General features: G+C 67.7%; 52 protein-coding genes, 1 tRNA gene and 2 pseudogenes (1 of these 55 only partly in view). 19 read left to right on the top strand and 36 right to left on the bottom strand.

The genetic code is table 11. From position 1 onward, the window contains the following. The 4 genes in view from zwf to AC1Q7H_RS03900 are tightly spaced (at most 57 nt apart) and all read right to left on the bottom strand, a layout consistent with a single transcriptional unit that may run on beyond the window. Positions 1–310: the 5' portion of a glucose-6-phosphate dehydrogenase gene (zwf, locus tag AC1Q7H_RS03915; protein WP_492380980.1), read on the bottom strand. It extends 1,178 nt beyond the left edge of the window; only the first 310 of its 1,488 coding nucleotides appear in the window; its start codon is at positions 308–310; the stop codon falls past the left edge of the window. 57 nt (positions 311–367) lie between these two features. Continuing rightward, positions 368–1,399 (bottom strand): SIS domain-containing protein, encoded by a 1,032-nt coding sequence (locus AC1Q7H_RS03910; RefSeq protein WP_492378425.1) that lies wholly within the window; start codon positions 1,397–1,399, stop codon positions 368–370. Next, on the bottom strand, positions 1,392–2,495 hold the full coding sequence (gene nagA, locus AC1Q7H_RS03905) for an N-acetylglucosamine-6-phosphate deacetylase (RefSeq protein ID WP_211980652.1): 1,104 nt from the start codon (positions 2,493–2,495) through the stop codon (positions 1,392–1,394). Before nagA ends, AC1Q7H_RS03910 begins: the two co-directional genes overlap by 8 nt. Next, positions 2,492–3,448, bottom strand: coding sequence for a porin (locus AC1Q7H_RS03900; RefSeq protein ID WP_492380979.1), 957 nt, complete (start codon positions 3,446–3,448; stop codon positions 2,492–2,494). The genes nagA and AC1Q7H_RS03900 overlap by 4 nt, the downstream gene beginning before the upstream one ends. Before the next feature lie 304 nt (positions 3,449–3,752). Here AC1Q7H_RS03900 and AC1Q7H_RS03895 point away from each other — a divergent pair, with 304 nt between their 5' ends. Further along, the gene (locus AC1Q7H_RS03895) at positions 3,753–4,379 is read left to right on the top strand and encodes a GntR family transcriptional regulator (RefSeq protein ID WP_492380978.1); all 627 of its coding nucleotides are present in this window, start codon (positions 3,753–3,755) and stop codon (positions 4,377–4,379) included. Here AC1Q7H_RS03895 and AC1Q7H_RS03890 read toward each other — a convergent pair. From AC1Q7H_RS03890 to AC1Q7H_RS03880, 3 genes are all read right to left on the bottom strand, one after another. After that, positions 4,361–4,549: a hypothetical protein gene (locus AC1Q7H_RS03890; protein WP_492380977.1), complete on the bottom strand. Its 189-nt coding sequence runs from the start codon at positions 4,547–4,549 to the stop codon at positions 4,361–4,363. The two genes, AC1Q7H_RS03895 and AC1Q7H_RS03890, sit on opposite strands and share 19 nt — an antisense overlap. Before the next feature lie 78 nt (positions 4,550–4,627). Next, complete coding sequence (locus AC1Q7H_RS03885; RefSeq protein ID WP_211980651.1) at positions 4,628–5,275, bottom strand: LysE family transporter; 648 nt, start codon at positions 5,273–5,275, stop codon at positions 4,628–4,630. A gap of 83 nt (positions 5,276–5,358) precedes the next feature. After that, entirely contained in the window at positions 5,359–5,961 is a 603-nt protein-coding gene (locus tag AC1Q7H_RS03880; protein ID WP_211982099.1) for a hypothetical protein, read from the bottom strand. 148 nt (positions 5,962–6,109) lie between these two features. Between AC1Q7H_RS03880 and AC1Q7H_RS03875 the strand changes: the two genes are divergently transcribed. The 3 genes from AC1Q7H_RS03875 to AC1Q7H_RS03865 all read left to right on the top strand — a co-directional run bounded on the left by AC1Q7H_RS03875 (position 6,110) and on the right by AC1Q7H_RS03865 (position 9,515). Continuing rightward, entirely contained in the window at positions 6,110–6,616 is a 507-nt protein-coding gene (locus AC1Q7H_RS03875) for a SoxW family protein (RefSeq protein ID WP_211980650.1), read from the top strand. 112 nt (positions 6,617–6,728) lie between these two features. After that, on the top strand, positions 6,729–7,265 hold the full coding sequence (locus AC1Q7H_RS03870; RefSeq protein WP_013955403.1) for a TlpA disulfide reductase family protein: 537 nt from the start codon (positions 6,729–6,731) through the stop codon (positions 7,263–7,265). 150 nt (positions 7,266–7,415) lie between these two features. After that, the gene (locus AC1Q7H_RS03865) at positions 7,416–9,515 is read left to right on the top strand and encodes an ATP-dependent helicase (protein WP_492380976.1); all 2,100 of its coding nucleotides are present in this window, start codon (positions 7,416–7,418) and stop codon (positions 9,513–9,515) included. Positions 9,516–9,524: 9 nt separating this feature from the next. Here AC1Q7H_RS03865 and AC1Q7H_RS03860 read toward each other — a convergent pair whose 3' ends face one another. From AC1Q7H_RS03860 to AC1Q7H_RS03830, 7 genes and pseudogenes are all read right to left on the bottom strand, one after another. Further along, positions 9,525–9,944: an aldehyde dehydrogenase family protein gene (locus tag AC1Q7H_RS03860; protein WP_492380975.1), complete on the bottom strand. Its 420-nt coding sequence runs from the start codon at positions 9,942–9,944 to the stop codon at positions 9,525–9,527. 160 nt (positions 9,945–10,104) lie between these two features. Then, positions 10,105–10,212 (bottom strand): annotated as a pseudogene (locus tag AC1Q7H_RS03855) (helix-turn-helix domain-containing protein); the annotation flags it as partial. A gap of 59 nt (positions 10,213–10,271) precedes the next feature. Continuing rightward, positions 10,272–11,468: a class I SAM-dependent rRNA methyltransferase gene (locus AC1Q7H_RS03850; RefSeq protein ID WP_013955400.1), complete on the bottom strand. Its 1,197-nt coding sequence runs from the start codon at positions 11,466–11,468 to the stop codon at positions 10,272–10,274. A gap of 210 nt (positions 11,469–11,678) precedes the next feature. Next, positions 11,679–11,987 (bottom strand): YbeD family protein, encoded by a 309-nt coding sequence (locus AC1Q7H_RS03845; RefSeq protein ID WP_211980647.1) that lies wholly within the window; start codon positions 11,985–11,987, stop codon positions 11,679–11,681. Between the two features lie 61 nt (positions 11,988–12,048). Beyond that, complete coding sequence (locus tag AC1Q7H_RS03840; RefSeq protein ID WP_013955398.1) at positions 12,049–13,248, bottom strand: D-alanyl-D-alanine carboxypeptidase family protein; 1,200 nt, start codon at positions 13,246–13,248, stop codon at positions 12,049–12,051. A gap of 62 nt (positions 13,249–13,310) precedes the next feature. Continuing rightward, entirely contained in the window at positions 13,311–13,952 is a 642-nt protein-coding gene (locus tag AC1Q7H_RS03835) for an alpha/beta hydrolase (protein WP_010814862.1), read from the bottom strand. A 147-nt stretch (positions 13,953–14,099) separates the two neighbouring features. Further along, positions 14,100–14,420, bottom strand: coding sequence for a (2Fe-2S) ferredoxin domain-containing protein (locus tag AC1Q7H_RS03830; RefSeq protein ID WP_010814863.1), 321 nt, complete (start codon positions 14,418–14,420; stop codon positions 14,100–14,102). 391 nt (positions 14,421–14,811) lie between these two features. Here AC1Q7H_RS03830 and AC1Q7H_RS03825 point away from each other — a divergent pair, with 391 nt between their 5' ends. The 8 genes from AC1Q7H_RS03825 to AC1Q7H_RS03790 all read left to right on the top strand — a co-directional run bounded on the left by AC1Q7H_RS03825 (position 14,812) and on the right by AC1Q7H_RS03790 (position 24,636). Further along, positions 14,812–16,107: a dicarboxylate/amino acid:cation symporter gene (locus tag AC1Q7H_RS03825; protein WP_114133821.1), complete on the top strand. Its 1,296-nt coding sequence runs from the start codon at positions 14,812–14,814 to the stop codon at positions 16,105–16,107. A gap of 70 nt (positions 16,108–16,177) precedes the next feature. Beyond that, positions 16,178–18,184 carry a sensor histidine kinase gene (locus tag AC1Q7H_RS03820; protein WP_211980646.1) on the top strand — a complete coding sequence of 669 codons (2,007 nt, stop codon included), beginning with the start codon at positions 16,178–16,180 and terminating at the stop codon, positions 18,182–18,184. 8 nt (positions 18,185–18,192) lie between these two features. Continuing rightward, a complete protein-coding gene (locus AC1Q7H_RS03815; RefSeq protein ID WP_041227706.1) occupies positions 18,193–19,518 on the top strand; it encodes a sigma-54-dependent transcriptional regulator in 1,326 nt (441 codons plus the stop codon). Between the two features lie 238 nt (positions 19,519–19,756). After that, complete coding sequence (locus AC1Q7H_RS03810) at positions 19,757–20,884, top strand: NAD(P)/FAD-dependent oxidoreductase (protein ID WP_211980595.1); 1,128 nt, start codon at positions 19,757–19,759, stop codon at positions 20,882–20,884. Positions 20,885–20,893: 9 nt separating this feature from the next. After that, positions 20,894–21,586 carry a two-component system response regulator CreB gene (gene creB, locus AC1Q7H_RS03805; protein ID WP_305852186.1) on the top strand — a complete coding sequence of 231 codons (693 nt, stop codon included), beginning with the start codon at positions 20,894–20,896 and terminating at the stop codon, positions 21,584–21,586. A 9-nt stretch (positions 21,587–21,595) separates the two neighbouring features. Beyond that, positions 21,596–23,032: a two-component system sensor histidine kinase CreC gene (creC, locus tag AC1Q7H_RS03800; protein ID WP_013955392.1), complete on the top strand. Its 1,437-nt coding sequence runs from the start codon at positions 21,596–21,598 to the stop codon at positions 23,030–23,032. A gap of 125 nt (positions 23,033–23,157) precedes the next feature. Continuing rightward, entirely contained in the window at positions 23,158–24,135 is a 978-nt protein-coding gene (locus AC1Q7H_RS03795; RefSeq protein WP_114133818.1) for an NAD(P)H-dependent flavin oxidoreductase, read from the top strand. Between the two features lie 132 nt (positions 24,136–24,267). After that, positions 24,268–24,636, top strand: a complete 369-nt coding sequence (locus AC1Q7H_RS03790; RefSeq protein WP_013955390.1) for a YbaN family protein — start codon at positions 24,268–24,270, stop codon at positions 24,634–24,636. Between the two features lie 131 nt (positions 24,637–24,767). Here the strand turns inward: AC1Q7H_RS03790 and AC1Q7H_RS03785 are convergent, their stop codons facing one another. The 7 genes from AC1Q7H_RS03785 to AC1Q7H_RS03755 all read right to left on the bottom strand — a co-directional run bounded on the left by AC1Q7H_RS03785 (position 24,768) and on the right by AC1Q7H_RS03755 (position 33,514). Further along, positions 24,768–26,018, bottom strand: a complete 1,251-nt coding sequence (locus AC1Q7H_RS03785; RefSeq protein ID WP_013955389.1) for a phenylacetate--CoA ligase family protein — start codon at positions 26,016–26,018, stop codon at positions 24,768–24,770. Between the two features lie 92 nt (positions 26,019–26,110). Further along, positions 26,111–26,929 carry an ABC transporter ATP-binding protein gene (locus AC1Q7H_RS03780; RefSeq protein ID WP_010814873.1) on the bottom strand — a complete coding sequence of 273 codons (819 nt, stop codon included), beginning with the start codon at positions 26,927–26,929 and terminating at the stop codon, positions 26,111–26,113. Between the two features lie 193 nt (positions 26,930–27,122). Then, the gene (locus tag AC1Q7H_RS03775; RefSeq protein WP_013955388.1) at positions 27,123–28,460 is read right to left on the bottom strand and encodes an ABC transporter substrate-binding protein; all 1,338 of its coding nucleotides are present in this window, start codon (positions 28,458–28,460) and stop codon (positions 27,123–27,125) included. 91 nt (positions 28,461–28,551) lie between these two features. Then, on the bottom strand, positions 28,552–29,628 hold the full coding sequence (locus tag AC1Q7H_RS03770; protein WP_013955387.1) for a branched-chain amino acid ABC transporter permease: 1,077 nt from the start codon (positions 29,626–29,628) through the stop codon (positions 28,552–28,554). A 24-nt stretch (positions 29,629–29,652) separates the two neighbouring features. Then, positions 29,653–30,567, bottom strand: a complete 915-nt coding sequence (locus AC1Q7H_RS03765) for a branched-chain amino acid ABC transporter permease (protein ID WP_013955386.1) — start codon at positions 30,565–30,567, stop codon at positions 29,653–29,655. 11 nt (positions 30,568–30,578) lie between these two features. After that, a complete protein-coding gene (locus AC1Q7H_RS03760) occupies positions 30,579–31,541 on the bottom strand; it encodes an ABC transporter ATP-binding protein (protein ID WP_013955385.1) in 963 nt (320 codons plus the stop codon). Between the two features lie 14 nt (positions 31,542–31,555). Continuing rightward, the gene (locus AC1Q7H_RS03755) at positions 31,556–33,514 is read right to left on the bottom strand and encodes an AMP-dependent synthetase/ligase (RefSeq protein WP_492378414.1); all 1,959 of its coding nucleotides are present in this window, start codon (positions 33,512–33,514) and stop codon (positions 31,556–31,558) included. 276 nt (positions 33,515–33,790) lie between these two features. On the opposite strand from AC1Q7H_RS03755, the gene AC1Q7H_RS03750 reads away from it, so the two are divergent. Next, complete coding sequence (locus AC1Q7H_RS03750) at positions 33,791–34,459, top strand: Crp/Fnr family transcriptional regulator (RefSeq protein WP_013955382.1); 669 nt, start codon at positions 33,791–33,793, stop codon at positions 34,457–34,459. Between the two features lies 1 nt (position 34,460). Continuing rightward, positions 34,461–34,883 (top strand): DUF3293 domain-containing protein, encoded by a 423-nt coding sequence (locus tag AC1Q7H_RS03745; protein WP_211980591.1) that lies wholly within the window; start codon positions 34,461–34,463, stop codon positions 34,881–34,883. Between the two features lie 47 nt (positions 34,884–34,930). Here AC1Q7H_RS03745 and AC1Q7H_RS03740 read toward each other — a convergent pair whose 3' ends face one another. From AC1Q7H_RS03740 to AC1Q7H_RS03720, 5 genes are all read right to left on the bottom strand, one after another. Next, positions 34,931–35,263 carry a hypothetical protein gene (locus AC1Q7H_RS03740; protein ID WP_013955380.1) on the bottom strand — a complete coding sequence of 111 codons (333 nt, stop codon included), beginning with the start codon at positions 35,261–35,263 and terminating at the stop codon, positions 34,931–34,933. A 183-nt stretch (positions 35,264–35,446) separates the two neighbouring features. Further along, positions 35,447–36,301, bottom strand: a complete 855-nt coding sequence (locus AC1Q7H_RS03735) for a 3-hydroxybutyryl-CoA dehydrogenase (RefSeq protein ID WP_153953181.1) — start codon at positions 36,299–36,301, stop codon at positions 35,447–35,449. 52 nt (positions 36,302–36,353) lie between these two features. Next, a complete protein-coding gene (locus AC1Q7H_RS03730) occupies positions 36,354–36,791 on the bottom strand; it encodes an HIT family protein (RefSeq protein WP_013955378.1) in 438 nt (145 codons plus the stop codon). A 141-nt stretch (positions 36,792–36,932) separates the two neighbouring features. Next, positions 36,933–40,223: a fused isobutyryl-CoA mutase/GTPase IcmF gene (gene icmF / locus AC1Q7H_RS03725; protein WP_211980590.1), complete on the bottom strand. Its 3,291-nt coding sequence runs from the start codon at positions 40,221–40,223 to the stop codon at positions 36,933–36,935. 281 nt (positions 40,224–40,504) lie between these two features. Beyond that, the gene (locus AC1Q7H_RS03720; RefSeq protein WP_211980589.1) at positions 40,505–40,843 is read right to left on the bottom strand and encodes a DUF2917 domain-containing protein; all 339 of its coding nucleotides are present in this window, start codon (positions 40,841–40,843) and stop codon (positions 40,505–40,507) included. Positions 40,844–41,052: 209 nt separating this feature from the next. Between AC1Q7H_RS03720 and AC1Q7H_RS03715 the strand changes: the two genes are divergently transcribed. Beyond that, the gene (locus tag AC1Q7H_RS03715) at positions 41,053–42,459 is read left to right on the top strand and encodes an aminotransferase-like domain-containing protein (protein WP_013955375.1); all 1,407 of its coding nucleotides are present in this window, start codon (positions 41,053–41,055) and stop codon (positions 42,457–42,459) included. Between the two features lie 6 nt (positions 42,460–42,465). Here the strand turns inward: AC1Q7H_RS03715 and AC1Q7H_RS03710 are convergent. The 3 genes and pseudogenes from AC1Q7H_RS03710 to AC1Q7H_RS03700 all read right to left on the bottom strand — a co-directional run. Beyond that, positions 42,466–42,576: pseudogene (locus AC1Q7H_RS03710) on the bottom strand (amino acid permease C-terminal domain-containing protein); the annotation flags it as partial. Continuing rightward, positions 42,558–42,761 carry a hypothetical protein gene (locus AC1Q7H_RS03705; RefSeq protein ID WP_492381048.1) on the bottom strand — a complete coding sequence of 68 codons (204 nt, stop codon included), beginning with the start codon at positions 42,759–42,761 and terminating at the stop codon, positions 42,558–42,560. The gene AC1Q7H_RS03705 and the pseudogene AC1Q7H_RS03710, both read right to left, overlap by 19 nt. Positions 42,762–42,768: 7 nt before the next feature. Further along, a complete protein-coding gene (locus tag AC1Q7H_RS03700) occupies positions 42,769–44,019 on the bottom strand; it encodes an MFS transporter (RefSeq protein WP_492380974.1) in 1,251 nt (416 codons plus the stop codon). 164 nt (positions 44,020–44,183) lie between these two features. Between AC1Q7H_RS03700 and AC1Q7H_RS03695 the strand changes: the two genes are divergently transcribed. Continuing rightward, positions 44,184–45,161 (top strand): GlxA family transcriptional regulator, encoded by a 978-nt coding sequence (locus AC1Q7H_RS03695; RefSeq protein ID WP_492380973.1) that lies wholly within the window; start codon positions 44,184–44,186, stop codon positions 45,159–45,161. A 6-nt stretch (positions 45,162–45,167) separates the two neighbouring features. Here AC1Q7H_RS03695 and AC1Q7H_RS03690 read toward each other — a convergent pair whose 3' ends face one another. From AC1Q7H_RS03690 to aptA, 3 genes are all read right to left on the bottom strand, one after another. Then, entirely contained in the window at positions 45,168–45,518 is a 351-nt protein-coding gene (locus tag AC1Q7H_RS03690; RefSeq protein WP_492380972.1) for a VOC family protein, read from the bottom strand. Positions 45,519–45,597: 79 nt separating this feature from the next. After that, positions 45,598–47,115, bottom strand: a complete 1,518-nt coding sequence (locus AC1Q7H_RS03685) for a CoA-acylating methylmalonate-semialdehyde dehydrogenase (protein WP_492380971.1) — start codon at positions 47,113–47,115, stop codon at positions 45,598–45,600. A gap of 109 nt (positions 47,116–47,224) precedes the next feature. Then, positions 47,225–48,556: an omega-aminotransferase AptA gene (aptA, locus tag AC1Q7H_RS03680; protein ID WP_492380970.1), complete on the bottom strand. Its 1,332-nt coding sequence runs from the start codon at positions 48,554–48,556 to the stop codon at positions 47,225–47,227. Between the two features lie 329 nt (positions 48,557–48,885). Between aptA and AC1Q7H_RS03675 the strand changes: the two genes are divergently transcribed. Then, the gene (locus AC1Q7H_RS03675; protein ID WP_492380969.1) at positions 48,886–50,346 is read left to right on the top strand and encodes an aminotransferase-like domain-containing protein; all 1,461 of its coding nucleotides are present in this window, start codon (positions 48,886–48,888) and stop codon (positions 50,344–50,346) included. Positions 50,347–50,725: 379 nt separating this feature from the next. Next, positions 50,726–51,715, top strand: coding sequence for a CDF family Co(II)/Ni(II) efflux transporter DmeF (dmeF, locus tag AC1Q7H_RS03670; RefSeq protein ID WP_492378406.1), 990 nt, complete (start codon positions 50,726–50,728; stop codon positions 51,713–51,715). A gap of 24 nt (positions 51,716–51,739) precedes the next feature. On the opposite strand, the gene AC1Q7H_RS03665 is transcribed toward dmeF, so the two are convergent. From AC1Q7H_RS03665 to AC1Q7H_RS03650, 4 genes are all read right to left on the bottom strand, one after another. Continuing rightward, positions 51,740–52,183 (bottom strand): GNAT family N-acetyltransferase, encoded by a 444-nt coding sequence (locus tag AC1Q7H_RS03665; protein ID WP_013955363.1) that lies wholly within the window; start codon positions 52,181–52,183, stop codon positions 51,740–51,742. Positions 52,184–52,502: 319 nt separating this feature from the next. Beyond that, positions 52,503–52,577: transfer RNA gene (locus tag AC1Q7H_RS03660), tRNA-Cys, on the bottom strand. A gap of 86 nt (positions 52,578–52,663) precedes the next feature. Beyond that, positions 52,664–53,131, bottom strand: a complete 468-nt coding sequence (gene bfr, locus AC1Q7H_RS03655) for a bacterioferritin (protein WP_013955362.1) — start codon at positions 53,129–53,131, stop codon at positions 52,664–52,666. A 294-nt stretch (positions 53,132–53,425) separates the two neighbouring features. After that, positions 53,426–54,418: a Bug family tripartite tricarboxylate transporter substrate binding protein gene (locus AC1Q7H_RS03650; protein WP_492380968.1), complete on the bottom strand. Its 993-nt coding sequence runs from the start codon at positions 54,416–54,418 to the stop codon at positions 53,426–53,428. Between the two features lie 118 nt (positions 54,419–54,536). Between AC1Q7H_RS03650 and AC1Q7H_RS03645 the strand changes: the two genes are divergently transcribed. Then, positions 54,537–55,478 (top strand): LysR family transcriptional regulator, encoded by a 942-nt coding sequence (locus AC1Q7H_RS03645; RefSeq protein ID WP_013955360.1) that lies wholly within the window; start codon positions 54,537–54,539, stop codon positions 55,476–55,478. The last annotated feature ends 238 nt before the right edge of the window (positions 55,479–55,716 follow it).

Here is a 55,716-nt window from a genome sequence, read left to right as displayed (position 1 = left end):
GCGAGGCGTCAACGTGCACGAAATCCAGCCGCTGCAGGAAGGTCTGCCATTTGGCCGGCTCGAGATAGCGCGCTTCGACAAAGGGTTGCGCGCTTTCATCGGCAAAATTGACAAAGGCCTCGCGGTCCCAGCGGTGCCGGCCCACGCCGATGATGCGGGTGCCGTCGGGCAGGTTGCCGTCACGGTGACACATGTAGAGCGATGGCAGCAGCTTGCGCGCCGACAGGTCGCCGGCGCCGCCGAAGATGACGAGGTCCAGCGGCCGCGCGTCGGCTGTACCGGAGGAAGAGGCGGTTCGGGTGGTTTGCATGACGGACTCCTTACTTGCCGGGGCGGCGTGGGGCGGTATTGGGCAGTATGGGCCGGCTCAGCGCGTCTCGGTCACCTTGCGCAGGTACTGCGGCTGGTCGGGATTGCGGCCGCGTGCCAGCGCCAGCGCCTGCGCGGCGACATAGAAGCTCTGGATGGCGCAGATCGGATCGAGCAGCGGATGGCCGGCCGGCACCAGTGGCAACTCCGGGGGCGGCTCCGCATCAACCGTGCCAGGAGGCGCCGCCAGCAGCACGCGCGCACCACGCTTGCGCATCTCGGCGGCCAGCGCCAGCAGCCCGGCCTGTTCCGGTCCGCGCGGCGCGAACACCAGCAGCGGGTAGCCGTCGCCGATGATTTCCATCGGGCCGTGCCGCACTTCGGCGCCGGAGAAGGCCTCGGCTTGAATGCCGGAGGTCTCCTTGAGCTTGAGCGCCGCTTCCTGCGCGATCGCCAGGCCCGCGCCGCGGCCCAGCACGATCATGCGCTCCACATCGCGCAGCGCGGGCACCAGCGCCGACCAGTCCTGCGCTGCCGCTTGCTCCAGCGCGGCCGGCAAGCCTGCGCAGGCATCGACCAGCTCGCGCTCGCCGCTGCGCGCGGCCTCGAGATGCCCCACCAGCAGCGCCGACATCGACAGCATGGCGATATAGCTCTTGGTCGCGGCCACGCTCTGCTCAGGCCCGGCAAGCAAGGGCAATTCATACGCGCACGCCTGCGCCAGCGGCGAATCCGGGGCGTTGACCAGCGCCACGGTGGCGGCGCCGCCGTCGCGCAGCGCCTGCATGGTCTCGACCAGGTCCGGGCTGCGGCCCGACTGCGAGAACGCCACCGCCAGCTGCCCAGCCACGCGCAGCGCGCTGTCGTGCAGCGTCACCGTCGACATCGGCAGCGAGGCCACCGGCACGCCCAGCCGGCGCGTGACCAGCGTGGCGAAGTAGCTGGCGGCATGGTCCGAACTGCCGCGCGCCACGGTCAGCGCCGCGGGCCAGGCCTGCGCGGCGAGTTGCGCAGCCAGCGCGGCCACGCGCGGCGCCTGCGCCAACTGCGCGGCCACCACGGCCGGCGCGCTCAGCGCCTCTTCAAGCATTCTCGACACAGCATTCTCCTTCGACATAAACGGTGCGCACTGAGAGCGCGCGGTCCAGCACGACCACGTCGGCCCAGCAGCCCTGTGCCAGCATGCCGCGGTCGGACATGCCCAGGTACTGGGCCGGATAGAGCGACACGCGCCGCGACGCATCGGCCAGGTCCAGCCCGATCGACACAAAGTTGCGCAGCGCCTGGTCCATGGTCAGCACGCTGCCAGCCAGCGTGCCGTCAGCCAGGCGCACGCTGCCGTGGGCCTTGTAGACGGTCTGGCTGCCCAGGTGGTACACGCCGTCCGGCATGCCCGCGGCGGCGGTGGCGTCAGTCACCGCATACAGCCGCGGAATCGCGCGCAGCGCGGCGCGGATGGCGCCGGGGTGGACGTGCAGCAGGTCGGGGATCAACTCGGCAAACTCGGCATGCGCCAGCGCTGCCGCGACCACGCCGGGCGCGCGGTGCTGCAGTGGGGTCATTGCGTTGAACAGGTGGGTGAAGCCGCTGGCGCCGGCGTCCAGCGCGGCCACGGCGTCCTCATAGGTGCCCAGCGTGTGGCCCAGCTGCACGCGCACGCCGCGTGCGGCCAGCAGGCGGATGATGTCCAGATGCCCCGGCAGCTCGGGCGCCAGCGTCACCACCTTCAGCGGCGCGGCGCCCAGGTACTGCTCCAGTTCTTCGGGCGTGGCAGTGGCCGAGGTATCCGGCTGCGCGCCCAGCTTGCCGGGGTTGATATATGGCCCTTCCAGGTGCACGCCCAGCATGCGCGCCGCGCCGGGCGGGCGCTGCGCGCAGGCCCGGCCCAGCGCCTGCAGTGCGGGCAGCAGCACGTCGTGCGGCGAGGTCATGGTGCTGCCCAGCAGGCTGGAGGTGCCAAAGCGCACATGCGCGCGCAGGATCACTGGCACCGCGGCCTCGCCATCCATGAAGTCCTTGCCGCCGCCGCCGTGGTTGAGCAGGTCGACAAACCCCGGCAGCACGTACGGGGCATCGTTGTGCTCAGGCGAGGCGGGCACGCCCTCAATGCGCGCGATGCGTCCGTCCGGGCCGGCATGGATCTCTCCGAAGATCCAGCCGGCCGGTGTCAGGATGTTTCCTTTCATGGCAATGCTCTCCAATACATTTCAATCACCGGCCAGCCACCGTCAGAACCGGTGGATGATGCCGGCATTGCCCTGCTGGTTCGCCCCGGCGCGCGGCATGGTGTCCGGCGACGCCTCCACCGAGACGGTGGCATGCGCGAGTTGAACACCGACGCCACCGTGCCATACGGCGAGGTGCGCAAGTCATACTTTGCGCCCAGTGTGACAAGCGTGCCATGCCCGCCGCTTTTGTTCAGGGTGGCGTAGTAGACGCCGGACAGCCGCGTCAGCGCCGGCAGCAAGCGGTAGTTGGCGCCGACCCATGCCATCTGGCTGCGCGTGGCGGCGTAGGAGTTCTCTGGCGTGGCCACGGTATCGCCCGAGGACACGGTCAGGTTGTAGCCGGCAAACAGGCGCAGGTTGTTCAGCGCATAGCTGCCGCCTAGCGTGTACTGGCGCGAACTGGCGTACAGGTTGTCCATGCGGCCCTGCGCGTCGCGCAGTTCCTCGTAGATGCCGGTCAGGTTCAGGTTGCCCTGCGCGTACTTGATGGCCGCGCTCAGCTGCTTGCCGCTGTTGAAGCTGCCCGCCATGCCGTCGCTGCCGGCCTGCGCGCGCGCACTCAGCCCGCCCCACACCGGCGAGTTGTAGGTCGCGGCATTGAGGCGCGAGCCCCAGTTGCGGCCATAGACCAGGGTGGCGACCGAACTGGCCTGCAGGCCCATCGGGTCGATCGCGCCGCTCTCGTCATCGGTCAGGCTCATGGCCCGGCCCAGCAGCAGCGTGCCCCAGTCGTTGCTGGCCAGGCCCACTTGCGCGCGCCGGTTGAATAGCGGATCGTAGCGCCCGGTGCCGGAGGTGATCATGCCCTCCAAGTTGAAGACCCCGCGCAGTCCGCCGCCAAGGTCCTCGGCACCGCGCATGCCCCAGAAGCTGACGCCGTACTGGTTGCTGCCGAAGCGGAAGGTGTCCACGTCGCCGCCCGGGCGGGCGATGCCGTTGACCTAGTCGAGGCCGGCCACGGCGCGGCCGTACAAGGTGATGCCGGTGCCGGCGGACTGGGCGCAGGCGCCCCCGGCCGACGCTGCGAGCAGCGCCGTCAGGGCAATGCGTTTCACGATCAATGACTCCTGGATAGGCAGGCGGTATCCACCGGCGCGGCTGTCGTCGCGGCCGTCGTTGTTGTGGCCGATGGGGAAGGTCGACCGCAGCCGCGCACGGCTGCGGCGGCGGGGGGCAGGTGGGCGTGGCTTGCAGGGCGCGCTCGAAGGCGGCCGCGTGTCCGTCAGCCGCATGGCCGAAGGCGATGTGGGCGGTGTCATCGCCGATCCCCTGGGGATTTCACGCGTCACGGCCCGCCGCGCCCTGCAGGTGCTGGCGGAGGAAGGCGCGATCACGCGCAGCTGCGGCGCGGGCACCTTTATCGCGCCGCGCCCTGAGCCGAAGGCGGCGCGGCTGGACAACTTCAGCGAGCTGGCGCGCCGGCGCGGCATGACGCCGGCCAGCAAGCTGGTGGCGTTCGAACGCCGCCGCGCCACGACGCAGGAGGCCGCGGCGCTGGCACTGCCGGACGCCGATGAGATCGTCAGGCTGACCCGCCTGCGCAAGGCCGACGGGCAGATTTTCTGGATGGATGTGACCACGCTGGCGCTGGCCGTGCTGCCCGACGCCAGCGCCATCGGCGAATCGCTGTACGCCTACCTGGAGCGGATCGGCAAGCCGGTGCTGCGCGTCACCGAGAAGCTGCGCGCGATCGTGGCAACCGAGGAGCTGGCCGCACGACTGGGCATCGAGCCGGGCGAGCCGCTGCTGCACATCCGGCGCACCGGCTACACCCATGACGACCAGCCGGTCGAACTGACCGACGCGTACTACCTGAACGACTTCTACGAACTGACGCCGTAGCACCCCGCATGCCCGGCCACCGGCGGCTCGACCGGGGGCGGGGTCGGGTCTTCCTCTGGCGGCAACGGCAAGTCCGGGGGGATGCCCGGCGGCCCGGGCTCTTCGACCGGGGGCACGGTATGGCGCGGCTGCAGGCGCGCAACGGCGCGGGGGTTCGGCAAGGCGGGCATGCGGGGTCTCCGTGGCCGGGTTTCCTCCTCATTGAAGCAAACCCGGCCGGTGCGCGCCAGTAATGATGCAAGTCCTGCTCAGGCGTGTTGCCGGCGCACGAAGAACAGCGCCGCGCCCACCGCCATCAGCACGCTGCCAAAGAAGCGGTTCTGCCAGCGCACCGCGCGCGCATTGCGGAACAGCCCCTGCATGCGCGAAGCCAGCAGCGCATAGCCATGCATCACCACCAGGTCCACGCAGCACATGGTGGCGGCCAGGATCGCCAGCTGCAGCGCCAGCGGCCGGTTCGGATCGATGAACTGCGGCAGCACCGCGACCATGAAGATGATGCCCTTGGGGTTGGTCACATTGGTCAGCAGGCCGGTGGCAAAGCGCCGGCGCCGGCTCATCACCGCCACGCGCACGGGGGCGGCGCTGCCACCCTGGTCCGCCCCGCTCTCCATCTTCGCGCGCCATTGCTGCACGCCGAGGTAGATCAGGTACAGCGCGCCAATCGTCTTGACCACCATGAAAGCCTGCTCCGAGGCCAGCAGCAGCGCGCCCAGCCCGCCGCCCGCCACCAGCAGCACGATCACCAGCCCGGCCTGCAGACCGAAGATGGTGGTGGTGGTCCTGCGCAGCCCATATGAGAGCCCATGGCTCATCGACAGCACCGCGCCCGACCCCGGCGACACGGCGATCACCCAGCACGCAGCGAAATAAGCCAACCACACTTCCCAACGCATCCCTACTCTCCTTTGACGACAACGATGCCGGGGCCACGATCCCGCAGCCACGGCACAAACAATTTTTCCTGCGGCGCGGCGCGTCAGAACGGGTGGAAGCCGCCCAGGAACTGCTCCACCTGCTCGGCCTGGCGCGCGTCGCGCGCGGCATCGCCCGATTCCAGCACCACCGCCTGGTACGCGCGCGTACCCACGGCCACCAGGCGCGCCGTCAGCCGGCGCGGCGACTGGTCCTGCGGCGACACCCCGCTGGCCTGCACTTCCACGCCGGCAAGCGGGCGGCCCGGACGGTCGGCACTCATCATGGTGACCGGCCGCGCGCGCGGCTCGCCCGACGGCGTGCCAAGGTTGGCCAGCAGGCCGGCCTGCATCGCCGCCAGCGCCTCGCGCCGCAGGGCTTCGTCATCGGCGGGCAGCGTCACCACGCCCACGGCGAAGAGCGTGTCGTCGACGCGCGCGGCTTCCATCGTCATCGGCAGCTTGCGCCCGGCAATGGTCACGTCGCGCGCGGCGCTGGTGGGCTTGCCCGGATAGAGCGCGGCATAGGCGCCCTCGCCAGACTGGATGGTGCGCCAGTCATAGCGCGGCGAACAGGCGCACAGGGCGAATGCCAGCACGGCGGCACAGCACAGCAGCGGCCGGCGGACAGCGGCAGGAAAGCTCGGCGGAGGCGGCACAAGACGCATCGGGAATCCATGGGGGGACGGCGCGCACAGGCTGCGGGCGGCGCTGGCGGGCGCCATCGCCTGCGGGCGGAAACCGGTATTATCCCGAAAGCGGCGCGCCAGTGCTTGCCGCGCCGCTCCCACTACCCCCTGCCCCCACGTTCCTGCCATGCCTGCCGCCCGCATCGCCCGCCACGTCTTTGCCACCACCAGCCTGCGCTGGGTGGCCGCGAGCGCGTTGCTGGCAGCCGCAACCAGCATGCCCGCCGCCGCCAGCCCCGCTCATCTGCCGCCGGCCACCGACCTGGCCGCCCACGGCACCGAGGCCGCGCGCCGCGGCGAGCCGCTGGTGGTGCTGGTGTCGATGCCGGGCTGCAGCTATTGCGATGCCGTGCGCCGCAACTACCTCGGCCCGCAGGCCGCCGCCGGCGAGATTGCCGTGCGCGAACTCGACATGACCTCCGACACCCCGCTGCGCGATGCCGACGGCAGCCTGACTACCGCGCGCGCGTGGGCGCGGGCGCACCAGGTGCGGGTGGCGCCCACGGTGCTGTTCCTGGACCGCCAGGGCCGCGCCGCCGCCGGCCCGCTGCGCGGCATGCAGCCGGATTTCTACGGCGCCTACCTGGAACAGGCGCTGGACCAGGCACGCGCCGCCATCGCCACCCGGCGCTGAACGGATTGGCGCGCTTGCGGCAGATTGCCGCAGCCCGGCCCCGCGCAGCGCGCGAACGCCCGCGGCATTAGAATGTCCCAATGCTGACCCGAACCTGCCTGACCCGGATTCCATGACCACTGCTGCCCCTGCCATCAAAACCTCCCGCAAGCCCTGGCCCATCGTCGTGGCCGTGGTCGTGCTCGCGCTGCTGGGCTGGTTCGGCTACCGCGCGCTGTCGCCGGCCAATACGGCCCCGGCGGCCACCTTCACGCTGCTGTCGGGCGAGAAGGTCAGCACCGCCGACCTCAAGGGCAAGGTCTACATGATCAACTTCTGGGCCACCAGCTGCGCCACCTGCGTCAAGGAAATGCCGGACATGGTCCGCACCTATGAGCAGTTCAAGGGCAAGGGGCTGGAATTCGTCGCCGTGGCGATGAACTACGACCCGCCCATGTATGTGATGAACTACGCCAAGACGCGCGGCCTGCCGTTCAAGGTGGCCATGGATTCCGACGGCGCCGCGGCCAAGGCCTTCGGCAATGTGCAGCTGACGCCGACCACCTTCGTGGTAGACAAGGACGGTCGCATCCTGAAGCGCTATGTGGGCGAGCCCGAGTGGGATGCACTGCACAAGCTGCTGGATGGCGCGCTGGCAAAGTCCGCGTAACGCTCCCGGCGGCAACCGCAGCGAAAAGGTGCTCATTGAGCACCTTTTTTTGTTTTTAGGCACGATCGCCAGGGCAGCAGGTTGCGCGACATCCCTGTATGGATATACAGTTGGCGCCAGCCTTTTCTGAGCCTTCCCCGAGCCCCGCCTGTGACTTTGGACCTAGCCCCCGCCGCCGACCTCGCGGCCCCTGACGCCGATGACGTCCCCGCCTACCTGTCCCGGCTCAACCCGGAGCAGCGCGCCGCGGTGGAACACGGCAGCGACGCGCCGCTGCTGATCATCGCCGGCGCCGGCTCGGGCAAGACCAATACGCTGGCGCACCGGGTCGCGCACCTGGTGCTGGCCGGTGCCGATCCGCGCCGCATCCTGCTGCTGACGTTCTCGCGCCGCGCCGCGGCCGAGATGGGACGGCGCGTCGAGCGCATCGTCGACCAGGCACTCGGCACCCAGACCGGCGCGGGGCGCGCGGCGCTGCAATGGTCCGGCACCTTCCACGCCATCGGCGCGCGCCTGCTGCGCGAATACGCCGAGACCCTGGGCCTGTCGCCCGCCTTCACCATCAGCGACCGCGGCGATGCCGCCGACCTGATGCACGTGGTGCGCCACGACCTGGGGCTGTCAGAGACCGCCAGCCGCTTCCCGAAGAAGGAAACCTGCCTGTCGATCTACTCGCGCGTGGTCAACACCCAGGCGCTGCTGGAAGACGTGCTCAGGCAGCAGTTCCCGCGCTACGCGATGTGGGCCGATGCGCTGCGCACCCTGTTCGCCGGCTATGTCGAGGCCAAGCAGAAGCAGCATGTGCTGGACTATGACGACCTGCTGCTGTACTGGGCGCAGGCCATGGCCGAGCCCACCATCGCGCAGGACATGGGCACGCGCTTCGACCATGTGCTGGTCGACGAATACCAGGACACCAATGCGCTGCAGGCGTCGATCCTGCTGGCCATGCGACCGGACGGCCGCGGCCTGACCGTGGTGGGCGACGACGCGCAGTCGATCTACGCCTTCCGCGGCGCTACCGTGCGCAATATCCTGGACTTCCCGGCGCAGTTCACGCCGGCCGCGCAGCAGGTCACGCTGTCGCAGAACTACCGCTCGACGCAGCCGATCCTGCAGGCCGCCAACGCCGTGATCGGGCTGGCGGCCGAGCGCTATACCAAGGACCTGTGGTCCGAGCGCGCCTCGGCCGAAAAGCCCGGCGTGATCGTGGTCAACGATGAGGCCGACCAGGCCCGCTACGTGGTCGAGCAGGTGCTGGCGCGGCGCGAGGCCGGCCTGACGCTGATGGCGCAGGCGGTGCTGTTCCGCGCCGCCGACCACAGTGCGCAGGTGGAGATCGAGCTGGCCCGGCGCAATATCCCGTTCGTGAAGTTCGGCGGACTGAAATTCCTGGAGTCGACCCACGTCAAGGACGTGCTGGCGGTGGTGCGCTGGCTGGAAAACCCGCGCGACCGCATGGCGGGCTTCCGCACGCTGCAGCTGCTGCCCGGCATCGGCCCCAAAACCGCGGCGCGCGTGCTGGATGCGATGGCGCTGGCCACCGAGCCCTTGTTCTCGCTGGAGGAATTCGAGCCGCCGCCGGCCGCCGCGCCCGCCTGGGCCGACCTGCTGGCGCTGGCGCGCGCGCTGATGGCGCCCACCTCGCCGTGGCCGTCGGAGTTCGAGCAAGTGCTGGCTTGGTACGCGCCGCACCTGGAGCGCCTGCACGACGATGCCGCCGCGCGCCAGGCCGACCTGCAGCAGCTGGAGCGCATCGCCGCCACCTACGGCGCGCGCGAGCGCTTCCTGACCGAGCTGACGCTGGACCCGCCCAGCGCCTCCAGCGACGAATCCGGCGTGCCCTCGCGCGACGAGGACTACCTGATCCTGTCGACCATCCACTCGGCCAAGGGCCAGGAGTGGAAGGCGGTATACGTGCTCAATGCGGTCGACGGCTGCATGCCGAGCGACCTGGCGACCGGCACCACCGAAGAGATCGAGGAAGAACGGCGGCTGCTCTATGTGGCGATGACGCGGGCCAAGGACCACCTGGACATCGTGGTGCCGCAGCGCTTCTATGTGCATCAGCAGGTAGGCTTCGGCGACCGGCATGTGTATGCGTCGCGCACGCGCTTCCTGCCGAATCGCGTGATGCCCAACTTCCACAGCCGTGCCTGGCCGCCGCCGCCGATGCCGGGCGCGGCGCCGACAAGGCCGGCGCTGGCACCGGTGGACCTGGCCAGCCGGATGCGGAATATGTGGCGCTGAGCCTGTGCGCTACCCCGGCGCCAGCGCGATGTGCTTGTATACGACGAAGTCATCGATCGCGGCCACGCCGTTGAGCCCGCCCTGCCCCGACTGCTTGTAGCCGCCCTCCTCGAATTCGTCGTAGACCGACGCCCAGTTGTTGATCCACACGGTGCCCGCCTCGAGCGCGCGCGCCATGATGCGCGCCACCAGCGCATTTGTCAGCGCCGTCTGCCCCGGCATCTTGATCACCGCCGTGCAGCCCGCCGCCAGTGCCGGCGCCAGCGAGCGCACCATCAGCACCACCGGCGAATTCCACGGCGCGATGATGCCGGCCACGCCCATCGACTCGCGCAGCACCAGCGACAGCCGCCCCGGCCGCGGCTCGGCGGCGCGGCCGTATTCGGTGAGCGCGAGCCCGGCGTAGTAGCGCAGCTTGGCCGGCACCATGCCGACCTCGAAGGCCGCGCAGGCTCGTATTGGCGGCCAGTACGGCGTCCTCGGCCTCGCCCACCTCGGCCAGGATGCGCACGCAGTATTCGTGGAAGACTTGCCCCGCTTCGGTCGCCGCGGCACCGCGCCCGCGTTGCAGCATCACGGCGCCGAGCCGTTGCTCCAGCATCTGCACACGCTGGCTGATCACCGACTTGGTCGTGTCCAGCCGCCGTGCCGCCTCGGTAATGCTGCCGGCATCGACCACGGCCACGAAGGCATGCATTTCAGAGAGTTTGTTCGTGACTCGCGCCTGCCCGTCCGTGAATGCGTGGCCTGGCTGGCCTACGCCACCTTTTCCAGCAGCAATCCCTTCAGGTACTCCCCTTCCGGGAACGCGGCCAGCATCGGGTGATCCGTGCCCGCCGATAGCCGCCGCAGGATGCGCGCATCGGCGCGCGCATCGGTGACCGCGCCCGCCACGATCTTCTGGAACAGCTCCATGCTGATCGCGCCCGAGCACGAGTAGGTGAACAGCAGCCCGCCCGGGCGCAGCAGCTGCATGCCGACCAGGTTGATTTCCTTGTAGGCGCGCGCGGCGCGGTCGATATGCTGCGCCGACGGGGCGAACTTGGGCGGGTCCAGCACGATCAGGTCGAACTGGCGACCCTCGGCGCGGAATTCACGCAGGGTCTTGAACACGTCGGCATCGAGCCAGGTGGCGCGCTCGGGTTCGAAGCCGTTGAGCGTGACATTGCCCGCGGCGATCTTCAGCGCCTCGCCCGATGAATCGATCGAGGTCACCGAGGTGGCGCCGCCGCGCAGCGCCGCCAGCGAGAAGCCGCCGGTATAGCAGAAGCAGTTCAGCACCTCGCGCCCGACGGCCAGGTCGCCCACAAGCTTGCGGTTGTCGCGCTGGTCGACATAGAAGCCGGTCTTGTGGCCGTTGCGCACGTCGACGTAGTAGCGCACGCCGTGCTCGGTGACCGACAGCGCCGGATCCGGCTCGGCGCCGGCCAACACGCCGGTCACCAGCTCCAGGCCTTCGCGCTGGCGCACGGCGGCATCGGAACGCTCATAGACGTTGGGGCAGCCGGTCTCCTTGACCAGTGCCTGCACGATCGCGGTCTTCCAGTGTTCCACGCCGGCCGAATTGAACTGGCACACCAGCTGGCCCTTTTCACCATTGCCGTAGTAGTCGACGATCAGGCCGGGCAGCCGGTCGGATTCGCCGAAGATCAGCCGCACCGCGTCGCTGTCCTTCACCCATTGGCGCCGGTAGGCAATGGCCGCGGCCACGCGGCGCTTGAACAGGGCGTGGTCGACCGGCTCGTTTTCATCGAAGGTCCACGCGCGCGCGCGGATCTGCGACTCGGGGCTGTAGGCGGCCTTGGCCAGGAAGCGGCCGTCGGCGGCGCGCACGATCACGGTTGCGCCCGGCTCGCAGCGCCCTTCGGTCGTGGCAATGCCGGTGGCGTAGATCCACGGGTGGCGGCGCAGCAGGGATTTTTCCTTGCCGGGTTTCAGGGTGATGGTGTTCATGTTGGTATGGGGAAACTGCAGGCCACCAGCAATTGAAACTGGCGCGAACGCATCAAGGCGGCTCCCCTCTCCCGCTTGCGGGAGAGGGGTGGGGGTGAGGGCGGGAGCGTCGACGAAGTGATGCGTGTCGGTATGCCAGCGCCTGCCCTCACCCCCTGCCCCTCTCCCGCGCGCGGGAGAGGGGAGAAAACAGAGCGGGAGGGAGGGCCTTTACAGCACCACCTTCACCATCGGATGCGAAGTCAGCGCCCGATACAGATCATCGAGCTGCTCGCGGCTGGTGACCCACACCGTCACGGTCAGGCCCAGGTAGTTGCCGCCGCTCGAGGGGCGCATTTCCATCTTGCCTGCGTGGAAGTCGGGATCGAATCCCTGCACCAGCTCGACGATGGCCTCGGCAAAGCCGTCCTGCATCGCGCCCATCACCTTGATGGGGAAGTGGCTGGGATACTCGATCAGCGACTGCTCCGGCGGGATATCGCCAGTCTTGTTGCCGCTGCCTTGGTTGTCGGTTGTCATGTCGGATTCTCCGGCACGAAACCGGCGCGCCGCATGGCGCGCCAGCTTGCGCGCATTCAGGTCACTTGCGCTTGAACCACAGGCGGATGGTGTCCCACAGGCGGCCGAAGAAGCCGGCCTCAGGCACTTCTTCCAGCGCCACCACCGGGAACTCCGCCACCTTGTTGGTGCCGTCCATCAGCTTGACCATGCCCACCTGCTGGCCCGCCGAGATCGGCGCGATCAGCAGTTCCTGGCGCTCCAGCACCGGCTTGAGGCGCCCGCCGGTGCCCTTGGGCACGGTGACGAAGGTCTCGTTCTGCACGCCGATCTTGACCGTGCCGCTCTTGCCCTTGTAGATGTCCGGCGTGGCCAGCACCTGACCCTTGTCGTACAGGCGCAGCGTGTCGAAGAACTGGAAGCCGTAGTTGAGGATCTTCAGGCTTTCCTGGGTGCGCACCTGTTCGGTGGTGGTGCCGATCACGATTGAGATCAGGCGGCGCGAGCCGTCCGGCACGTTGGCCAGCGGCCGCTTGGCCGACGAGATCAGGCAGTAGCCGGCGGACTTGGTGTGGCCGGTCTTGACCCCGTCCACGGTCGGGTCGATATACAGCAGGCGGTTGCGGTTGGGCTGCCTGATCTTGTTATAGGTGAACTCCTTCTGCGAGTACATGGCGTAGTACTCGGGGAAGTCCTTGATCAGGCGCGTGGTCAGCGTCGCCAGGTCCACCGCGGTGGTGTAGTGGTTCGGGTCGGGAATGCCGTCGGTGTTGGTGAAGTGGGTGTTCTTCATGCCCATGCGCTGGGCCTCGCGGTTCATCATCGCGACGAAGCCCTCTTCCGAGCCGCCCACGGCTTCGGCCAGCGCCAGCGCGGCGTCGTTGCCCGACTGCACGATCAGGCCCAGCAGCAGGTCCTGCACGGTGACCGGCTTGTTGGGCTCGATGAACATGCGCGACTCGTCGCTTTTGACCTTGAGCACCAGGCTGGTCGGCACCACCGACTGGTCCAGCGTCAGGCGCTTTTCCTTGAGTGCCTCGAACGCCAGGTAGGCGGTCATCAGCTTGGTCAGCGAGGCCGGCTCGATGCGCGCGTCGGCATTCTGCGACGCCAGGGCCTGGCCGCTGGTCACGTCATACAGCATCCACGACTTGGCTGCGACCTGCGGCATCGGCACGCCCTGCGCCAGGACGGCGGCAGGCGCGGCGGCCAGCACGACGGCGGCGGCGATGGCGGCGGGAGCAAAAGCGGACGAAAGGCGTGTCGTGGCTCTATTCAGCATGTTTCTGTTTTCCGACAGTAAGAAGGTGGCGCGGGGATGGTCCGGGTGGCGGCGTGCCGGCCTCACCGGTCCCACGCATTGACGACGAGCTGCTTGATCAGATGCAGCTTGCGGTGAAAGAAATGGTCGGCGCCGGGGATCACGATCACCGGCAGCTCCTGCGGGCGGGCCCAGTCGAACACGCTGGCCAGCGGCACGGTGTCGTCCTGTTCGCCATGGATCACGATGGTATCGGCCGGAACCTCGGCCACCTGCCAGCGGCTGGCGGCGGTGCCCACCAGCACCAGTCGCTGCGCGGGCGTGCCGGCCTCGGCCAGGCGGCGTGCCACGTGGGTGGTGACGAAGCTGCCGAACGAGAACCCGCCCATGGCCAGCGGCAGCGTTGCGGCCTGTGCCGACCACGCGGTCTGCTGGCGCATCCAGGCCACCACGGCCAGCAGGTCGTCCTGCTCGGCGATGCCGTTGTCATGCTCGCCGGCGCTGCCGCCCACGCCGCGGAAGTTGGGGCGCACCGTGGCATAGCCCAGCTGCACGAAGCTGCGCGCCAGCGTCTGCGCAACCTTGTTGTCCTTGGTGCCGCCGAACAGCGGATGCGGATGCGCCACCAGCGCCAGGCCGCGCGGCTCACCTTGCGGCAGGTCTACCGAGAGATCGATCGCACCGGCGGGACCGGCAATGGAAAGTACCTGGGTATGCGCGTTCATGATGGCGGTCAGGATGGCGGTGAAGCAAGCGCCCGGCGGCAAGCCCGGGCAAAAATGAAAAAACCGTCCGGCTGGCGGGCGGCGGGCAATACGGCAAAGCGGCGAAACAGGGAAACAACAAGCCGGCATGCGCCGGCCTCGGTTCGTTCAGCGGTCCACCATCAGCCGTTCGACAGGCTTGCCCTTCATCAGGTGGCTGTCGATGATTTCGTCGATGTCGTGCTCATCGACAAAGGTGTACCAGATGGCCTCGGGGTAGACCACCAGCACCGGGCCGAGTTCACAACGGTTCAGGCAGCCTGCCTTGTTGATGCGCACCCGGCCTTCGCCGCCGGCGATGCCCAGTTCCTTGCAACGCTTCTTGGCGTATTCCTGCATCGCCTGGGCGTTGTGGTTGGCGCAGCAGTTCTCGCCGGCCTCGCGCTGGTTCAGGCAGAAGAAGACGTGGTGCTGGTAGTAGCTGCTCATGCGTACGGTGTGAGAAGGCGGCCCCGGACGGCGGCACGGCCCGGACGGCATTGAACGGAAGCTCGGAATTATACGGTGTCGCGGCGGCATGTCCGCGATGGCGGCGCCCTGGCACGGCCGTCGAAGTTGCCGCCGGCTCCCGGCGGGTGGCGCTTCGCGCACCTGTGATGCCTCCGGCATTCCGAAACCCCGGAGCCGCACCATCCGGATTTCCGGAATCCCGGAGGCCGCGCGCCCCTGCCAGGCCGTCGTTTCCTTGTGAATCAACCAGTTAGCAATGCCGGCTTGACTGGCACGGCGGTTGCGAATTCCCTCCCTGAACGCGCCGCAACCGTGACGGCGCGCAGCCCGCGCGGCCCCGCCGGGTACGGTCAACACCGAGGACGACATCATGAGAAAACCCTTCTACAAGATCCTGTACGTGCAGGTCCTGTTCGCCATCTTCGTCGGCATCCTGCTCGGCCACTACTGGCCAGACACCGGCGTGGCCATGAAGCCGCTGGGCGATGGCTTTATCAAGCTGATCAAGATGATCATCGGCCCGATCATCTTCTGTACCGTGGTGACCGGCATCGCCGGCATGAGCGACATGAAGAAGGTCGGCCGCGTCGGCGGCAAGGCGCTGCTGTACTTTGAAGTGGTGTCGACCTTCGCATTGCTGATCGGGCTGGGCGCCGCGCACCTGCTCAAGCCGGGCGTGGGCTTCAACATCGACCCGGCCACGCTGGACACCAAGGCCATTGCCCAGTACGTGTCCAAGGCGCACGGCCAGAGCACGGTCGAGTTCCTGATGCACATCATCCCGGACACGGTCTTCAGCGCCTTCGCCAACGGCGACATCCTGCAGATCCTGCTGGTGTCGCTGTTCTTCGGCGCCGCGCTGGCCGTGCTCGGCGAGCGCGCGCGCATCGTGGTGCAGCTGATCGAGCAGGTCTCCAAGGTGTTCTTCCACATCGTCCACGTGATCACCAAGGTGGCCCCGATCGGCGCCTTCGGCGCGATGGCGTTCACCATCGGCAAGTACGGCCTGGGCTCGCTGGTGCCGCTGCTCAAGCTGATCGGCACCTTCTACTTCACGGCCATCGTCTTCGTGGTGTTCGTGCTGGGCACGGTGGCGCGCCTGACCGGCTTCAGCATCCTGCGCTTCATCTCGTACATCAAGGAAGAGCTGCTGATCGTGCTGGGCACCAGCTCGTCGGAAGCGGCGCTGCCGCACATGATGGAGAAGCTGGAAAAGCTCGGCTGCTCGCGCTCGGTGGTGGGCCTGGTGGTGCCCACCGGCTATTCGTTCAACCTGGACGGCACCAACATCTACATGACGATGGCGGTGATCTTCATTGCACAGGCAACCGGCATCGAGCTGACGCTGATGCAGCAGCTGACCATCCTGACGGTGGCGATGATCACCTCCAAGGGCGCCAGCGGCGTGACCGGCTCGGGCTTCATCACGCTGGCCGCGACGCTGGCGGTGGTGCCGACCATCCCGGTGGCGGGCATGGTGCTGATCCTTGGCATCGACCGCTTCATGAGCGAGTGCCGCGCGCTGACCAACATCATCGGCAACGGCGTGGCCACGGTGGTGGTCTCGGCATGGGAGCGCGAGCTTGACCGCAAGAAGCTCAACAGTGAGCTGCAACACGGCGGCCGCGATGCTGAAGTACTGGCCGACGCCGGCCAGAACGTCTGACGCCATGCGGGTGGCTGCCCCGGCCACCCGCCAGCGAGTATCATCGGCGCGACAGCCTTCGCGCGCGCCGATGCCACACTCAGACGACTTTCTCGCCGTGCATGACCCCGCCGCCCCGTCTGCCGCGCATCCGGCCCATGCGCCGGACAGCGGCAACGGCCGCTGGTGGGGCTTTGCGGTCGCCCTGGCCGCGGGCCTGCTGCTGCTGTGCGCGCTGACCTGGCTGGTCTCGGTCCAGCGCGGCCTGGCCACCCTCCAGCAAAGCACAGCCACGCGCGCCGACCGCTACGCCGCCACGCTGGAAAGCACCCTCGACCGCTACGAATTCCTGCCCGCGCTGGTCTCGCTGCACCCCTTCGTGCGCGGGCTGCTGGACTCCCCCAACGACCCGCAACGCGTGGCCGCCGCCAACCAGTACCTGGCGGAGGTCAATCGCCGCGCGCATGCCTCGGCCACCTATGTGATCGCCGCCAACGGCATTGCGCTGGCGGCCAGCAACCACGGCCAGCCCGGCAGCTTTGTCGGCACCGACTACCGCTTCCGCCCCTACTTCCAGGCCGCCGCGGGCGGCAAGATGGGGCGTTTCTATGCCATCGGCATCACCAGCGAGGAGCCCGGCTACTACCTCGCGCAGCCGGTCGAGTCGGGCGGCAAGGTCATCGGCGTGACCGTGGTCAAGCTCAACCTGGAGTGGTTCCAGCGCGCCGGCAGCGGCGCCGAGCCGCTGATGGTCAGCGACGACCATGGCGTGATCTTCCTGTCGTCGGTGTCGGCCTGGCAGTACCGCACCCTGCGCCCGCTGCCGCCGGCGCTGCAGGCCGAGATGGAAAACACCCGCCAGTACCACGGCCGCGCGGTGACGCCGCTGCCGCTGGAGCCGCTGACCTCGCCGGTCACGCGCTGGCTGGCGGACACCACACTGACCGACGGCGCGCGGCTGGTGCGCGTGCGCGACGAATCGCCCGCCACCAGGACCACCTTTGCCCCGGACGGCGCCGAGCGCGCCGACCGCTACCTGGAACTGGGCCGCACGGTCGGCCCCGCTGGCTGGACCATGCAGGTGATGGCGCCGCTGGAGCCGGTGCTGGCCAATGCGCGCAACGCCACCGTGGCGGCGGCGCTGGCCTATGCCTGCATCTGCCTGCTGCTGGTCAACTGGCGCCAGCGCCGCCAGCGCGCGCGCGACATGCAGTACAGCCGCCGCCTGCTGGAGGCCGCCTACGACCAGCTGGAGCGCCGCGTCGAGGCCCGCACCGCCGACCTGATGGCGATCAATGAAAAGCTGGAAGATGAAGTGGCCGAGCGCACCCGTGCGGAAAGCGAGCTGCGCGCGGCCCAGGACGAACTGGTGCAGGCCAGCAAGCTGGCCGCGCTGGGGCAGATGGCGGCCGGCATCACGCATGAGCTGAACCAGCCGCTGGCGGCGCTGCGCACGTTCTCGGACAACACCCGCGTGCTGCTGGAGCGCGGCCAGCTGGCCGCGGCCGAAGGCAACCTCACCGCCATTGCTGACCTGACCGAGCGCATGGGCAAGATCACCAGCCAGCTCAAGCTGTTTGCCGGCAAGGCCCGCCCGGTGCGCCGGCCGGTGGCACTGCGCGCGGCGGTCGACCACGTGCTGGCGCTGCTGGCGCCTCGGCTGGGCGCGGTCACGGTCAGCGTCACCGGCCTGGACGCCCTGCCCGGGCTCGCCGTGCGCGCCGATGAGCTGAAGCTGGAGCAAGTGCTGCTGAACCTGCTCGGCAACGCGCTGGATGCGATTGCGGCGGCCGCGCCGGCGCAGGGACAGATCGATCTCGACGTGCAGGCAGAAGACCACGCCGTCACCATCGTCGTGCGCGACAACGGCACCGGCATCGCGCCGGAAGCGCTGCCGCGCCTGTTCGAACCATTCTTCACCACCAAGGAAACCGGGCAGGGCCTGGGGCTGGGGCTGGCGATCTCGTCGTCGATCGTGCGCGAGTTCGGCGGCCAGCTGAGCGTGGCCAACGTGCCCGGCGGCGGCGCGCAGTTCACGCTGGTGCTAGCACGCGCCCCCGCCATCGATCCGGCACCATCGGTTTCCGCCTCTCAATGAGTATTGCCATGCAAGACGGTCTGCGTGTCCTGTTTGTCGAAGACGAGCCGCTGGTGCGTCAGGCCACCGCGCAGAGCCTGGAGCTGGCCGGCTTCGCGGTGCTGGCGCTGCCCTCCGCCGAGGCCGCGATCCCGCACCTGCACGGCGCCTTTGCCGGCGTGGTGGTGACCGACGTGCGCCTGCCCGGCGCCAGCGGCCTGGACCTGCTGCAGCACTGCCGCAACGCCGCGCCGGGCGTGCCGGTGATCCTGGTGACCGGCCATGGCGACATCACCATGGCCGTGCAGGCCATGCGCGAAGGCGCCTACGACTTTATCGAAAAACCCTTCGGTGCCGACCGCCTCACCGACACCGTGCGCCGCGCGCTGGAACGCCGCGCGCTGGAACTGGAAAACCAGGCGCTGCGCCGCGAACTGGCCGGCCCTGCGGCGGGCACGCGTATCATCGGCCGCTCGCCCGCGATCGGGCAGGTGCGCGCGCTGGTGGCCAATGTCGCGCCCACCGACGTGCCGGTGATGATCAACGGCGAGACCGGTACCGGCAAGGAACTGGTGGCGCGCAGCCTGCATGCGCTGTCCGGCCGTGCCGAAGGCCCGTTTATCGCGCTGAATTGCGGCGCGGTGCCCGAGGCCATCTTCGAGAGCGAGATGTTCGGCCACGAGGCCGGCGCCTTCACCGGCGCCGGCAAGCGCCGCATCGGCAAGCTCGAACATGCCTCGGGCGGCACGCTCTTCCTCGACGAGATCGAGAGCATGCCACTGGCGCTGCAGGTCAAGCTGCTGCGGGTGCTGCAGGAAGGCTCGCTGGAGCGGCTGGGGTCCAATGCCTCGGTGAAGATCGATGTGCGCATCGTCGCCGCGGCCAAGGGCGACATGGATGCGCTGGTGGCGCAGGGCAGCTTCCGTGAGGACCTGTACTACCGGCTGAACGTGGTCACCATTGCGCTGCCGCCGTTGCGCGAACGGCGCGAGGACATCGTGCCGCTGTTCGAGCATTTCTCGCTGGTGTCTGCGGTGCGCTACCAGCGGCCGGCGCCGATCCTGTCCGAGGCGCAACGCCAGGCACTGGCCCAGCGGCCCTGGCCTGGCAATGTGCGCGAGCTGCGCAATGCCGCGGATCGGATGGTGCTGGGCGTGCCGGAGGGCGGGCAGGCAGGTGCGCAGGCCGCGGGCCCCGATGAAGCCGCGCCGCTGCGCGAGCGGATGGAGCACTTCGAGCGCGCCGTGATTGCAGATGCACTGGCGCGCACCGGTGGTGCGGTCAGCCAGGCGGCGGACTTGCTGCAAGTCGGCAAGGCTACGCTCTATGACAAGATCAAGCGCTACGGGCTGTGATGTCACGCTGCCTTCATTCCGCTGCCACGGGGCCGTCACATTGGCGGACTATCCTTCGGTGGCGGTTGTGGCATTGGCAGGTGCCCGCCGTGTGTATCAATCTTCGTGGTAATTGATGGCCCCGCGTATGCGGGGCGTTTTTTTGGGTGATTCACCCCGCCCCGCCACTTCACACTGCCCACACACTCCCCTCACCCCCGCTGGCCAGACTGGAGCCCTTCCATCTCCGGGAACTGCCATGCCCTCTTTCGACTACGACATCGTCATCGCCGGCGCCAGCTTTGCCGGCGCAGCCTGCGCCCTGGCCGCGGCACGCGCGGGCCTGCGCGTGCTGGTGCTGGAACGCAAGACCGATCCGGGCGACAAGCTCCACACCACCGGCATCCTGGTCAAGGAAGCCATCGAGCAAACCTGGCTGGGCCGCGCGCCGGCCGACTGCGTGCACCGGGTGGAGCAGGTGCGGCTGTACTCGCCCAAGCTGCGCAGCATCGACCTGAGCGCGCCGGGCTATTACTTCCACACTACGGATACGCCGCGGTTGATGCGCTGGCTGGCCGCCGAACTGGTGTGCCACCGGGTCGAACTGCGCCTGGGCCAGGCGTTTGTGGGCGCAGTGCCGCGCCACGGCGGATGGCATGTGACCGGCGTGGGCAATACGCGCTATCTGGTGGGAGCGGACGGCGCGAAGTCGCGCGTGGCACAGTGTGCCGGGCTGGGGCGCGTGCACAGCTTCCTGTATGGCGTGGAATACGAGTTCCCGGGACTGGCGCTGCCCGAGCCCGGCGCGCTGCACTGCTTTATCACCCGGCGCTTCGCGCCCGGCTATATCGGCTGGATCGCGCAGAACCCCACCGGCGTGCAGGCCGGCCTGGCGCTGCGCTACCTGCCGCGTCACGGCCGCGCGCCGGACCTGGACGGGCTGCTGGCGCATGTGCGCGAGCGCGCCGGGCTGCCGCAGCTGGCGCAGCCTGCGGCGACGCGCGCGGGCCTGATCCCGTGCGGCGGCCCGGTCTTCCCGCTGGCGCGCGACGGCGTGATCCTGACGGGGGATGCCGCCGGCATCGTCTCGCCGGTCACCGCCGGCGGCATCCACTATGCCTTTGCCCATGGCGAGTCAGTCGGCCAGGCCGTGGCCGCGCACCTGCTGCGCGGCGGCCCGGCGCCGGAAGCCGTCGCCACCGCCAGCGCGCCGCGCTTTCGCGCCAAACGTGCGCTGCGCTGGATGTTCGACCGCTTCCAATGCGACTGGCCCTTTGACCTGATGCTGTACTCGCCGCCGCTGCGCTGGGCGGCGGAGCAGATCTATTTCCACAAGCGCCAGGGCGACGAACCCGCGCCGCCGGCCCGCACGGCGGCCAGCGCCTAACCGGCTAGAATGCCGGGCATGGAACAACCGCGGATCCTGGTGGTGGAAGACGAGCAGGCCATCGCCGACACCATCCTCTATGCCCTGCGCACCAACGGCATGCTGGCCGAGCACTGCACGCTCGGCGGCGCCGCGCTCGAGCGCATGCGCGCCGGCGCGGCCGACCTGGTGATCCTCGACGTGGGCCTGCCGGACCTGAGCGGCTTCGAGGTCTGCCGCACGCTGCGCACCTTCAGCAATGCGCCGGTGGTCTTCCTGACCGCGCGCCATGAAGAGATCGACCGCATCGTCGGGCTGGAGATCGGCGCCGACGACTATGTGGTCAAGCCCTTCTCGCCGCGCGAACTGGCCGCGCGCGTGCGCGCCATCCTGCGCCGGGCGCGCGGCGGCAGCACAGCGAAGGGCGACGAGGTCGCCGGCTTCACCCACGATAAGGACGGCGCTCGCCTGGCCTACCGCGGCCGCTGGCTGGAGCTGACCCGCTACGAGTACCTGCTGCTGGCCTGGCTGGTGGCGCATCCGGGCCGTATCTATTCGCGAGCGCAGCTGATGGAGGGCGTCTGGGAAGACGCGCTCGACACCAGCGACCGCACCGTCGACACCCATATCAAGACCCTGCGCGCCAAGCTGCGGGAGGCCTCGCCAGACGGCGCCGATCGCATCCGCACCCATCGCGGCATGGGCTATTCGCTGGAACCGTGAGCGCACGCCATGCATATCGGCCTGCGCATCTTCTTCGGCTTCTTCCTGATCGTGGGACTGGCCACGGTGCTGACGCTGCGCGTGTTCGTGCAGGAGGTCAAGCCCGGCGTGCGCCAGGCCATGGAAGACACGCTGATCGACACCGCGCACGTGCTGGCGGCGCTTGCCGCCGACGACATGAAGGCCGGCCGCATTGCCGACGGCGAATTCGCGCGGCACATGGCGGCGCTGCGCGACCTGCCGGTGGACGCCGATGTGTCGGGCCTGCACAAGGACAGCATCGGCTACCGCATCTACGTGACCGATGCCAGGGGCATCGTGCGCTTTGACTCCACCGGCACTGACGTGGGCCGCGACTATTCGCGCTGGAACGATGTCTACCTGACGCTGCGCGGCAAGTACGGCGCGCGCAGCACGCGCACCGACCCCGACGACGAGGCCAGCACCGTGATGCACGTGGCCGCGCCAATACGCGACGGGGACGGCGAGCGCATCATCGGGGTGCTGACCGTGGCCAAGCCCAATGCGGCGATGGCGCCCTTTATCGAGCGCAGCCAGCGCAAGATCCTGCTCTACGGCGGCCTGCTGATCGGCGCCGCTTGCGTGATCGGGCTGGCCTGCACGCTGTGGCTGGCGCATGGACTAAGCCGGCTGCGCGGGTACGCGCGCGCGGTGGCGGCCGGCGAGCGCGCCGAGATGCCGCTGCGCGGCGGCAGCGAGCTGGCCGAGCTGGGCCGCGCGGTGCAGGGCATGCGCGAGCGGCTGGAAGACAAGCAGTATGTCGAGCACTACATCCACACGCTGACCCATGAGATGAAAAGCCCGCTCGCCGCGATCGGCGGTGCCGCCGAGCTGCTGCAGGAAGAGATGCCGGCGGCGGACCGCCAGCGCTTCGTCGCCAATATCCGTGCGCAATCCGGACGGCTTGAAACCATGATCCGCAAGCTGCTGGCGCTGGCCGACGTGGAGCAGCGCCAGCGCCTGGAAGTGCGCGAGCCGGTGCGGCTGGCCCCGCTGCTGGCGCAACTGGGCAGCGAGCTGGAGCCGCGCGCGCGCCAGCGCGGCGTGACGCTGCGGCTGGCCGCCGACGCCAGCCCGGACCTGGTCGCCGGCGATCCGTTCCTGCTGCGCCAGGCCATCGCAAACCTGCTGGAGAACGCCATCGACTTCGCCCCGCCGGACAGCGAAGTCACGGTGCGGCTGGAGCGCCGCGGCGGCGCGCTGGCCATCGCCGTCGCCGACCAGGGCCCGGGCATCCCCGACTACGCCCTGCCGCGCGTGTTCGAGCGCTTCTATTCGCTGCCGCGCCCGCACGGTGCGGACAAGAGCACCGGCCTGGGCCTGTGCTTTGCACGCGAGGTGGCAACGTTGCATCATGGCGATGTCACGCTGGCCAACCGCCCCGGCGGCGGCGCGCTGGCGGAACTGACCCTTCCGGCAGCATAGTTCCACGAGGTGACCGAACCGGCATAGACTGGGGCTTCTAACGTGATCGCGCTGAAACTCCCTATAATCGAACGACCGTTCATTTAGGGCGCCCGCGAGGCCCGCCCAGTAGTTCAGGAGACACCATGCCCGCCGCCAAGCAACTGCCCCAGGCCCTGCAGAACCTGGCCCTGCCCGTCATCGCCTCGCCCATGTTCATCGTCAGCTACCCGGAGCTGGTGCTGGCGCAGTGCAAGGCCGGCATCGTCGGCTCGTTCCCGGCGCTCAATGCGCGCCCGGCGGAGCTGCTCGACGAGTGGCTCACCCAGATCGAAGGCGAGCTGGCCACCTTCAAGGCCGCCAACCCGGGCGCGCAGGTGGGCCCGGTCGCGGTCAACCAGATCGTGCATACCTCGAACGCGCGGCTGGAACACGACGTGAAGGTGTGCGTGGACCACAAGGTGCCAATCTTCATCACCTCGCTGCGCGCCCCGGTCAAGGAAATGATCGACGCGGTGCACAGCTACGGCGGCATCGTGCTGCACGACGTGATCAGCCTGCGCCATGCCGAGAAGGCGATCGAGGCCGGCGTCGACGGCCTGATCCTGGTGGCGGCCGGCGCCGGCGGCCATGCCGGCATGCTGTCGCCGTTCGCGCTGGTGGGCGAGGTGCGCAAGATCTTCGACGGCCCGATCGCGCTGTCGGGTTCGATCGCCACCGGCGAGGCGGTGCTGGCCGCGCAGGCCATGGGCGCGGACTTTGCCTACGTGGGCACGCGCTTTATCGCCTCGCAGGAGGCCCACGCGGCAGAGACGTACAAGCAGTCGATCACCAGTTCGGCCGCCGCCGATATCATCTACACCAACCTGTTCACCGGCGTGCACGGCAATTACATCCGCGAAAGCATCAGCAACGTGGGGCTGGATCCGGACAACCTGCCGGTGGCCGACAAGAGCAAGATGGACTTCTCCAGCGGCGCCTCCAAGGCCAAGGCGTGGAAGGACGTGTGGGGCGCCGGCCAGGGCGTGGGCCAGATCCACGACATCCCCACCGCCGGCGAAATCGTCGTGCGCATGAAAGCGGAGTACGATGCCGCCAAGGCGCGCCTGGGTATCGCGCGCTAAACCCCAGTCACCACCGGGCCGCTGTTGCGGCCCTTGCTCCATCCATTGCCTGGTCCTAGCCCCGCCACCCCGCCCGATTCCGCTCCAGACGCCGTCGCCACACTGAGCCGCCGGCAGCAGGCGCTGCGCGCCATGTGGGTGGTGCTGGGTGCGGCTTTCCTGCTGCTGGGGGTGATCGGCATCTTCCTGCCGGTGCTGCCAACCACGCCATTCGTGCTGCTGGCCGCGGCATGCTTCGCGCGGGGGTCCCAGCGCTTCCATGAGTGGCTGCTAGGGCATCCGCGCTTCGGGCCGCTGGTCAGCGACTGGCAGCGCTATCGCAGCATTCCCTTGCGGGCCAAATGCCTGGCGTTGTCGATGATGTGGGCGTCGATGGGGACGACCGCGTGGCTGCTGCGGGCGCGGCCGATTGCTTCGGCGGCGCTGCTGGCTTGTGCGGTGGGGGTGAGTGTGTGGATGGTCAGGCTGCCGACGCGGCCGGTGGAGGGGGGGAAGTCTTGAAAGCGCGGGCGTACTAAGGCGCGTCACTCCACGCACCGGCCCTCTCCCCCAGCCCTCTCCCGCCTGCGGGAGAGGGCTGGGGGAGACGGCCGGGGTATCAACGAAGTCGATCCTGCCAGCCGCCACCCAACTCAATCGTAGCTGCGCGCATCCTCGATCAGCTTCCCATCCTGCGGCAACGACCCCGCCGCCACGAAGGCCACTTCACCGCGCAGCCGCATCACCTCGCGCAGCGATTCCGCCACCGCACGCTGCAAGTCACCATCCTCGCGCGTAGCCTCGCAGCGCAGCGTCATTACGTCCGCGCCAGGGTCGCCAGTCACCACCAGCCGCGCCACGCGAATCTCCGGATGCCGCCGCAGCACGTCCGCCACCTGCCCCGGATGCACGAACATGCCCTTGACCTTGGTGGCCTGGTCGGCACGGCCCAGCCAGCCCTTGAGCCGGATATTGGTGCGCCCGCACGGGCTGGGCCGTTGCGACGACTCCGCCACGATGGCCGACAGGTCGCCGGTGCCGAAGCGGATCAGCGGGTAGTCGCCGTTGCCCAGCACCGTCACCACCACCTCGCCGGTCTCGCCCTCGGGCATCGGCCGGGAACCGCCGGGCTCGACGATCTCTACCAGCACGCCCTCGTCCACCACCCAGCCGTCGCCGCCCTCGGTCTCATAGGCAATCAGGCCGACGTCCGCGGTGCCATACATCTGCTGCACGCGCACGCCGCGCGCCTGGAACCAGGCCCGCAGCGACGGCGGCAACGCCTCGCCCGAGACCAGCGCCTTGGCCAGGCTGGTGCAGGGCGTGCCCAGTTCGTCGCCGCGCTCCAGCAGCAGCTTCAGGAACGACGGCGTGCCGGCGTAGGCCGTGGGCTGCAGGCTGGCCAGCGCCTGCACCTGCGAATCGGTCTGGCCGACACCGGCCGGGAACACGCAGCAGCCCAGCCGGTGCGCGCCGGTCTCCATCATCATGCCGGCCGGGGTGAAGTGGTAGGAGAAGGTGTTGTAGACCAGCTCGCCGGCGCGGAAGCCCGCCGCATGCATGGCGCGGGCCACGCGCCACCAGTCGGCGTCGTGGCCGTCGGGTTCGTGGATCGGGCCGGGCGACTGGAACACATGGCGCAACTTGCCCAGCGGGGTCGCGTTCAGGCCACCCAGCGGCGGCAGCAAGCGCTGGCGCGCGGTCAGGTCCGACTTGCGCGTGACCGGCAGCGCCGCCAGCGCCGCGCGCGAGGTCAGCAGCCGCGGATCGACCCCGCTCAGCATCTCGGCAAAGTAAGGGGCGTTGTCGCGCGCATGGGCCACCTGGCGTGCCAGGGCGGCAAGGAGCGCCTGCTCGCGGACTTCCGGCGCGCGGGTTTCGAGCGAATCGAAGTGTTCTGGCATGGTGCTGTGCGTCAGGGAATGGGATGCGGCATGCCGTCGCGCCACAGGCGCGTGGTGGCAATGCCGGATAAATTGGGTCGGCTTACGTCGGCTCAGGCCAGCCAGCGCTTCCTGCGCCGGTAGCTCTTCACATCGCGGAACGACTTGCGCCCGGCACCGTCGTCCGCATCGTTGGCGGCCACGCCCAGGTAGAACTCCTTGACATCCTCGTTGGTGCGCAGCGATTCGGCGTCGCCGTCCATCACCACGCGGCCGTTTTCCAGGATGTAGCCGTAGTCGGCATAGCGCAGCGCCACCATGGTGTTCTGCTCGGCCAGCAGGAAGCTGACGTTCTCGCGCGAATTCAGGCCGCGCACGATCTCGAAGATCTCCTCGACGATCTGCGGCGCCAGCCCCATCGAAGGCTCGTCCAGCAGGATCATCGCCGGCTTGGCCATCATGGCCCGGCCGATCGCGCACATCTGCTGCTCGCCGCCAGAGGTGTAGCCGGCCTGCGACTTGCGGCGCGTCTTCAGCCGCGGGAAGTACTCGTAGATCTTTTCCAGCTCGTCGCGCGTCTGGCCGCGCGACAGGCCGCGCGTGTAGGCGCCGGTGAGCAGGTTCTCTTCGATGGTCAGGTGCGCGAAGCAGTGGCGCCCCTCCATCACCTGGATCACGCCGCGGCGCACCAGGTCGTTGGGCGTGAGCTGGTCGACGCGGTCGCCGCGATATTCGATCGAGCCTTTGGTGACATCGCCGCGCTCGGCCTGCAGCAGGTTGGAGATGGCCTTGAGCGTGGTGGTCTTGCCCGCGCCGTTGGCGCCGAGCAGCGCCACGATCTTGCCTTCCGGCACTTCGAGCGAGACGCCTTTGAGCACCAGGATCACGTGATCGTAGATGACTTCGATATTGTTGACGGACAGAAGGCTCATGGTGCGGCTCGTGTTGGTGTTGCGGTTTCCAGCTTGCCTATTGGGTACTCCCTCTCCCTCTGGGAGAAGGTTGGGGTGAGGGCGGGCGCTGCCACGAAGTGAACGCGCTCGCTATTGCCAGCGCCGGCCCTCACCCCCGCCCCTCTCCCGCAAGCGGGAGAGGGGAGAACCCAGTCGGGATTCGGGCGGCCTCTCAAGACTTCGAACAAGCCGGAGTAATCCCCTTCTCCTTCGCGTACTGCGCCGCCGTGGCCTTGAACAGCGGGTGGATCAGGCTCTTGTTGCCCTCGATCCAGTCCGACACCACCACCCACTTGGTGCCATCCCACTGCTGGATCTTGACCTTGCCCGAACCCTCGTGGTTGTCGCAGCTGGTCTTGATCTCGGGCAGCAGGCCGGTGGCGCCGAGTTGCTGCAGGCGCGCGTTGGTCAGGTTCAGGTTCTCGAAGGCCCAGCGCATCTGCTCGCCGGTCATGGGCTTGCCCTTGCCGAACTTGGCCTGTGCCACGCGCACCGCTTCCACCGTCACCACCGCCGCCGACACGCCGCGGTTGTACAGCACCGAACCCACCTTGTTCTTGTCCTGCATATTGCCCTTGCCGGCACCGTAGACCACCTTGTCGATATCGGCGATCAGCGGCACGTTGCGGCCCGCCACGTTCCAGGTGGCGCTCATGTAGCCCTTGGACGCATCACCCGCCGGCACCGTGTCTTCTTCCGAGCCGGCCCACCACGAGCCGATTATCTTGTCGCGCGCAAAGCCCACCTTCTGCGCGGCCTTCAGCGCGGTCTGGTTCATCACGCCCCAGCCCCAGAAGATCACGTAGTCGGGGTTCTCCTGGCGGATCTTCAGCCACTGCGCGCCCTGCTCGTTGCCCGGGTGCGCCACCGGGATCTCCACCAGGTTGAACTTGCCCAGCTTGGCCTCGGCCTGCAACGCCACGATCGGCTCCTTGCCATAGGCCGAGTCGTGGTACAGGTAGACGATCTTCTTGCCGGCCAGCGAGCCGCCGTTCTTCGAGGCCAGGTACTTGACGATGGCCGAGACCTGCATCTGGTACGTGGTCACCAGCGGGAACGCGTACGGGAACACCGAGCCATCCACCGCGTCGGTGCGGCCGTAGCCCATCATCACCAGCGGCACCTTGTCGGCGGCGGTCTTGTCGACCAGCGCGTACGAAATGCCGGTGGACATGGCGTGGTAGGCGGTGCCCTTGGTGGTGGCGTTCTTGGACTTCAGGCGTTCATAGCACTCCACGCCCTTGGCGTTGTTGTACTCGGTCTCGCACTCTTCCCACGACAGCTTGACGCCGTTGACGCCGCCTTCCTTCAGATTGACGTAGTTGAGGTAGTCGATGAAACCGCCATACCAGGACTGCCCGTTGGCGCCATACGGCCCCACGCGGTAGCTTGGCAGCGCCACGAACTGCTCGTTGCTCTGCGCCATGGCCGGCGCCGCCGGCGCCAGCAGTGCCGCCGCGGCGCTGACCACCAGGGCGGCGCGTTGCACATTGCGAATCAGGTTGGTCATGACAGTCTCCATCGCCCTCAAGGGAGCGTTTCGTTATGCGTAAGCTTCAGAACTTCACACAGGAACTGCGGTAACACAGGCACCCCTCCCGTCAATGAGGGAACGGCCACAGCCTCAGCTTTTCCTTGGCGATCTGCCACAGCCGGGCCAGCCCGTGCGGCTCCACGATCAGGAAGAAGATGATCAGCCCGCCGAACACCATCAGCTGGATGTGCGACACGGTGGCATTGGTGAACGGCAGGTGCAGCAGCGCGGCCAGCGGCGGCAGCACGTTGTCCAGGAAGATCGGCAGCAGCAGGATGAAGGCCGCGCCCAGGAACGAGCCCAGGATGCTGCCCACGCCGCCGATGATGATCATGAACAGCACGCGGAACGACAGGTCCAGCGAGAAGCCGTCGGGCTCGACCGAGCCCAGGTAGCAGAACGCATACAGCGCGCCGGCCACGCCGCAGTAGAACGAGCTGACCGCGAACGCGAGCAGCTTGGTGCGCATCAGCGGGATGCCGATCACCTCGGCCGCCACGTCCATGTCGCGCACCGACATCCACGCGCGCCCGGTGGCCGAGCGCACCAGGTTCTTGGCGGCCAGCGCCAGCACCGTGACGATGGCCAGCACGAACAGGTACTTCTTCAGCGGGGTGTCGATGGCGACGCCGAACAGGTCCAGCCGCTGCGCCGTAATCACGCCCGACGAGCTGTTGTTGGAGAACCAGGGGAACTTGGTCAGCGCCCACACCACGAAGAACTGCGCCGCCAGCGTCGCCACGGCGAGGTAGAAGCCCTTGATGCGCAGCGACGGCAGGCCGAAGGCCACCCCCACCAGCGCCGCCGACAGCCCGGCCAGCAGGAATGACAGCAGCACCGGGATGCCTTCGATGCGCAGCTGGAAGTTGTAGGCCGCGTAGGCGCCCACGGCCATGAAGGCTGCGGTGCCGAGCGACAGCTGGCCGGCATAGCCGGTCAGGATATTAAGGCCCAGCGCCGCCAGCGAGAAAATCAGGAATGGGATCAGGATGGCCGAGAACCAGTACTCCGACCCGACGAACGGGATCGCCACGAAGGCCACGGCCATCAGCACGGCAAAGCCGATGCGGTCCTGGCGGATGGGGAAGATCTGGCTGTCGGCGACGTAGCTGGTCTTGAACTGGCCGGCTTCACGATAAAACATGGTAAGTCTCCTGTGCGAAGTCGGTCAGACGCGATCGATGTGTTTCTCGCCGAACAGCCCTTCGGGGCGGACCAGCAGGAACAGCAGGGCGAACACATACGGGAACCACCCTTCGATGCCGCCGAAGTTGCCCCCGAACATCGACTGGAACACCGGCGGGATATAGATCTCGGCCAGCTTCTCCGAGGCGCCGATGATCAGCCCGCCGACGATGGCGCCCGGCACCGAGGTGAAGCCGCCCAGGATCAGCACCGGCAGCGCCTTGAGCGCGGTCAGCGTGAGCGCGAACTGCACGCCATTGCGCGAGCCCCACAGCATGCCGGCCACCAGTGCAACGAAGCCTGCCACGCCCCAGACGATGGCCCAGATGTTCTGCAGCGGGATGCCCAGCGACAGCGCCGCCTGGTGGTCGTCGGCCACCGCGCGCAGCGCGCGGCCGACCTTGGTGTACTGGAAGAACAGCGCCAGCGATCCCACCAGGACGCCGGCGATGGCCGCCGCCGCGATGTCGAACTTGGACAGCACGATATTGAAGTTGGTCAGGATCGATTCGATCGGCTCGTCGACGATGCCCAGGTTGATCGGGCGCACTTCATTGCCGAACAGCAGCGGCCCCAGGCCTTCGAGGAAGAATGATAGCCCGATGGTCGCCATGAACAGCGTGATCGGCGGCTGGTTGACCAGCTTGCGCAGCACGAAGCGCTCGGTGCTCATGCCGACCAGGATCATCACCACGAAGGCGCCGATCACCGCGGCCCACATCGGCAGGCCCTTGTCCATCAGCCCCACCACCGCCAGCGCGGCGAAGTACACCATCGCGCCCTGCGCGAAGTTGAACACGCCTGAGGCCTTGTAGATCAGCACGAAGCCCAGCGCCACCAGCGAGTACATCAGGCCCGAGAGCAAGCCGCCGATCAGGATTTCAAAGAAGAACGTCATGGTTCAGAGCCTCAGTGCGAAGTGCCCAGGTACGCCTTGATCACGTCAGGGTTGCCCTTGACCTCGTCCGGCGTGCCGTCGCCGATCTTCTTGCCGTAGTCGAGCACCACCACGCGGTCGGAGATATCCATCACCACGCCCATGTCGTGCTCGATCAGCACGATGGTGGTGCCGAACTGCCGGTTCACATCCAGGATGAAGCGGCACATGTCCTGCTTCTCTTCCACGTTCATGCCGGCCATGGGCTCGTCCAGCAGCAGCATCGAGGGCTCGGCCGCGAGCGCGCGCGCCAGCTCCACGCGCTTCTGCAGGCCATACGGCAAGCGCCCCACCGGGGTCTTGCGGATCGACTGGATCTCGAGGAAGTCGATCACTTCCTCGACCTTCTGGCGATGGCGCATCTCTTCGTTGCGCGCCGGGCCCCACCACAGCGCGTGGGCGAAGAGCCCGGTGCGGAACTGCGTGTTGCGCCCGGTCATGATGTTGTCCAGCACCGTCATGCCCTTGAACAGCGCGATGTTCTGGAAGGTGCGCGCAATGCCCTGGCGCGCCGCGGCGGTCGGGTGCATCTGCTTGCGCTCCTCGCCGCGGAACACGATGCGTCCCTGCTGCGGGTGGTAGACGCCGTTGATCACGTTGAGCATCGAGCTCTTGCCGGCGCCGTTGGGGCCGATGATGGCGCGCACCTCGTGCTCGCACACATCGAACGAGATATCGGTCAGCGCCTTGACCCCGCCGAACGACAGCGAGATATGCTGCAGGTCCAGGATCACCTCGCCGCCGGTGCGCGCCTGCTCGCCGGTGCGCTGTGCGCGCTGCGTGCCGGGATGCGCGCCGCTGTCATCCGCCAGACCCGCGGGAGACATCGGGCCTGCCGGGGCGATCGCGCCGCCGCTGCCCGTGCCGCTGGCATCCGTGCGTGCCGTCCCCGCCCATTCGCGCTGCCCCGCGCCTTGCCAGGCTACTTGCGTCATCTTGCTGCCCTCGCTCATGCCGCGCGCGCCGCCACAGGCAGGCGCTTCGCATTGACCAGCTTCAGCGTGGCCGACACGCTGCCCTCGCGCCCGTCTTCAAACTTGACGCGCGTCTCGATGAACTGCTCGGACTTGCCCGCATAGAGCGCCTCCACCAGCACGCCGTATTTGTCGGCGATAAAGCCGCGGCGCACCTTGCGCGTGCGCGTGAGCTCGTCGTCGTCCGGATCCAGTTCCTTGTGGAGGACCAGGAAGCGTGCCACCTGCGATCCGGCCAGCATCGGGTCGTTGGCCAGATCGGCATTCACCTGGTTCACGCACTCGCCGATCATTTCCAGCACGTCGGGCTGCGCGGCCAGGTCGACATAGCCGGCATACGGCAGGTGGCGGCGCTCGGCCCAGTTGCCCACGGCCTCGAAGTCGATGTTGATAAAGGCGCAGACCTGGTCGCGGTCGCTGCCGAAGGCCACCGCTTCCTTGATGTACGGGAAGAACTTGAGCTTGTTCTCGATGTACTTGGGCGCGAACATCGAGCCATCGGCCAGCTTGCCCACGTCCTTGGCGCGGTCGATGATCTTCAGGTGGCCGTCGGCGTCGATCACACCGGCGTCCCCGGTCATGAAGTAGCCCTCGTCGTTGATGGCCTCGCGCGTGGCGTCGTCGCGCTTGTAGTAGGACTTGAGCAGGCCCACGCCGCGCACCAGCACCTCGCCGTTGTCGGCGATGCGGATTTCCATGCCGGGCGCGGCCGGCCCTACGGAATCGAACTTGACCTTGCCGTCCGGCTGCAGGCACACATAGGCGCAGGTCTCGGTCTGGCCGTAGAACTGCTTCAGGTTCACGCCGATCGAGCGGTAGAAGCGGAACAGGTCCGGTCCGATCGCCTCGCCCGCGGTATAGCCCACGCGGATGCGGCTCATGCCCAGCACATTGCGCAGCGGGCCGTAGACCAGCACTTCGCCCAGGGCGTAGCGCGCGCGGTCCGCGAGCGATACCGGCTGGCCGTCAAGGATATCGGTGCCGCAGCGCTTCGCCACATCCATGGCCCAGTGGAACAGCTTGCGCTTGATCCAGCCGGCATCCTCCATGCGGATCATCACCTGCGTCAGCAGCCCTTCATAGATGCGCGGCGGCGCAAAGTAGTAGGTGGGGCCGATCTCGCGCAGGTCGGTCATCACCGTTTCGCGCGATTCCGGGCAGTTCACCGTGAAGCCCGCCACCATCGCCTGCGCGTAGGAGAACAGGTTGTCGCCCACCCATGCCATCGGCAGGTAGGACAGCACGTCGTCGTCAGCGCTCAGCTTGTCGAAGGCGCAGCCGTTGCGCGCCGCGCCGATCAAGCCGTAGTGCGAATGGCATACGCCCTTGGGCTTGCCGGTAGTGCCCGACGTATAGAGGATGATCGCGGTGTCTTCGGGCTGGCCGGCGGCGATGGCCTCGTCATAGAAGCCCGGGTGCGCCTGGTCGAACTCGCGGCCCAGTTCCTGCAGCCGTTCATAAGACATCAGCGACGGGTGGTCGTAGTCCATCAGGCCGCGCGGGTCTTCAAAGATGACGTGGCGCACGGCGCGGCCGGACTCGGCCAGCTGCGCCTCCACTTCCAGCAGCTTGTCGACCTGCTCCTGGTCCTCGACGATGGCGAACTCGATTTCCGCATCGTTGAGCACGTAGACCATCTCGTTGGCGATGGCGTCCTGGTACAGCGGCACCGGCACGCCGCCCAGCGCCTGCGCCGCGGTCATGGCCCAGTACAGCCGCGGGCGGTTGTCGCCCACCACCGCCAGGTTCATGCCGCGCCTGAAGCCGAGCGCGGCCAGCCCGCAAGCCAGCGCCCTCACCTGCTGGGCCGCCTGGGCCCAGCTGTATGTCTGCCAGATGCCGAGATCCTTCTCGCGGTGAGCCGGATGATCCGGCCGCTGCTGGGCGTGCGCCAGCAGCCATCGCGGGAAGGTCGTCGCCGACGATTCCTGCATCGCTGTCTCCTGTCCCTCCGGCGTGGGGATCCACGCCCGGTGTCAAGCGCCGGTCCGGTCGTTATACTTGGCTTGCTTTGCCCGGCAGCAATTGCCGCCCGGCATCAAGCCCGGTGTGCCTTGCATCAGGCCGCCGGGAAGGCTTGCGCCTTGCCCCGGCGTGCCGCTGGTGGCACCCGCGGTTCCGTTGTGATCGTACGATAGCCCATGCCAACAACCCCGGTTGTCACGCCGGTGACAATTCCGGGTTAATCCCTACGGGAGCTTCTGCAGGCCATGCTGAACGATTTTGTCGACCGCTGCGTATGGGCAGCAGACCTGAGCCCCGAGCAGCGCGAACGCGTGCGCCGCGCCATGTTCGTGCACGAGTACACCCAGGGCGACTACGTCTGTCACAAGGGTGACATGGCTGAGCACTGGATGGGCGTGCTCGAAGGCATCGTCAAGATCACCACGGTGTCGCCCTCGGGCAAGTCGGTCACCTTCACCGGCGTGCCCACCGGCGGCTGGTTCGGCGAAGGCGCGGTGCTCAAGTCGGAAATCCGCAAGTACGACGTGATGGCGCTGCGCCGCTCGACCATCGCCTTCCTGCCGCGCGACACTTTTCTGTGGTTGCTGGATACCAGCCTGCCGTTCACGCGCTTCCTGCTGACGCAGTTCAACGAACGCCTGGGACAGTTCATCGCGGCGGTGGAATATGAACGGCTGCTCGACATCGATTCGCGCGTGGCGCGCGCGGTGTCGTCGCTGTTCAATGAGCACCTGTATCCGGGGATCGGCACGACGCTGGAGATCTCGCAGGAAGAGATCGGCCTGCTTGCAGGCATTTCGCGCCAGCGCGCCAACCAGGCGCTCAAGGTGCTGGAACAGCAGGGCCTGGTGCGGGTGGACTACGGCGTGATCGAGGTGCTGGACCTGGAGGGGTTGCGCCAGTACGGCGAATAACATGGCCAGCGCCATCGATGCCGCCACGCTGCAGGCCTATCGCGAGACGCATTACCGCGTGCTGGGCGACCTGCCGATGATATTGCTGGTAGACCAACCCAGCGCCCCGCTGGCGGCGCTGCACCGCGCGCTGGGCGTGGCATCGAGCGCCTTCATTACCGCCGCCAACCCGTTCAGCCTGCGCTGCGACGACGACGCCAACGCACGGCGCCAGCAGGCGCTGGCGCGGGACGTGGCAAAGATGGGGTTGCGCGCAATCGAAGCCGCCGGCGAGCATCCTGCCAACGGCTGGCCGGCAGAGCCGAGCTTCCTGGTGCCGGGGCTGTCGCTGGAGGATGCCCGGGCACTCGGCGAGAAATACGAACAGAACGCGGTGGTCTGGAGCGGCGCGGACGCGGTGCCGCGTCTGGTGCTGCTGCGCTGAACGCCGCGACGCGCCGCGTCGTGGCGGCGCGTCAGCCGGCGAGAGGGTCAGTGGCCGTGGCCGCGGTGCCCGTGCCCATGGCCGTGGCCGCGCCCGTAATGGCGATCGTAGTCCCGATAGTGATGAGAGTGGTGATGCCGCCCGCGCCACTCACCGCGGCCATACCAGCGGCGTCCGTCCCAATAGCGGTCGCCATGCCAGCCGTGGTAGCGCGGCGCATAGACCACGGGCGGCGGAGGCGCCACATACACAGGGGCCGGGGCCACATAGACCGGCGCGCCGACCTGCACGCCCACATCCACATGAGCCATCGCCGAACGGGCCGCCAGCAGGGACATTGCGCCCGCGAGCAGCGCAGCAAAGAGAATCGGGTGAGCCATGGAACTTGTCTTGTCGTAAACGGAACGGTGCACTCTACCGCGCATTCCTGTTACCGGATGCGGCGGAGTGTTTCGGCATATAACGCCGTGTAAGCGGGATTTGGCGGCGACCGGAACCGGCACCGGAAAAAGCGGCGGCCGCCCGCAGGCGGCCGCCGTGCCACGCAGCAAGTGCCGGGAAGCTTACTTGCTATAGACGTACACGCCGCGGCCGGTCTTGCGGCCCAGGTAGCCGGCAGCCACCATCTCACGCATCAGCATCGCCGGGCGGTACTTCGGATCGGCAAACTCCGTGTACAGCACTTCCATCACGGCCAACATGGTGTCCAGGCCGATCATGTCAGCCAGCGCCAGCGGGCCGATCGGGTGGTTGCAGCCCAGCTTCATGCCTTCATCGATCTCTTCCGGCGAGGCCAGGCCTTCGCCCAGCACGCAGAAGGCCTCGTTGATCATCGGGCACAGGATGCGGTTGACGACGAAGCCCGGGCTGTTCCTGACCGTGATCGGGTACTTGCCGAGCTGCTTCGACAGGGCCTCGACGGCGGCATGGGTGGTGTCGCTGGTCTGCAGGCCGCGGATCAGTTCCACCAGCGCCATCACCGGCACCGGGTTGAAGAAGTGCATGCCGATAAAGCGGTCGGCGCGCGAGGTCACGGCGGCCAGCTTGGTGATCGAGATCGACGAGGTGTTGGACGCGATGATCACGTTCTCGCCGACGATGCTGTCGATCTGCTTGAGAATCTTGACCTTCAGGTCGTAGTTCTCGGTCGCGGCCTCGATCACGATATCAGTGGCCTTGAGATCGTCGTACGAGGTGCTGCCCTTGATGCGCGCCAGCGCGCTGGCCTTGTCGGCCTCGGTCAGCTTTTCCTTCTTGATCAGCCGGTCCAGGCTGCCCGCCACGGTGGCAACACCCTTCTGCACGGCGGCATCGCTGATGTCGACCATCACCACGTTGAGACCTACCACTGCGCAGGCCTGGGCGATGCCATTGCCCATGGTGCCGGCACCGACGATGCCCACTGTCCTGATGCTCATCTTGTCTTCCTCTGCTTGGTTGGATTGCTGATAAATCGGTTCAGGCGCGGGTTCAGGCGCCCTGCTCGCGCAGCGCGGCAATGATGCGCTCGGCATGACCCTTGAGCTGTTCCGGGTCCTGCATCTCGCGCGCGTGGCCGCGCAGGGCACTGTCGGCATAGCGCGGCACGATATGGAAATGCACGTGCGGCACGGTCTGGCCCGCGGCCGCGCCGTTGAACTGGCCGATGGAGATGCCGTCGGGCGCAAACGCCGCGCGCACCGCGCGCGCCACCCGCTGCGTGGCAACGATGGCGGCCTGCGCGCCCTGCTCGGACAGGTCGAACAGGTTGACCGCGGCTTCCTTGGGCACCACCAGCGTATGGCCGTCGGCCTGCGGCATGATGTCCATGAAGGCGATGGTGTCGTCGTCCTCGTAGACCTTGATGCACGGCAGCTCGCCGCGCAGGATCTTCGCGAAGATATTGGTCGGGTTGTACTGGGTGTCCATGATCTTTGGCTTGCTTTGTCTCGAATACGTTTGCCGTGGCGCGGGCGCCGGCACAGCCTTCGAGTGTAACGCAGGGCGGCCCTTCACTGCGGCCGCCCTGCGCGGTAATCGGGCACTGCTTGCTACGCGGTGCCGCCGGCTCTACATATTGCGCCGGTATTGCCCGCCCACCTCGAACAGCGCGTGCGTGATCTGCCCCAGCGAGCAAACCCGCACTGCGTCCATCAGCACCGCGAATACGTTCTGGTTGTCGATCACCGCCTGGCGCAACTGCGCCAGCATGGCCGGGGCCTCGGCCGCATGGGCCTGCTGGAACGCCTGCAGGCGGTCGAGCTGGCTCTGCTTCTCGGCCTCGCTGGAGCGCGCCAGTTCCAGCTTCTGCGGGGTCGGGTCGCCGTCCGGGTTGCGGAACGTGTTCACGCCGATGATGGGCAGCGTGCCGTCGTGCTTGAGCTGCTCGTAGTAGAGCGACTCTTCCTGGATCTTGCCGCGCTGGTAGCCGGTCTCCATCGCGCCCAGCACGCCGCCGCGCTCGGCGATGCGCTCGAACTCCTGCAGCACCGCCTCTTCCACCAGGTCGGTCAGCTCTTCGATCAGGAAGCTGCCCTGGTTGGGGTTCTCGCATTTGGCCACGCCCCACTCGCGGTTGATGATCAGCTGGATCGCCAGCGCGCGGCGCACCGACTCGCCGGTGGGCGTGGTGATGGCCTCGTCGTAGGCGTTGGTGTGCAGCGAATTGCAGTTGTCGTAGATCGCGATCAGCGCCTGCAGCGTGGTGCGGATATCGTTGAAGTCGATCTCCTGCGCATGCAGCGAGCGGCCCGAGGTCTGAATGTGGTACTTGAGCTTCTGGCTGCGCTCGTTGGCGCCGTACTTGTCGCGCATGGTCACGGCCCAGATGCGGCGCGCCACGCGGCCCAGCACGCTGTACTCGGGGTCCATGCCGTTGGAGAAGAAGAACGACAGGTTGGGCGCGAAATCATCGATATGCATGCCGCGCGCCAGGTACGCCTCCACATAGGTGAAGCCGTTGGACAGCGTGAACGCCAGCTGCGAGATCGGGTTCGCGCCGGCCTCGGCGATGTGGTAGCCGGAGATCGACACCGAGTAGAAGTTGCGCACCTGGTGGTGGACAAAGTACTCCTGGATATCGCCCATCACCTTGAGCGAGAACTCGGTGGAGAAGATGCAGGTGTTCTGGCCCTGGTCTTCCTTGAGGATGTCCGCCTGCACCGTGCCGCGCACGTTCTGCAGCACCCAGGCGCGGATCTTGGCTTCCTCGTCTGCGGTGGGCTCGCGCTGGTTGTCGGCGCGGAACTTGTCGAGCTGCTGGTCGATGGCGGTGTTCATGAACATCGCCAGGATGGTCGGGGCCGGGCCGTTGATGGTCATCGACACCGAGGTGCTCGGGCTGGTCAGGTCGAAGCCGTCGTACAGCACCTTCAGGTCGTCGAGCGTGGCGATCGACACGCCGGAGTTGCCGACCTTGCCGTAGATGTCGGGGCGCACGTGCGGGTCTTCGCCATACAGCGTGACCGAGTCGAACGCCGTCGACAGGCGCTTGGCATCCATGCCTTCGGACACCAGCTTGAAGCGGCGGTTGGTGCGGAAGGCATCGCCCTCGCCGGCGAACATGCGCGTGGGGTCCTCGTTCTCGCGCTTGAAGGCGAACACGCCGGCGGTGTAGGGGAAGCTGCCGGGCACGTTCTCGCGCATCAGCCACTTCAGCACCTCGCCGTCATCCTCGAAGCGCGGCAGCACCACCTTGCGCACCTTGGTGCCGGACAACGTGGTGGTGACCAGCCCCGTGCGGATCTCCTTGTCGCGGATCCTGACCACGTATTCGTCGCCGCTGTAGGCTTCGCGCATCTGGGGCCACATCGCCAGCAGCTTGCGTTCGACCTGGCCCAGCGCGCTGTCGCGTTCGGCGGCCAGCGCGTCCAGCGCCGCGCCATCGCCTTGCGCGGCCTGCAGCATGCGGCTCGATTCACGCAGCTGCTGGCGCTCACGCGCCAGGCGGCTTTGCGTCATCACGCGGCGGTGGTAGCCGCGCACCGTGTCTGCCAGTTCCGCCAGGTAGCGGCTGCGCGCCGGCGGCACGATCACATTCTGGCCGGTGGAGATGCGCCCCGCCTGCGCCGGCAGCACGCCCGGCTGCAGCTTCAGGCCGCGTTCGGCCAGCGCCGCGCGCAGTCCCTGGTACAGCATGGTCACGCCATCGTCATTGAAGCGCGACGCCTGCGTGCCGTACACCGGCATGTCCTCGGCCTTGCCGTGCCATTGCTCGCGGTTGCGCTGCACCTGCTTGGCCACATCGCGCCACGCGTCCTGCGCGCCCTTGCGGTCGAACTTGTTGATGGCGACGAAGTCGGCAAAGTCCAGCATGTCGATCTTCTCGAGCTGACTGGCTGCGCCGAACTCGGGCGTCATCACATAGAGCGACAGGTCGACGTGCGGCACAATGGCTGCATCGCCCTGACCGATGCCCGAGGTCTCGACGATCACCAGGTCGAAACCGGCCACCTTGCACGCGGCGATCACGTCCGGCAGCGCCTGCGAGATCTCCGAGCCCGCCTCGCGCGTCGCCATCGAGCGCATGAAGATGTTCGGGTGGTTGATCGCGTTCATGCGGATGCGGTCGCCCAGCAGCGCGCCGCCAGACTTGCGCCGCGACGGGTCGATCGAGATCACGGCGATGGAGAGCGCATCCTGCTGGTCCAGCCGGAAGCGGCGGATCAGTTCGTCGGTCAGTGACGACTTGCCGGCGCCGCCGGTGCCGGTGATGCCGAGCACCGGAATCGATGCCTGCTTTGCCTGCGCATGCATCGCGCCCACCAGCGCGGGATCGGCCTTGCCGTTCTCCAGCGCGGTGATCAGCTGGGCCAGCGCGCGGCGATCGCCACGGGCAACGGGTTCCAACGTGGCCGGCGCATAGCGCGACAGGTCGATGTCGCAGCGCTGCACCATGTCGGCAATCATGCCGGCCAGGCCCATGCGCTGGCCGTCCTCGGGGCTGAAGATGCGCGCCACGCCGTAGGCCTGCAGCTCGCGGATCTCGTCCGGCACGATCACGCCGCCGCCGCCGCCAAAGACCTGAATGTGCTCGCCGCCCTTCTCGCGCAGCAGGTCGACCATGTACTTGAAGAACTCGACATGTCCCCCCTGGTAGCTGGAAATCGCGATGCCCTGCGCGTCTTCCTGCAGCGCCGCCGTCACCACTTCCTCGACCGAGCGGTTGTGGCCGAGGTGGACCACCTCGCAGCCATGCGACTGCAGGATGCGGCGCATGATGTTGATCGAGGCGTCATGGCCATCGAACAGCGACGCCGCCGTGACAAAGCGCACCTTGTTGACCGGACCGCGGCCTTGCACAGTGGGCTTGGGCTGGGGCGCACCGCGGCGCACATCATGCACATCGGAAAGGTCGGTCATTGTCTCCACCGTTTCTGGTGTTGGCTGCTGCCGCGGCGTGCGCCGGACGTGCCGTTTTGTGCCGGCTTGGCTGCAAATGCGCGGGCTGCGCCCCGGGTCGGGGCCGATCGATTATATGAAGTTGACGTTAACGTAAAGCAATGGGGCGGAACCCCGATACCGGCGTGCGTGGGGCGGGGCAGTCCTTATAGAGTAGGCGCCCGCGGCAGGCGCCGCGCAAGCCCCCGGGCAAACAAAAGGCCACCCGCAGGTGGCCGTTCCGGCACAGCGTGAGTGGCCGCTCAGGCCCAGATCCTCGGGCACTCCCCGAACGCATCGGTGCTGTGCTCCTCCACCCGGTGCCGCATCGCCCGCAGCCACGCCGCCAGCCGCCGCAGCGACCACGGCGCCGGCACCTGGGCCAGCGCGAAGCGCGCGCCCGCGCCATCGCCCGACAGCCACACCCGGTAGCCCTCCGGCAACGGCAGTTCGGCGCCCGGCTCCAGCCAGATGTCAGTGGGATTGCCTTCCACCGTCACCCACAGCTTGCCCACCGCCGCGCAGACGGTCTGCCCGTAACCGGCGCGCCAGCTCACTGGCTGTCCGGGCTCGTCCAGTTCGAAAGTCCGTAGTTCGCGCATGTCGCACTCCTCATCAGCCCGGCGGTCTGGTCCGGTGCCGACTCCTGGACGCCGAATGACCACAGGAGCCGGCGCCTTTCTCCGCCATGCTTCCATTATTCGCATCCCTCACTACAATCCCATGTACAGTTGTGAACAGTTTTCGATGAACTGTTCAGTAGTTTTCCCTGACAGTTGCGTCCTCCGGTTTCCCCCGGCTGCCCTGCCTTATGAAACTAATCTTAGATGCTTCTACCGGAATTCCACTGACCGATCAGATCGTCAACGGCGTGAAGTCGTGGATCGGCAACCGCGAGGCTCGGCCCGGCGCAAAGCTGCCGTCGATCCGTCAGCTGGCAGCCGCGAACGGCATCAGCCGCTTCCCGGTGATCGAAGCCTATGACCGGCTGGTATCGCAGGGGCTGCTGGATTCGCGCCAGGGTTCTGGCTTCTATGTGGCGGACAGTCCGCTGGCGGGGCGCTCAGCGTGCGGCTGGTCGGATCCGAGCCTGGCCGAGGATCTTTCCGACCACATCCTCGAGCAGTTCAACCACCCCAGCGGCACGCTCAAGCTGGCCGGCGGCTTTGTGCCGGAAACCTGGCGCGACGTTGAGGGGCTGACGCAGGCGATCCGCGCGATCTCGCGCAACGAGATCGACAGCGTGATCCACTACGCCACGCCGATGGGGCATCCGGAACTGCGCCGCCAGGTGTTGCTGCGCGTGCGCCAGTTGGGCATCGCCGCCGAACTGCCGCAAGTGCTGATCACCACCGGTGCCAGCCAGGCGCTGGACCTGGTGGTGCGCCACCTGCTCAAGCCCGGCGATACGGTGTTCGTGGAAGATCCCGGCTACTACAACCTGTTCGGCCTGCTGCGGCTGCATGGGGTGCAACTGGTGGGCGTGCCGCACACGGCCAACGGGCCCGACCCAGACGCCACCGAGGCGCTGCTGCGCCAGCACAAGCCCAAGCTGTTCTTCACCAACAGCGTGCTGCAGAACCCGACCGGGTCGACGCTGGCGCCGCCGGTGGCATTCCGGCTGCTGGAGCTGGCGCGCCGGCATGGCTTCCGCTTTGTCGAGGACGACATCTTCTCGGACTTCCAGACCCACTTCACCGACCGACTGGCCACGCTGGACCAGCTTGAGCACGTGATCTACATCGGCGGCTTTTCCAAGACGGTGTCGGCCTCGCTGCGGGTCGGCTACCTGGTGGCCGACAAGGCGCTGGTCAAGGACCTGGTCGATGTGAAGGTGCTGACCAGCGTGGCCGGCTCGCACTTCGCCGAGGCGGTGACGGCGGCGCTGCTGGAACGCGGCGGCTACCGCAAATATGTGGAGCGGCTGCGCCTGCGCGTGCGCGAGGCCTCCGCCAATGCCGTGCGGCAGCTGACCGGCAACGGCTGGGAGGTGTTCTGCCAGCCGTCCGGCGGCAACTTCCTGTGGGCACGCCCGCCCGGCATCGAGGATTCGCGCGAACTGGTGACGCTGGGCGAGGCATACGGCGTGACGCTGGCCCCAGGCAACTACTTCCGCCCGGGCGGCGAGACCTCGGCATGGATCCGGATCAACGCCGCCTACGCCAACGAGCCGCGCGCGGTGGCCTTCATGAAGGCCGCGGCCGGGCGCGGCAGCTGAAGGCGCTCAGCCGCCGTGGTTATGCAGCACGGCATTGCGCCGCGCGTAGCCGAAGTAGACCAGCCCCACCGCCAGCCACACCAGGAAGGCAATCCAGGTCAGCCGCCGCAGCCGGGCGCCGACAGGATGCCGTCCACGCGCGCCAGTGCGGCGGCAAGCGGATCGAGCGCCAGCAGTGCGGCGCCGGCAAGGGCCAGTGCCGCCAGCGCGGCAATCCTTGCGCGCGGCGCCCACGGCATCGCCCAGGCCCCCAGACCCAGCGGAGCAAGGGCCGCGCAGGCAAGCAGGAGCCGCGGCAGCATCAGCACTTCAGCGGCTGGCAGCCTCGGGCACCGCGGCGTGCGCCGGGCCCTTGGCCAGGGCCGGCAACGGTCCCGCGCGGCGCAGGCCAAACCACGAACACGCGGCGGAGCACAGCGTCACCGCCACCAGCGCCGTGATGCTGTGCTGGTAGCTGCGCGTGGCATCGAACGACCAGGCCCCCAGCTGCACCGTCAGGAAGGCACCCAGCTGGTGCCCCAGGAACAGCAGGCCAAACACCTTGCCCTTGATCCGGCTGCCATAGCGCTCGAAGCAGAACATCGAGGTCAGGATCACCGTGCCCAGGTAGCTGGCGCCAAAGCCGACCGCAAACGGCAGCACGCCCAGGCCCGGCACCAGCAGCAACAGCATCGACGCCGAGCGCAGCGCGTAGAACGAGGCCAGCAGCCGGTGCTTGTCCCAGCTCAGTGCCAGCGCGCCGGAGACCAGGCCGCTGGCCAGCTCCAGTGCACCGAGCGTGCTCATCGCATAGCCCATCGCCAGCCGCGGCACGCCCTGCCCCTGCCAGTACGCGATCAGGTGCACGTCGATAAAGGCCATGGTGGCGCCGCAGCCGAAGAAGCCGGCTGCCAGCGCATAGAACACCGGGTCACGCCGCACCACCGTCCATGCCGGCACGTCGGCCTCGGCCGTGCGTGGCGCCGGTGCGGACGCCGGCTCCCAGCGCGAAGCCAGCCACAAGGCGCCTGCCACCGGCAACGCAAACACCGCACCCGCCACGCCGAACGCCGTGATCCAGCCCGCCTGCGGCTGCAGCCAGATCCACAGCGGCGACAGCACGACAAAGCCGATCGCGGTGCCGTTGGTAACCACCGCATAGGCCAGCCCCTTCCTGCGTTCCTCGAACAGCCGGTCCACCAGGATGCCCATCGGCACAAAGGTCATGGCCGCCAGCCCGAACGCGCCGGCAAGGCCGAACATCAGCACGAAAAACGTCAGCGATCCCGGCCACAGCGCCGCGCTGCCCAGCGCAATGCCTGCCGCCAGCGCACCGGCGGCCGCGGTGCGCAGCGGGCCGACGCGATCGCTGAGCGCGCCGACCACCGGCGACATCAGCCCGGTGGCCAGCATAAAGACACTGCCGGACCAGGCAAACTGCGCACGGCCCTGCCCGAAGTGCGTGGCGAGGTCGACGAAGTACACCTGGTAGAGGCCCTTCACCGCGGTCGACACGAACATCACGGCAAAGCCGATGGCGACCAGGGCCACGGTGACGGCGGGCAGGCGGGTGCGGTGCATGGCGATCTCTCTTTGGCAGGGGTTCGTTGACCATGCTAAGGAAGGCCGGCCGCCTGCCGGGACAACGCCATGGACCAGAAAAGCAAATTTTCGGCCATCGCCGATACAAAGCCTGTAATTCGCGCGAGAATGCCGGCATCGGCCTCGCGATCTCCACACTGGTGATGACTACCGCCTATTTCCTGGTGCTGCCCAATGTCCACATGCTCGACCTCGGCGGGCCGCTACAGATCCTGTCGAGCGTGGCAGAACTTGGCCTTGCGCCACTCACTGTGCGCTGCGTCGGCCCGCATTCCAGCGTCACGTCCTTCCAGGGTCCGGCGCTTGGCCGGGTTGAACGCCTGCCCACCCGGCTCGAAGCCGGCGACGTGGTCATTGCCGTTGGCAGCAAACTTCTGGACACACTGACGACATCGCCTGCGTGGCACGATAGCGCGGCATGGTTGAGGGATAGCTTTGGTGAGGGCAGGAATGGCGGCGTGCAGGTGGCCGCAGTCTGCACCGGCGCCTTCCTGCTCGGCGCAGCGGGCCTGCTCGACGGGCGCCTGTGCACGACACACCATGCACATATCAAGCGCCTGCGCGCGCGCCATCCGGATGCCTCGGTGATCGACAACCGCGTGTTCGTCCGCGACGGCAATGTCTGGACCTCGGCCGGCGTGGCCTCCGGCATCGACCTGGCGCTGCGGCTGGTGGCCAACGCCTGCGGCGACGAGGCCGCGATTGCGGTGGCGCGCGACAACGTCGTGCCGTTCCGGCGCTTCGGCGCCGATCCGCAGCTTGAACCGCAGTTCAGCGCACGCTCGCACGGCAATCCGCTGGTGCATGCAGTGCAGGATGCGATCGCGCGCGACCTGGAAGCCAACGTCGCTGACCCGCGCTTTGCGCAGCGTTTCGCGGTCAGCGTCAGGCACCTGTCGCGCCTGTTCCATGAGGAAACCGGCCTCACGCCGAAGCAATACCAGCTGACCCTGCGCATGGCACGCGCGCGCAAGCTGCTGGCCGCATCGACGCTGCCGGTGGAAGCGATCGCGTTGAAGAGCGGCTTCGCCAGCGTGCAGGCCTTCCGCGCCTGCTGGAACAAGGGAGAAGCCGGCACGCCGAGCGCCTACCGGCAGGCCAGCACTTGCAGCGCGGAATAGCCGCGCTCAGGCGTGCATGAGGATATTCACCAGTCGCCCGAACGGATCACGCACATAGAAACGGCGCGCGCCCCACGGCTCGTCGGCCGGGCCGTATTCGATGGCAAAGCCCGCGGCCACCATGCGGCGATGCGCTTCATTGACGTCGTCAACCTCTATGGACAGGTCCGGCACGGGTGTACCGCTGCCACCCTCCGACGCCACGCTGACCTGAACGGACATGGCAGTGTCGCGGCCATAAGTCTGGATCCACCCGTGATCCATCAGCAGGTCGAGACCAAGGACGTCCTGGTAGAAGGCGCGCGCAAGCGAAGGCTCCGCGGCCGAGATATTGGCGACGATACGTCTGACGTTCATCCCCTGCCTCCTTGAACAAGCGGGCCGCCCTGAACGGAGCGGGGACCGCCAACCGGTCCCCGCCAATAGGCACAACAAACTACTTAGCCACCGGCATGGTGAACTCAGCGCCCTTGGCGATCGAATCCGGCCAACGCTGCATCACGCTCTTGTAGCGCGTATAGAAGCGCACGCCCTCTTCGCCATAGGCATGGTGGTCACCGAACAGCGAGCGCTTCCACCCGCCAAACGAGTGCCAGGCCATCGGCACCGGAATCGGCACGTTGATGCCGACCATGCCGATCTGGATCTGCCGCGCGAACGCGCGCGCGATGCCGCCGTCGCTGGTGTAGCACGATACGCCGTTGCCGAATTCATGCGCATTGATCAGCGCCACGGCTTCGGCAAAGTCATGCACGCGCACCACCGACAACACCGGACCGAAGATCTCTTCCTTGTAGATCGTCATATCCGGCTTGACGTTGTCGAACAGCGTGCCGCCGACATAGAAGCCGTTCTCATGGCCGGGTACGGTATGACCGCGGCCATCGGTCACCAGCGTCGCGCCCTCTTCCACGCCCTTGGCGATATAGCCCTCCACCTTGGCCTTGTGCGCAGCGGTTACCAGCGGACCCATTTCGGCGTCGGACTCCATGCCGTTGCGGATCTTCAGCGAGCTGGCGCGTTCGGCGAGACGCGGCACGAGCTTGTCAGCGACGTCGCCCACCGCTACAGCTACCGAGATCGCCATGCAGCGCTCGCCGGCAGAACCATACGCGGCACCGATCAGCGCATCGACCGCCTGGTCGAGATCGGCATCCGGCATCACCACCAGGTGGTTCTTGGCGCCGCCCAAGGCCTGCACGCGCTTGCCGTGCTTGGTCCCTTCCGTATAGATGTACTCGGCGATCGGCGTCGAGCCGACGAACGACAGCGCCTGGACGTCTGGATGCGCGAGCAGCGCGTCCACGGCTTCCTTGTCGCCCTGCACGACATTGAACACGCCATCGGGCAATCCCGCCTGGCGCAGCAGATCGGCAATCAGCAGGCTCGGCGACGGATCGCGCTCCGACGGCTTCAACACGAAGGTATTGCCGCAGGCGATTGCCACCGGGAACATCCACATCGGCACCATCACCGGGAAGTTGAACGGCGTGATGCCGGCCACCACGCCCAGCGGCTGGCGCAGGTTCCAGTTGTCGATGCCGCCGCCGATGTTGTCGGTGAAATCGGTCTTGAGCAGGTTGGGGATGCCGCAGGCGAATTCCACCACCTCGATGCCGCGCGTGACTTCGCCCTTCGCATCCGAGAACACCTTGCCATGCTCGCGCGTGATCAGCGCGGCCAGGTCATCCTGGTGCTGGTCGAGCAGTTCCTTGAACTTGAACAGGATGCGTGCGCGGCGCAGCGGCGGCGTGTCGGCCCAGGCGGGGAACGCGGCCTGGGCGGCGGCGACGGCATCTGCCACGTCCTGCGTGGTGCCTAGCGCCACGCGCGCTGCGACCTCGCCGGTCGCGGGGTTGAATACGTCCGCAAGGCGCTGGCCGCCAGCGCGGCGCACGGCGCCGCCGATGAAATGGTGGATCTCGGCAAGTTGCCGGTTTTCTGCGATGCTCACTTGGGATTTCCTTCGATTGCCGCGGCACGCAAGTCAGCGCGCGCCCCGGCGTGCAGTCAGGGAGGCCGGACCCGCAGGTCCGGCGGCAATGCGATGCGGCGCGCGCCGCTTACTTGATGTCCTGCAGCGCCTTCTTCACCGTATCGAACAGTTCGCCGATCTGGGCTTCAGAGATGATCAGCGGCGGCGAGAACGCCAGGATGTCGCCGGTGTAGCGCACCAGCACGCCGAGCTCCAGGCACTTCAGGAAGGCCTCATACGCGCGCGCGCCGGGCTGGCCGGGACGCGGCTCCAGCTCGATGCCGGCGACCAGGCCGTAGTTGCGGATGTCCTTCACGTGCGGCGCGCTGCGTACGCCGTGCACCGCGGCTTCGAACACCGGCGCCAGTTCGGCGGCGCGGCCGAACAGGTTCTCGCGCTGGTACAGGTCGAGGGTGGCGATGGCGGCAGCCGCGGCCAGCGGGTGGCCGGAGTAGGTGTAGCCATGCAGCAGCTCGATCGCGCCCGGCGCGGCCGAATTGACCACGGTGTCATGCACTTCGCGGCGCACGGCGACGGCGCCCATCGGCACCGCGGCGTTGTTGATCGCCTTGGCCATGGTAATCAGGTCCGGCGTGACCTTGAAGCGCTCGGCCGCGGTGGCGGCGCCCAGGCGGCCGAAGGCGGTGATGACCTCGTCGAAGATCAGCAGGATGCCGTGCTTGCTGGTGATTTCACGCAGCTTTTCCAGGTAGCCGACCGGCGGCACCAGCACGCCGGCGGAGCCGGCCAGCGGCTCGACGATCACGGCGGCAACGTTGGACGGGTCGTGCAGCGCCAGGATGCGCTCCAGCTCATCGGCCAGGTGCGCGCCCCATTGCGGCTGGCCCTTGGAGAAGGCTGCCTCGGCGATATTCAGCGTGGCCGGCAGGTGGTCAGTGCCCGGCATCAGGTTGGCCGAGAACGCCTTGCGGTTGGGGCCGATGCCGCCCACCGCCATGCCGCCGAAGCCCACGCCGTGGTAGCCACGCTCGCGGCCGATAAAGCGCGTGCGCTGGCCTTCGCCGCGTGCACGATGGTAGGCCAGTGCAATCTTCAGCGCGGTGTCGACTGACTCCGAACCCGAGTTGGTGAAGAAGATGCGATCCAGGCCCTGCGGCATGATAGCGGCCACCTTGGTGGCGGCCTCGAACGACAGCGGATGGCCCATCTGGAACGGCGGCGCATAGTCCAGCGTGGCGGCCTGGCGCGCTACGGCCTCGGAGATTTCCTTGCGGCAGTGGCCGGCGGCCACGCACCACAGGCCGGCGCAACCGTCCAGGATCTGGCGGCCGTCGTGGGTGGTGTAGTACATGCCGCTGGCCGACGCCAGCAGGCGCGGCGCCGCCTTGTACTGGCGGTTGGCGGTGAAGGGCATCCACAGGGCATCGAGATCGGGAATCACGGTCTTGGCGGCGTCCATACGTCCTCCTAGGGGGAATCGGGTCGGATTGGCGGGTAGCACGCTGGCGGGCAGCGCGTCGGCAATGAGGGTCACTCTACCGGCGGCGTCTGGCCGACAAAATATACAGTCCGGACAAGACTGCCTTACCGTGCAGTTTGAACATGCCAAACCGTACAGGCAAGCGCCATCGGAGTGCCACCAGCCCGCCCCAGTGCCACGACCCGCCCTGGACCGCGGGGTGTCATCCCACGCTGCACTGCGGCAAATTTCGCTTTGCGGAAAGCCACCGCAGCCTGGCCTGCCTCCAGCCGCTAAACTGTACAGGTTCACGCCTGCCTGAGTGCCTGATGCTGACCCTGAACCTGACCCGCAGCCGCCGCGACGGCGACACCCTGACCGAGCAGATCGTTGCTGGCATCGCCGCACTGGTTGAGCAGCGCGCGCTGCGCGCCGGCACCGCCCTGCCCTCGGTGCGCCGCTTTGCGCAGCACCACCACGTCAGCACCTTCACCGTGGCCGAGGCCTACGGCCGGCTGACCGCGCTGGGCTACCTGGCAGCGCGCCCGGGCTCGGGCTATACCGTGGCGCACCGCCATGCCCCCGCCGGGCGCGCGCGCGCGCCGCACTGGGAGGCGCCGGGTCTGAACGCGGCGTGGCTGCTGTCGGATGTGTTCGCCGACCACTCGGTGCCGATCAAGGCTGGCGCTGGCTGGCTGCCCGGCGACTGGCTCAACGAGGAAGGGCTGCACCAGGCCATGCGCGCCTCGGCGCGCGTGCCGGCGGCGCAGCTGTCGGGCTACGGCCATCCCTACGGCTTTGCGCCGCTGCGCGAGCATATCGCCGCAGGCCTGGGCCAGTACGGCATCCCGCTGCAGGCGCAGCAGGTGGTACTGACGCAGGGCGCCACGCAGGCGCTGGATCTGGTGGTGCGCACGCTGCTGCGTGCCGGCGATACGGTGCTGGTGGAATCGCCCTGCTACTGCAACCTCTTGCAGATCCTGCGGCTGGCGGGGCTGCGCGTGGTGGGCGTGTCGCGCTCGGCGGCGGGGCTCGATACCGATGCGCTGGACGACGCCATCCGCGCCCACGCCCCGCGCGCGCTCTTTATCAATACCGTGCTGCAGAACCCGACCGGCGCCAGCCTGAGCAGCATGAACGCCTTCCGCGTGCTGCAGCTGGCCGAGCAGCACCGGCTGCTGGTGGTGGAGGACGATATCTACCGCGAGCTGGCGCCTGCCGGCTCGCCGATGCTGGCGGCCATGGACGGGCTGTCGCAGGTGGTCTATATCAATGGCTTTTCCAAGACCATCACGCCGTCGCTGCGGGTCGGCTATCTGGCCGCCAGCCCCGACCTGGCCAAGGCCTTCGCGCGCACCAAGATGGCGGTCGGCCTGACCTCATCGGAAGTCACCGAGCGGCTGGTCTACTCGGTGCTGACCAGCGGCCACTACGGCCGCCACGTGGCGGCGCTGGCCGAGCGCCTGCGCGCGCAGCAGGATCGCGTCACGGAAAAGATGGAAGCCCACGGGCTGGAGGTGCTGCTGCGCCCGGATGGCGGGATGTTCGCCTGGGCGCGCCTGAACGAGGCGGCACAGGCGCGGCTGCAGGCCAGCCGCCGTGGCGAGCCGCTGCACGGCAACCGGCTGGCCACGCTGGCGCTGGAGCATGGCATCTGGCTGGCGCCAGGGTCGTATTTCGAGCCGGACGAGACCGATTCGCCGTGGATCCGCTTCAACGTGGCCACCGGCGATGCGCCACAGCTGTGGCAATTCTTCGACCGGCTGGCACAGGCGCCGCGCGCGGCCTAGCATCCGCGCAGGACGCAGGGGTCAGCTCCAGAGGCGCTCGACAAACCAGCCCGCGGTGGCGCAGAGGCCCAGCCAGGCGGTCAGGCAGATAGCGATAAATCGATAACTCATCTCGGAATGGACAACAACATCGTTAAGGCAGTGTGAATTCTTCGCTGGATCATACATCCATTCATGAATGTATGTAAGGCTCGCATGGAATTCCCGCGGACAATCAAGGGCTATTTGTATCGCGGGGAGCACACAAAATACGCGCCAGCTGTCCCTGCTACCGTCAGGGACGCGGCCGCCGAAGCGCCGGGGCTCTGCTACCCTTGTGACTGCATTACCCCACGCAGGGTGAGGATTTCACCTCTCAAGCGCTCAGCAGAACCCGACCATGCATAGCCACGACTTGTCCGCCTGGACCCACAGCCACGCCTTCGACGCCGGCAACCGCGCCGCCGAACGCGGCACGCGCCTGGTGATGGCAATCACCGCCGCCACCATGGTGGTGGAGATCGCCGCCGGCCTTTGGTTCAACTCGATGGCGCTGCTGGCCGATGGCTGGCACATGAGCTCGCACGCCCTGGCCATCGGCCTGTCGGCCGTCGCTTATGCCGCCGCGCGCCGCTACGCCGGCGACCGGCGCTTTGCCTTCGGCACGTGGAAAATCGAAGTGCTGGCCGGCTTTGCCAGCGCGGTGTTCCTGCTAGGCATCGCGGCGCTGATGGCGGCCGGCTCGGTCGAGCGGCTGTTCAGCCCGCAGGCCATCCACTACCGCGAGGCCATGGCCGTGACCGCGCTCGGCCTGCTGGTCAACCTGGGCTGCGCGCTGATCCTTGGCGGCCATGCGCACGGGCACGACCACGGGCACGACCATGGCCACCATCACCACGGCCATGACCATGATCACGGCCACGGCCACCACCACGACATCAACCTGCGCGCCGCCTACATGCATGTGCTGGCCGACGCCGCGACCTCGGTGCTGGCGCTTGTCGCGCTGGCCGGCGGCTGGTGGCTGGGCTGGGCGTGGCTGGATCCGGTGATGGGCCTGGTGGGCGCCGCGCTGGTCGGCAGGTGGGCCGTCGGCCTGCTGCGCCAGAGCGGCACCGTGCTGCTGGACCGCGAGATGGACCACCCGGTGGTGGAAGAAGTGCGCGAGGTGCTGGCGGGCCTGGACCCTGCCTACGCCAACGGCGAGAAGCGCACCCGCGTGACCGACCTGCATGTGTGGCGCGTGGGCCGGCAGCAGTTTGCCTGCATCGCCTGCCTGGTCACGCACGATCCGGTGCTGACCCCGCAGCGCGTGCGCGAGGCACTATCCGTGCATGAGGAACTGGTGCACGTAACGGTAGAGATCAGCCGCTGCGACGGCGCGCACTGAGGCGTGCCATCGGTGCTTGCGGGTTCAGTCCAGCTCGCACCACATGCATAGCGGCGGTGTATCGGTATGGCGGTGGAATTCGCTCGATGACATGACCTCGGCCGGCAGCTTCGCGGCCGGCACCAGCGTAAAACCGTAGCGCGCGAAATAGCTCGGGCAGCTTGAGGCCAGCAGCACCGCGCGCCGCGCGCCATTGGCACGCGCGCGCATCAGCGCGGCGCGCACCACATGCGTGGCCACGCCCTGGTCGCGGTGTTCCGGCAATACGGCAACGCTGCGGATCACCACGGTTTCGCCGAAACGCTCACCGGCAGCGCAACCAATGATCTGCGCGCCAAGGATGGCAACGTGGAAGTGCTCGAGCAAGCGGGCCACATCGTCCACGGGCAGGCCGCAGCGTTCCAGCACGCTGCCCACGGCTGGCGCGTCCGAGGGCACGGCCGCCCGGATCCGCAAGTCTTTGATCATCTGGAGCCTCTCTTTTTCACATCACCTCGCGACGGGGACACCATGGAAGCCCGGACATGGTTGTGCCGCCATCCGGCGGCACGGGTTGCACGCAGGCCATGTGGCCTATCAGGCAACATTACCTGATTCGGTGGCGTTGTTCTATTGGGGAAGTAACGGAACAGCGAGGCCGAAATGGCCCGAGCCATCGCGGGCATTACGCGCGCCACGGCATGGCTGCCGCGCATGGCGGGTCACTGTGACAGGCGCATGAAAATCGGGGAAATTGCGCGGGCGCGCGCAAGACTGCCCGGCAACATGTGCCGGGCAAAGAAAAAACTGGAGGCGGGGATACGGAATCGAACCGTCGTGTACGGCTTTGCAGGCCGTTGCATCACCACTCTGCCACCCCGCCGCTGACGCCGCGTCTGTGCGACGCTACGTGCTGCGGGCCGCAGTGTAGCGGGAAATGGAAATCTTTGCAGGAGACGGTACCGGACCCTAGCCCATCGCGGACTGGATGTAGTTCTGCAGCCCGACCTTGTTCACCAGCTCCAGCTGCGCCTCGAGCCAGTCGATATGTTCCTCGGTGTCGGCCAGGATATCGACCACGATCTCGCGCGAGACATAATCGCCGACCGATTCGAAAAACTTGATCGCTTCCTTGCAGCTGGCCTGCGACACCTGTTCGAGCTTCAGGTCGCAGCCGAGCATCTCCTCGGTGTTCTCGCCGAGCAGCAGCTTGTCCAGGTCCTGCAGGTTGGGCAGGCCATCGAGCAACAGGATGCGCTCGATCAGCTTGTCCGCGTGCTTCATTTCCTCGATCGATTCCTCGTACTCGTGCTTGCCCAGCGCACCGAGCCCCCAATGCCGGTACATGCGGGCATGCAGGAAATACTGGTTGATCGCGGTCAACTCATGGCGGAGCTGGCCATTGAGCAACTGGATCACCTTTTTATCGCTTTTCATGACTGCCCCCAACGACCCCTCAAAACCGATGGACCCACTCTCATTTTCGTAATCACGAAAACCCCGCAGTGATAATCCCGCCGCGCATTTCATGGTAGTCCGGCAAAAGCGGACATCAAGCAAATTCGGCCTTGCTGCAGCATTTTCGCCGGGTTTTCACGCGCCATTGCGGATGCGAATACCAATGGTTTCCATTCGATTTCCAAAAGCGCACCGCGCGGCATTGTGCAAATAGAAAAGCGGGCGCACACGGCAATTGCCGCACCGCCCGCCATCGGAAACCAGTCGTGTAAATCAGTCGAGCTTCGCGCCCGAATCCGCCACCAGCGTCTTCAGCACCGGCCAGTCACGCGCATACAGCGCCTGCGCCTCGGCCGGCGAGCTGCCCACCGTGCGCAGCCCCAGCGCGACCAGTCGCTCCTGCATGTCGGGCGCCTGCAGGATGGCGCGCACTTCGCCTTCAAGCCTGGCGAGAATCGGCGCGGGCACGCCCACCGGCGCCACCAGGCCGATCCAGCCGACGGTCTTGAAGGCGCTGTCCTGCATGCCGGACTCAGCGAAGGTAGGCATGTCAGGCAATGCGCTGCTGCGCTGCGTGCCGGTCACCGCCAGCGCCTTGAGCTTGCCACTCTGGATATAGGGCTTGGCGGTCAGGATGCTGGCAAAACCGAACTGCACCTGCCCGCCCAGCAGGTCCTGCATCATCGGCGCCTCGCCCTTGTAGGGCACGTGCGTGGCCTGGCCGTGCACCAGCTTGCCGTAGTAGGCGCCGCTCAGGTGCGACAGCGAACCCACGCCCCACGAGGCATAGCTGAGCTTGCCTGGCCGGCTGCGCGCGTATTCGCCCAGTTCACGCACGGTGCGCGCCGGCACCGACGGATGGGCCACCAGCACCAGCTGCGCATCGGCCAGCACGCTGATCATGGTCAGGTCCTTGCGCGGGTCGTAGGGCAGTTTCTGGTACAGGAACTGGTTGGTCAGCACCGACTGCGTCAGGGTCATCAACAGCGTGTAGCCATCCGGCGCGGCCTTGGCCACGGCGTCGGTGCCGATGATGCCCGAGGCGCCCGCCTTGTTGTCCACCACCACGGGCTGGCCCAGGCGCTTGCTGCGCTTTTCGCCCATGGCACGGGCGATGGTGTCGGTGCCGCCGCCGGCCACATAAGGCACCACGATGCGGATCGGTTTGGCGGGATAGGTCTGTGCCGCGGCGGGCAGGGCCAGGCTGAGCGAAAACCCGCCAATCAGCCCGCCAGCGGCCAGCGCGAGCCATGCGCGTCGGTTCATGTCGTCTCCAGGTCGTCTTTATGGTTTTGGAGGACAACGTTAGCGGGCTTGAGAAATTACGTCCAATGCAATATTTTTCAGTTTTTGATGCAGAATTGGTTAATTTACTGGAGCTGACGTGGGGCTAAGGCAGCTGCATCACTTCGTCACGCTGGTCGAGCAAGGCAGTTTTGCCCGTGCCGCCAGCGCCCTGCACCTGTCGCAGCCGGCGCTGACGCGCAGCATCCAGGCGCTGGAAGCGGACCTGGGGCCGCTGATCGACCGCAGCTACGGCAAGGTGCGGCCAACCGCCGCCGGCATGCTGGCGCTCGAACGCGCGCGCCGCATGCTGCGCGAACAGCGCGAGTTGCGGCGCGACCTACAACTGCTGGAGGAAGTAGAGATCGGCACGATCCGTGCGGGCTTCGGGCCGTTTGCGGCATCGTTCCTGCTCGATCCCGTGCTCGAGGCGCTGGTGCGGCGCTACCCGCATCTGCGCATCGACCTGGAGACCGCCGACACGCCGGCCATGCGGCGTTCGCTCGAAGCGGAACGCCTCGATGTCTTTGTCGGCGAAAGCCGCAGCCTGGCGGAACAGGGACACCTGCAGATTGACCGGCTGCCGGCGCTGGAAACGGCATTCTTCGTGCGCAGCGGGCATCCGCTGGCGCGGCAGCGCGAAGTCACCCTGGCTGAGCTGCGCGCCTATCCGGTGGCCGGGACCCGGCTGCCGGCGCATGTCCTGCGCTTCTTCCGGCAGGCACTGCATGAAGCCCGCGGTGGCAGCGGCCCGGTCTCCGAGGACGCGCCCGGGCTGATGACCGTCACCTGCAACGACATGCACGCGCTGCGCTCGCTGCTGCTGGCCGTCGATGCCGTGGCGCTGGTGCCCGTGGCGATGATGGCCGACGCCTGCGCGCAAGGCATGGCCGTGGCCCTGCCGATGCACCCGCCAACCGAGCTGAGGGCGCAGTATGGGATCGTGTCGCTGGCCGGGCGCTCACCGTCGCCGGCCATGCGCGCATTCGCGGCGCTGGTGCACGAAGCGGTGGCGCAAGCCAGCGGCGGTGCCGGGCCGTAGGCCCGGGTCATCGCCCGGGCGTTCGGGATTCAGCCAGCAGCCACCGCGGGCTGCCCCGCTTCGACACGCGACGGCAGGTGCGCGGCCAGCCGGCGGCGCGAGCGCTCGGGGTTGACCAGGTGCGCGGCAAGCCTCGGCCTTTAGGCTGCCTTTAGGCCGGGGAAGGATAGCGCGGACGCCGTCGGCGTCCTTTCGGCGGCTAATGCGGCGTCTGTTGTTGCTCAATGTATTGGCGGAT

This window comes from Cupriavidus sp. GW823-FHT06D04 (assembly GCF_058795055.1).
The sequence above is the reverse complement of the archived record's forward strand: the minus strand, read 5'-3'. Positions and strand labels throughout refer to the sequence as shown.

Excerpts from the sequence above, each read along its gene's own strand:
- creC (WP_013955392.1), top strand. The coding sequence starts at position 21,596 with ATGCATATCGGCCTGCGCATCTTCTTCGGCTTCTTCCTGATCGTGGGA.
- AC1Q7H_RS03690 (WP_492380972.1), bottom strand. The coding sequence starts at position 45,518 with ATGAACGTCAGACGTATCGTCGCCAATATCTCGGCCGCGGAGCCTTCG.
- AC1Q7H_RS03790 (WP_013955390.1), top strand. The coding sequence starts at position 24,268 with ATGTGGGTGGTGCTGGGTGCGGCTTTCCTGCTGCTGGGGGTGATCGGC.
- AC1Q7H_RS03740 (WP_013955380.1), bottom strand. The coding sequence starts at position 35,263 with ATGGCTCACCCGATTCTCTTTGCTGCGCTGCTCGCGGGCGCAATGTCC.
- AC1Q7H_RS03830 (WP_010814863.1), bottom strand. The coding sequence starts at position 14,420 with ATGAGCAGCTACTACCAGCACCACGTCTTCTTCTGCCTGAACCAGCGC.
- AC1Q7H_RS03695 (WP_492380973.1), top strand. The coding sequence starts at position 44,184 with ATGACTACCGCCTATTTCCTGGTGCTGCCCAATGTCCACATGCTCGAC.
- AC1Q7H_RS03815 (WP_041227706.1), top strand. The coding sequence starts at position 18,193 with ATGCAAGACGGTCTGCGTGTCCTGTTTGTCGAAGACGAGCCGCTGGTG.
- AC1Q7H_RS03910 (WP_492378425.1), bottom strand. The coding sequence starts at position 1,399 with ATGCTTGAAGAGGCGCTGAGCGCGCCGGCCGTGGTGGCCGCGCAGTTG.
- AC1Q7H_RS03880 (WP_211982099.1), bottom strand. The coding sequence starts at position 5,961 with ATGCGTCTTGTGCCGCCTCCGCCGAGCTTTCCTGCCGCTGTCCGCCGG.
- nagA (WP_211980652.1), bottom strand. The coding sequence starts at position 2,495 with ATGAAAGGAAACATCCTGACACCGGCCGGCTGGATCTTCGGAGAGATC.
- AC1Q7H_RS03720 (WP_211980589.1), bottom strand. The coding sequence starts at position 40,843 with ATGCGCGAACTACGGACTTTCGAACTGGACGAGCCCGGACAGCCAGTG.
- AC1Q7H_RS03715 (WP_013955375.1), top strand. The coding sequence starts at position 41,053 with ATGAAACTAATCTTAGATGCTTCTACCGGAATTCCACTGACCGATCAG.
- AC1Q7H_RS03765 (WP_013955386.1), bottom strand. The coding sequence starts at position 30,567 with ATGACGTTCTTCTTTGAAATCCTGATCGGCGGCTTGCTCTCGGGCCTG.
- AC1Q7H_RS03730 (WP_013955378.1), bottom strand. The coding sequence starts at position 36,791 with ATGGACACCCAGTACAACCCGACCAATATCTTCGCGAAGATCCTGCGC.
- AC1Q7H_RS03760 (WP_013955385.1), bottom strand. The coding sequence starts at position 31,541 with ATGACGCAAGTAGCCTGGCAAGGCGCGGGGCAGCGCGAATGGGCGGGG.
- AC1Q7H_RS03870 (WP_013955403.1), top strand. The coding sequence starts at position 6,729 with ATGACCACTGCTGCCCCTGCCATCAAAACCTCCCGCAAGCCCTGGCCC.
- AC1Q7H_RS03840 (WP_013955398.1), bottom strand. The coding sequence starts at position 13,248 with ATGCTGAATAGAGCCACGACACGCCTTTCGTCCGCTTTTGCTCCCGCC.
- AC1Q7H_RS03705 (WP_492381048.1), bottom strand. The coding sequence starts at position 42,761 with ATGCTGCCGCGGCTCCTGCTTGCCTGCGCGGCCCTTGCTCCGCTGGGT.
- AC1Q7H_RS03860 (WP_492380975.1), bottom strand. The coding sequence starts at position 9,944 with ATGGTGCCGGCCAAGCTGCGCTACTACGCCGGGCTCGCGCTCACCGAA.
- AC1Q7H_RS03850 (WP_013955400.1), bottom strand. The coding sequence starts at position 11,468 with ATGAACACCATCACCCTGAAACCCGGCAAGGAAAAATCCCTGCTGCGC.
- AC1Q7H_RS03825 (WP_114133821.1), top strand. The coding sequence starts at position 14,812 with ATGAGAAAACCCTTCTACAAGATCCTGTACGTGCAGGTCCTGTTCGCC.
- AC1Q7H_RS03770 (WP_013955387.1), bottom strand. The coding sequence starts at position 29,628 with ATGTTTTATCGTGAAGCCGGCCAGTTCAAGACCAGCTACGTCGCCGAC.
- bfr (WP_013955362.1), bottom strand. The coding sequence starts at position 53,131 with ATGAAAAGCGATAAAAAGGTGATCCAGTTGCTCAATGGCCAGCTCCGC.
- AC1Q7H_RS03735 (WP_153953181.1), bottom strand. The coding sequence starts at position 36,301 with ATGAGCATCAGGACAGTGGGCATCGTCGGTGCCGGCACCATGGGCAAT.
- AC1Q7H_RS03745 (WP_211980591.1), top strand. The coding sequence starts at position 34,461 with ATGGCCAGCGCCATCGATGCCGCCACGCTGCAGGCCTATCGCGAGACG.
- AC1Q7H_RS03650 (WP_492380968.1), bottom strand. The coding sequence starts at position 54,418 with ATGAACCGACGCGCATGGCTCGCGCTGGCCGCTGGCGGGCTGATTGGC.
- AC1Q7H_RS03810 (WP_211980595.1), top strand. The coding sequence starts at position 19,757 with ATGCCCTCTTTCGACTACGACATCGTCATCGCCGGCGCCAGCTTTGCC.
- AC1Q7H_RS03755 (WP_492378414.1), bottom strand. The coding sequence starts at position 33,514 with ATGCAGGAATCGTCGGCGACGACCTTCCCGCGATGGCTGCTGGCGCAC.
- AC1Q7H_RS03845 (WP_211980647.1), bottom strand. The coding sequence starts at position 11,987 with ATGACAACCGACAACCAAGGCAGCGGCAACAAGACTGGCGATATCCCG.
- AC1Q7H_RS03675 (WP_492380969.1), top strand. The coding sequence starts at position 48,886 with ATGCTGACCCTGAACCTGACCCGCAGCCGCCGCGACGGCGACACCCTG.
- aptA (WP_492380970.1), bottom strand. The coding sequence starts at position 48,556 with ATGGACGCCGCCAAGACCGTGATTCCCGATCTCGATGCCCTGTGGATG.
- AC1Q7H_RS03780 (WP_010814873.1), bottom strand. The coding sequence starts at position 26,929 with ATGAGCCTTCTGTCCGTCAACAATATCGAAGTCATCTACGATCACGTG.
- AC1Q7H_RS03875 (WP_211980650.1), top strand. The coding sequence starts at position 6,110 with ATGCCTGCCGCCCGCATCGCCCGCCACGTCTTTGCCACCACCAGCCTG.
- AC1Q7H_RS03820 (WP_211980646.1), top strand. The coding sequence starts at position 16,178 with ATGCCACACTCAGACGACTTTCTCGCCGTGCATGACCCCGCCGCCCCG.
- creB (WP_305852186.1), top strand. The coding sequence starts at position 20,894 with ATGCCGGGCATGGAACAACCGCGGATCCTGGTGGTGGAAGACGAGCAG.
- AC1Q7H_RS03785 (WP_013955389.1), bottom strand. The coding sequence starts at position 26,018 with ATGCCAGAACACTTCGATTCGCTCGAAACCCGCGCGCCGGAAGTCCGC.
- icmF (WP_211980590.1), bottom strand. The coding sequence starts at position 40,223 with ATGACCGACCTTTCCGATGTGCATGATGTGCGCCGCGGTGCGCCCCAG.
- AC1Q7H_RS03835 (WP_010814862.1), bottom strand. The coding sequence starts at position 13,952 with ATGAACGCGCATACCCAGGTACTTTCCATTGCCGGTCCCGCCGGTGCG.
- dmeF (WP_492378406.1), top strand. The coding sequence starts at position 50,726 with ATGCATAGCCACGACTTGTCCGCCTGGACCCACAGCCACGCCTTCGAC.
- AC1Q7H_RS03750 (WP_013955382.1), top strand. The coding sequence starts at position 33,791 with ATGCTGAACGATTTTGTCGACCGCTGCGTATGGGCAGCAGACCTGAGC.
- AC1Q7H_RS03665 (WP_013955363.1), bottom strand. The coding sequence starts at position 52,183 with ATGATCAAAGACTTGCGGATCCGGGCGGCCGTGCCCTCGGACGCGCCA.
- AC1Q7H_RS03775 (WP_013955388.1), bottom strand. The coding sequence starts at position 28,460 with ATGACCAACCTGATTCGCAATGTGCAACGCGCCGCCCTGGTGGTCAGC.
- AC1Q7H_RS03700 (WP_492380974.1), bottom strand. The coding sequence starts at position 44,019 with ATGCACCGCACCCGCCTGCCCGCCGTCACCGTGGCCCTGGTCGCCATC.
- AC1Q7H_RS03890 (WP_492380977.1), bottom strand. The coding sequence starts at position 4,549 with ATGCCCGCCTTGCCGAACCCCCGCGCCGTTGCGCGCCTGCAGCCGCGC.
- AC1Q7H_RS03885 (WP_211980651.1), bottom strand. The coding sequence starts at position 5,275 with ATGCGTTGGGAAGTGTGGTTGGCTTATTTCGCTGCGTGCTGGGTGATC.
- AC1Q7H_RS03795 (WP_114133818.1), top strand. The coding sequence starts at position 23,158 with ATGCCCGCCGCCAAGCAACTGCCCCAGGCCCTGCAGAACCTGGCCCTG.